The 56944-nt window shown below is 36.1% G+C and carries 66 protein-coding genes (1 of these 66 cut by a window edge); 5 read left to right on the top strand and 61 right to left on the bottom strand.

Annotated features, from left to right (window positions below; genetic code table 11):
* The 10 genes from M900_RS04405 to M900_RS04360 all read right to left on the bottom strand — a co-directional run.
* Positions 1–7, bottom strand: the beginning of a protein-coding gene (locus M900_RS04405) for a hypothetical protein (RefSeq protein WP_021273749.1). 710 nt of this gene lie to the left of the window's left edge; the window shows 7 of its 717 coding nt (coding positions 1–7); it begins with the start codon at positions 5–7; the stop codon falls past the left edge of the window.
* A 34-nt stretch (positions 8–41) separates the two neighbouring features.
* Positions 42–848 (bottom strand): hypothetical protein, encoded by an 807-nt coding sequence (locus M900_RS04400; RefSeq protein WP_021273726.1) that lies wholly within the window; start codon positions 846–848, stop codon positions 42–44.
* A gap of 20 nt (positions 849–868) precedes the next feature.
* Positions 869–1906, bottom strand: coding sequence for a rod shape-determining protein (locus M900_RS04395; RefSeq protein ID WP_021273625.1), 1038 nt, complete (start codon positions 1904–1906; stop codon positions 869–871).
* 31 nt (positions 1907–1937) lie between these two features.
* Complete coding sequence (locus M900_RS04390) at positions 1938–2966, bottom strand: AMP nucleosidase (RefSeq protein WP_021273690.1); 1029 nt, start codon at positions 2964–2966, stop codon at positions 1938–1940.
* A gap of 291 nt (positions 2967–3257) precedes the next feature.
* Positions 3258–5237: an ABC transporter substrate-binding protein gene (locus M900_RS04385; protein ID WP_021273594.1), complete on the bottom strand. Its 1980-nt coding sequence runs from the start codon at positions 5235–5237 to the stop codon at positions 3258–3260.
* A gap of 137 nt (positions 5238–5374) precedes the next feature.
* Entirely contained in the window at positions 5375–6514 is a 1140-nt protein-coding gene (gene dnaJ / locus M900_RS04380; protein WP_021273702.1) for a molecular chaperone DnaJ, read from the bottom strand.
* 90 nt (positions 6515–6604) lie between these two features.
* Positions 6605–8527, bottom strand: a complete 1923-nt coding sequence (gene dnaK, locus M900_RS04375; RefSeq protein ID WP_021273587.1) for a molecular chaperone DnaK — start codon at positions 8525–8527, stop codon at positions 6605–6607.
* Positions 8528–8550: 23 nt separating this feature from the next.
* Entirely contained in the window at positions 8551–9126 is a 576-nt protein-coding gene (locus M900_RS04370; protein WP_021273609.1) for a nucleotide exchange factor GrpE, read from the bottom strand.
* 170 nt (positions 9127–9296) lie between these two features.
* The gene (locus M900_RS04365; RefSeq protein WP_021273727.1) at positions 9297–10085 is read right to left on the bottom strand and encodes a S1/P1 nuclease; all 789 of its coding nucleotides are present in this window, start codon (positions 10083–10085) and stop codon (positions 9297–9299) included.
* 79 nt (positions 10086–10164) lie between these two features.
* Positions 10165–12147, bottom strand: a complete 1983-nt coding sequence (locus M900_RS04360; protein WP_021273618.1) for a prolyl oligopeptidase family protein — start codon at positions 12145–12147, stop codon at positions 10165–10167.
* 60 nt (positions 12148–12207) lie between these two features.
* On the opposite strand from M900_RS04360, the gene nhaC reads away from it, so the two are divergent.
* The gene (nhaC, locus tag M900_RS04355) at positions 12208–13644 is read left to right on the top strand and encodes a Na+/H+ antiporter NhaC (RefSeq protein WP_021273661.1); all 1437 of its coding nucleotides are present in this window, start codon (positions 12208–12210) and stop codon (positions 13642–13644) included.
* A gap of 19 nt (positions 13645–13663) precedes the next feature.
* Here nhaC and M900_RS04350 read toward each other — a convergent pair whose 3' ends face one another.
* From M900_RS04350 to M900_RS04340, 3 genes are all read right to left on the bottom strand, one after another.
* Positions 13664–14449 (bottom strand): hypothetical protein, encoded by a 786-nt coding sequence (locus M900_RS04350; RefSeq protein WP_021273651.1) that lies wholly within the window; start codon positions 14447–14449, stop codon positions 13664–13666.
* A gap of 77 nt (positions 14450–14526) precedes the next feature.
* Entirely contained in the window at positions 14527–16551 is a 2025-nt protein-coding gene (locus M900_RS04345) for an AarF/UbiB family protein (protein WP_198295939.1), read from the bottom strand.
* 69 nt (positions 16552–16620) lie between these two features.
* Positions 16621–17733 carry a coproporphyrinogen-III oxidase family protein gene (locus M900_RS04340; RefSeq protein ID WP_084703455.1) on the bottom strand — a complete coding sequence of 371 codons (1113 nt, stop codon included), beginning with the start codon at positions 17731–17733 and terminating at the stop codon, positions 16621–16623.
* Between the two features lie 77 nt (positions 17734–17810).
* On the opposite strand from M900_RS04340, the gene M900_RS04335 reads away from it, so the two are divergent.
* Positions 17811–20360, top strand: coding sequence for a pitrilysin family protein (locus tag M900_RS04335; RefSeq protein WP_021273708.1), 2550 nt, complete (start codon positions 17811–17813; stop codon positions 20358–20360).
* Between the two features lie 13 nt (positions 20361–20373).
* Here M900_RS04335 and M900_RS04330 read toward each other — a convergent pair whose 3' ends face one another.
* Together M900_RS04330 and M900_RS04325 are read right to left on the bottom strand one after the other, a co-directional pair.
* On the bottom strand, positions 20374–22383 hold the full coding sequence (locus M900_RS04330) for a hypothetical protein (RefSeq protein WP_021273713.1): 2010 nt from the start codon (positions 22381–22383) through the stop codon (positions 20374–20376).
* Between the two features lie 36 nt (positions 22384–22419).
* The gene (locus tag M900_RS04325) at positions 22420–22974 is read right to left on the bottom strand and encodes a hypothetical protein (RefSeq protein WP_021273632.1); all 555 of its coding nucleotides are present in this window, start codon (positions 22972–22974) and stop codon (positions 22420–22422) included.
* A 134-nt stretch (positions 22975–23108) separates the two neighbouring features.
* Between M900_RS04325 and M900_RS04320 the strand changes: the two genes are divergently transcribed.
* The 3 genes from M900_RS04320 to meaB are packed head-to-tail and all read left to right on the top strand — an operon-like array spanning position 23109 to position 26874.
* Complete coding sequence (locus M900_RS04320) at positions 23109–23735, top strand: HAD family phosphatase (RefSeq protein ID WP_021273680.1); 627 nt, start codon at positions 23109–23111, stop codon at positions 23733–23735.
* Between the two features lie 8 nt (positions 23736–23743).
* Entirely contained in the window at positions 23744–25888 is a 2145-nt protein-coding gene (gene scpA / locus M900_RS04315; RefSeq protein ID WP_021273597.1) for a methylmalonyl-CoA mutase, read from the top strand.
* A gap of 8 nt (positions 25889–25896) precedes the next feature.
* Positions 25897–26874, top strand: coding sequence for a methylmalonyl Co-A mutase-associated GTPase MeaB (gene meaB / locus M900_RS04310; RefSeq protein ID WP_021273611.1), 978 nt, complete (start codon positions 25897–25899; stop codon positions 26872–26874).
* On the opposite strand, the gene M900_RS04305 is transcribed toward meaB, so the two are convergent.
* The 46 genes from M900_RS04305 to rpsJ form a co-directional block, all read right to left on the bottom strand.
* A complete protein-coding gene (locus M900_RS04305) occupies positions 26851–27153 on the bottom strand; it encodes a hypothetical protein (RefSeq protein ID WP_021273711.1) in 303 nt (100 codons plus the stop codon). The two genes, meaB and M900_RS04305, sit on opposite strands and share 24 nt — an antisense overlap.
* Before the next feature lie 20 nt (positions 27154–27173).
* Positions 27174–28580 (bottom strand): hypothetical protein, encoded by a 1407-nt coding sequence (locus tag M900_RS04300; protein ID WP_021273665.1) that lies wholly within the window; start codon positions 28578–28580, stop codon positions 27174–27176.
* Between the two features lie 75 nt (positions 28581–28655).
* Positions 28656–30152, bottom strand: coding sequence for a dolichyl-phosphate-mannose--protein mannosyltransferase (locus M900_RS04295; protein ID WP_021273641.1), 1497 nt, complete (start codon positions 30150–30152; stop codon positions 28656–28658).
* A gap of 16 nt (positions 30153–30168) precedes the next feature.
* Positions 30169–31062 (bottom strand): hypothetical protein, encoded by an 894-nt coding sequence (locus tag M900_RS04290; protein ID WP_198295938.1) that lies wholly within the window; start codon positions 31060–31062, stop codon positions 30169–30171.
* Complete coding sequence (locus M900_RS04285) at positions 31059–31508, bottom strand: hypothetical protein (RefSeq protein WP_021273593.1); 450 nt, start codon at positions 31506–31508, stop codon at positions 31059–31061. The genes M900_RS04290 and M900_RS04285 overlap by 4 nt, the downstream gene beginning before the upstream one ends.
* The gene (locus tag M900_RS04280) at positions 31486–31917 is read right to left on the bottom strand and encodes a hypothetical protein (RefSeq protein ID WP_021273648.1); all 432 of its coding nucleotides are present in this window, start codon (positions 31915–31917) and stop codon (positions 31486–31488) included. Before M900_RS04280 ends, M900_RS04285 begins: the two co-directional genes overlap by 23 nt.
* A gap of 12 nt (positions 31918–31929) precedes the next feature.
* Entirely contained in the window at positions 31930–32463 is a 534-nt protein-coding gene (locus M900_RS16940) for a redoxin family protein (RefSeq protein ID WP_157680537.1), read from the bottom strand.
* 56 nt (positions 32464–32519) lie between these two features.
* The gene (locus tag M900_RS04270) at positions 32520–33038 is read right to left on the bottom strand and encodes a response regulator transcription factor (protein ID WP_021273712.1); all 519 of its coding nucleotides are present in this window, start codon (positions 33036–33038) and stop codon (positions 32520–32522) included.
* Complete coding sequence (locus tag M900_RS04265) at positions 33035–34180, bottom strand: sensor histidine kinase KdpD (protein ID WP_021273606.1); 1146 nt, start codon at positions 34178–34180, stop codon at positions 33035–33037. The genes M900_RS04270 and M900_RS04265 overlap by 4 nt, the downstream gene beginning before the upstream one ends.
* The gene (locus M900_RS04260) at positions 34181–34795 is read right to left on the bottom strand and encodes an L-threonylcarbamoyladenylate synthase (RefSeq protein ID WP_021273679.1); all 615 of its coding nucleotides are present in this window, start codon (positions 34793–34795) and stop codon (positions 34181–34183) included.
* Between the two features lie 2 nt (positions 34796–34797).
* Positions 34798–35745, bottom strand: coding sequence for a protease modulator HflC (gene hflC, locus M900_RS04255; RefSeq protein ID WP_021273621.1), 948 nt, complete (start codon positions 35743–35745; stop codon positions 34798–34800).
* On the bottom strand, positions 35742–36743 hold the full coding sequence (gene hflK / locus M900_RS04250) for an FtsH protease activity modulator HflK (RefSeq protein ID WP_021273677.1): 1002 nt from the start codon (positions 36741–36743) through the stop codon (positions 35742–35744). The genes hflC and hflK overlap by 4 nt, the downstream gene beginning before the upstream one ends.
* Positions 36744–36755: 12 nt before the next feature.
* Complete coding sequence (locus M900_RS16935; RefSeq protein WP_021273602.1) at positions 36756–37268, bottom strand: biotin/lipoyl-containing protein; 513 nt, start codon at positions 37266–37268, stop codon at positions 36756–36758.
* A gap of 2 nt (positions 37269–37270) precedes the next feature.
* Positions 37271–38719, bottom strand: a complete 1449-nt coding sequence (locus tag M900_RS04240) for an acetyl/propionyl/methylcrotonyl-CoA carboxylase subunit alpha (protein ID WP_021273671.1) — start codon at positions 38717–38719, stop codon at positions 37271–37273.
* The gene (locus M900_RS04235; protein ID WP_021273761.1) at positions 38716–40284 is read right to left on the bottom strand and encodes an acyl-CoA carboxylase subunit beta; all 1569 of its coding nucleotides are present in this window, start codon (positions 40282–40284) and stop codon (positions 38716–38718) included. The genes M900_RS04240 and M900_RS04235 overlap by 4 nt, the downstream gene beginning before the upstream one ends.
* Positions 40285–40466: 182 nt before the next feature.
* Entirely contained in the window at positions 40467–42038 is a 1572-nt protein-coding gene (locus M900_RS04230) for a sigma-54-dependent Fis family transcriptional regulator (protein ID WP_021273668.1), read from the bottom strand.
* 133 nt (positions 42039–42171) lie between these two features.
* Complete coding sequence (locus M900_RS04225) at positions 42172–42729, bottom strand: redoxin domain-containing protein (RefSeq protein ID WP_021273743.1); 558 nt, start codon at positions 42727–42729, stop codon at positions 42172–42174.
* A gap of 68 nt (positions 42730–42797) precedes the next feature.
* The gene (gene rplQ / locus M900_RS04220; RefSeq protein WP_021273636.1) at positions 42798–43154 is read right to left on the bottom strand and encodes a 50S ribosomal protein L17; all 357 of its coding nucleotides are present in this window, start codon (positions 43152–43154) and stop codon (positions 42798–42800) included.
* A 34-nt stretch (positions 43155–43188) separates the two neighbouring features.
* Entirely contained in the window at positions 43189–44196 is a 1008-nt protein-coding gene (locus tag M900_RS04215) for a DNA-directed RNA polymerase subunit alpha (protein ID WP_021273615.1), read from the bottom strand.
* 23 nt (positions 44197–44219) lie between these two features.
* On the bottom strand, positions 44220–44606 hold the full coding sequence (gene rpsK, locus M900_RS04210; protein ID WP_021273719.1) for a 30S ribosomal protein S11: 387 nt from the start codon (positions 44604–44606) through the stop codon (positions 44220–44222).
* Between the two features lie 16 nt (positions 44607–44622).
* Positions 44623–45006 (bottom strand): 30S ribosomal protein S13, encoded by a 384-nt coding sequence (gene rpsM, locus M900_RS04205; RefSeq protein ID WP_021273640.1) that lies wholly within the window; start codon positions 45004–45006, stop codon positions 44623–44625.
* Between the two features lie 20 nt (positions 45007–45026).
* Positions 45027–45140 (bottom strand): 50S ribosomal protein L36, encoded by a 114-nt coding sequence (gene rpmJ, locus M900_RS04200; RefSeq protein WP_021273697.1) that lies wholly within the window; start codon positions 45138–45140, stop codon positions 45027–45029.
* Between the two features lie 14 nt (positions 45141–45154).
* Complete coding sequence (gene infA / locus M900_RS04195; RefSeq protein WP_021273635.1) at positions 45155–45379, bottom strand: translation initiation factor IF-1; 225 nt, start codon at positions 45377–45379, stop codon at positions 45155–45157.
* 83 nt (positions 45380–45462) lie between these two features.
* Positions 45463–46101 carry an adenylate kinase gene (locus tag M900_RS04190; RefSeq protein ID WP_021273717.1) on the bottom strand — a complete coding sequence of 213 codons (639 nt, stop codon included), beginning with the start codon at positions 46099–46101 and terminating at the stop codon, positions 45463–45465.
* A complete protein-coding gene (gene secY, locus M900_RS04185; RefSeq protein WP_021273758.1) occupies positions 46101–47414 on the bottom strand; it encodes a preprotein translocase subunit SecY in 1314 nt (437 codons plus the stop codon). The genes M900_RS04190 and secY overlap by 1 nt, the downstream gene beginning before the upstream one ends.
* Before the next feature lie 14 nt (positions 47415–47428).
* On the bottom strand, positions 47429–47881 hold the full coding sequence (gene rplO, locus M900_RS04180; protein ID WP_034731388.1) for a 50S ribosomal protein L15: 453 nt from the start codon (positions 47879–47881) through the stop codon (positions 47429–47431).
* 17 nt (positions 47882–47898) lie between these two features.
* Positions 47899–48081 (bottom strand): 50S ribosomal protein L30, encoded by a 183-nt coding sequence (gene rpmD, locus M900_RS04175; protein WP_021273748.1) that lies wholly within the window; start codon positions 48079–48081, stop codon positions 47899–47901.
* Positions 48082–48093: 12 nt separating this feature from the next.
* Positions 48094–48687: a 30S ribosomal protein S5 gene (gene rpsE / locus M900_RS04170; RefSeq protein ID WP_021273595.1), complete on the bottom strand. Its 594-nt coding sequence runs from the start codon at positions 48685–48687 to the stop codon at positions 48094–48096.
* Positions 48688–48695: 8 nt separating this feature from the next.
* Positions 48696–49073 (bottom strand): 50S ribosomal protein L18, encoded by a 378-nt coding sequence (gene rplR, locus M900_RS04165; RefSeq protein ID WP_021273585.1) that lies wholly within the window; start codon positions 49071–49073, stop codon positions 48696–48698.
* A gap of 65 nt (positions 49074–49138) precedes the next feature.
* Positions 49139–49678 carry a 50S ribosomal protein L6 gene (rplF, locus tag M900_RS04160; protein ID WP_021273686.1) on the bottom strand — a complete coding sequence of 180 codons (540 nt, stop codon included), beginning with the start codon at positions 49676–49678 and terminating at the stop codon, positions 49139–49141.
* A gap of 9 nt (positions 49679–49687) precedes the next feature.
* Complete coding sequence (gene rpsH / locus M900_RS04155) at positions 49688–50071, bottom strand: 30S ribosomal protein S8 (RefSeq protein WP_021273592.1); 384 nt, start codon at positions 50069–50071, stop codon at positions 49688–49690.
* Positions 50072–50088: 17 nt separating this feature from the next.
* Positions 50089–50394 (bottom strand): 30S ribosomal protein S14, encoded by a 306-nt coding sequence (gene rpsN / locus M900_RS04150; RefSeq protein WP_021273657.1) that lies wholly within the window; start codon positions 50392–50394, stop codon positions 50089–50091.
* A 15-nt stretch (positions 50395–50409) separates the two neighbouring features.
* Positions 50410–50949, bottom strand: a complete 540-nt coding sequence (gene rplE, locus M900_RS04145) for a 50S ribosomal protein L5 (RefSeq protein WP_021273740.1) — start codon at positions 50947–50949, stop codon at positions 50410–50412.
* Positions 50950–50962: 13 nt separating this feature from the next.
* Positions 50963–51277 (bottom strand): 50S ribosomal protein L24, encoded by a 315-nt coding sequence (gene rplX / locus M900_RS04140; RefSeq protein WP_021273667.1) that lies wholly within the window; start codon positions 51275–51277, stop codon positions 50963–50965.
* 18 nt (positions 51278–51295) lie between these two features.
* Positions 51296–51664, bottom strand: coding sequence for a 50S ribosomal protein L14 (rplN, locus tag M900_RS04135; protein ID WP_021273610.1), 369 nt, complete (start codon positions 51662–51664; stop codon positions 51296–51298).
* 32 nt (positions 51665–51696) lie between these two features.
* Positions 51697–51954 carry a 30S ribosomal protein S17 gene (rpsQ, locus tag M900_RS04130; protein ID WP_021273608.1) on the bottom strand — a complete coding sequence of 86 codons (258 nt, stop codon included), beginning with the start codon at positions 51952–51954 and terminating at the stop codon, positions 51697–51699.
* A 2-nt stretch (positions 51955–51956) separates the two neighbouring features.
* On the bottom strand, positions 51957–52151 hold the full coding sequence (gene rpmC / locus M900_RS04125; RefSeq protein ID WP_021273591.1) for a 50S ribosomal protein L29: 195 nt from the start codon (positions 52149–52151) through the stop codon (positions 51957–51959).
* 13 nt (positions 52152–52164) lie between these two features.
* Positions 52165–52584: a 50S ribosomal protein L16 gene (gene rplP, locus M900_RS04120; RefSeq protein WP_034731294.1), complete on the bottom strand. Its 420-nt coding sequence runs from the start codon at positions 52582–52584 to the stop codon at positions 52165–52167.
* 33 nt (positions 52585–52617) lie between these two features.
* Positions 52618–53247 carry a 30S ribosomal protein S3 gene (gene rpsC, locus M900_RS04115; protein WP_021273599.1) on the bottom strand — a complete coding sequence of 210 codons (630 nt, stop codon included), beginning with the start codon at positions 53245–53247 and terminating at the stop codon, positions 52618–52620.
* A gap of 9 nt (positions 53248–53256) precedes the next feature.
* A complete protein-coding gene (rplV, locus tag M900_RS04110) occupies positions 53257–53592 on the bottom strand; it encodes a 50S ribosomal protein L22 (protein WP_021273694.1) in 336 nt (111 codons plus the stop codon).
* Between the two features lie 29 nt (positions 53593–53621).
* Complete coding sequence (gene rpsS, locus M900_RS04105) at positions 53622–53903, bottom strand: 30S ribosomal protein S19 (RefSeq protein ID WP_021273659.1); 282 nt, start codon at positions 53901–53903, stop codon at positions 53622–53624.
* A gap of 17 nt (positions 53904–53920) precedes the next feature.
* Entirely contained in the window at positions 53921–54745 is an 825-nt protein-coding gene (rplB, locus tag M900_RS04100) for a 50S ribosomal protein L2 (protein WP_021273747.1), read from the bottom strand.
* Positions 54746–54770: 25 nt separating this feature from the next.
* A complete protein-coding gene (rplW, locus tag M900_RS04095; protein WP_021273763.1) occupies positions 54771–55061 on the bottom strand; it encodes a 50S ribosomal protein L23 in 291 nt (96 codons plus the stop codon).
* A 2-nt stretch (positions 55062–55063) separates the two neighbouring features.
* Positions 55064–55681, bottom strand: coding sequence for a 50S ribosomal protein L4 (rplD, locus tag M900_RS04090; RefSeq protein ID WP_021273649.1), 618 nt, complete (start codon positions 55679–55681; stop codon positions 55064–55066).
* 23 nt (positions 55682–55704) lie between these two features.
* Positions 55705–56385, bottom strand: a complete 681-nt coding sequence (gene rplC / locus M900_RS04085) for a 50S ribosomal protein L3 (protein ID WP_021273755.1) — start codon at positions 56383–56385, stop codon at positions 55705–55707.
* Between the two features lie 71 nt (positions 56386–56456).
* Complete coding sequence (gene rpsJ / locus M900_RS04080; protein WP_021273644.1) at positions 56457–56765, bottom strand: 30S ribosomal protein S10; 309 nt, start codon at positions 56763–56765, stop codon at positions 56457–56459.
* Positions 56766–56944 lie beyond the last annotated feature (179 nt).

Below are 56944 nucleotides of genomic sequence, written 5' to 3'. Positions count from 1 at the left end.
AAAACATTAATAGGTATAAGAAATTTATTAATTTAATATGCCTACCCCTCTAATTGATCTATAAACTTTGCAAATTCCTCATCTAAAGATGACAACACAATAGACTCATCATTCAAATTATTAATCAACTCACTTAGCTTTGGGTTTGCAGAGAAACTCATCCCAAGTTTCTTCATTCCAACCCCCTCTAAGCGGACATCAAGATAATCTACTTCATAAATTACTTCGATATCTTCAATAACAACATTATTTTTTTCAACAATTAAAATAGCTGATGTTGGTTTAGAATAGGTAATTAATTTTGCTTCATTTGAACTACAAACGGCCGATAGTCCTTTCTCAGATAAATCTAAAACTTTAACTCCGCCAATTTCAGGGACGCCTCGCAACTCTTCTTGAAATGACTGGAAAAGTGCTCTTTCTTTATTATCAACTTTATTGATAGATAGAACATTTCCTGTGTCCACTTCATCTTCTCTATCAATTTTAAGATAAAGTTGACTTGGGACACGAGGGTGCATTCTTAGTCTTACATCTCTTCTTCTTTCGACTCGATAAATATCACCCAGAGGAGTTAATTTAACATCTCCGTCAAGTTCCTCCGTTGTTGCACGAAAGTAGTAATTCATCCCACGCAGATTAAAAGATACAAAGTAAACTTTCTCTTCATTATAGAAATCAAATTTTGCAATTTTTAAACTTAGATTTTCAACAGACTTAAGCTCTACACGAGCATATGTATTAACATCTTCCCAAATTTTAAGTGGGTGTCTAGAAAAGAGGAGCTCTCTTAGTTTATTTTCTATATCCGAGAGCTCTAATTTTAGAAACAAATCATCCTGATTCATTCTTACCTCAAATTAATTTTTTATGACAACGTCGCAACTTGCTTTAAAAGTTCAATCTCCTCAAGCGCTTTACCACATCCGCGAACAACACATGTTAATGGATCCTCAGCAAGAGCAACAGGAAGACCTGTTTTTTCCTTAATAAGAATATCAAGGTTTGCAAGAAGAGAACCACCACCTGCGAGAATAATGCCATTATCTACGATATCAGCAGCTAGTTCAGGTGGAGTTTTTTCAAGAGAAGTCTTAATCGCTTCTACAACTTCAGCAATTGGGTCTGCAAGAGCATCTCTAATTTCATCCGAAGTAACTTCAATAATCTTTGGAGCTCCAGCAATAAGATCTCTACCTTTAACTTCGAAAGTTTTAACTTCATCATCAAAAGGGTATGCATTACCAATAGATATTTTAATTGCTTCAGCAGTTCTCTCTCCAATTAGAAGAGAATATTTTTTCTTAATATAAGACGCGATTGCCTCATCAAATTTATCACCAGCAACTCTTACAGACTGAGAGTAAACGATACCACCAAGAGAAATAACAGCAACTTCAGTTGTTCCCCCTCCGATATCAACAATCATATTTCCAGATGGTTCAGTAATTGGAAGACCTGCACCAATTGCCGCGGCCATTGGTTCTTCAATCAGATAAACTTCTCTAGCTCCAGCCTGTTCAGCTGATTCTTTAACTGCTCTTTTCTCAACTTGCGTAATACCAAATGGAATACAAATGATAATTCTTGGTTTAACAAGTTTTGATCCTGATAGTGATTTTTGAATAAAGTATTTTAACATCGCTCCAGTAACTTCAAAGTCAGCGATAACACCATCTTTCATTGGTCGAATTGCTTTAATTGATCCTGGAGTTCTACCAAGCATTTGCTTTGCTTCAATACCAACAGCAAGAACTTTACTCTGTCCTTTATAACCTTGATGAACAGCAACTACAGATGGTTCATTTACAATGATTCCTCTATCTTTTGCATAAACAAGAATATTCGCTGTACCTAAATCGATCGCTAGATCATTTGAAAACCAATCAAAAACTTTTTTAAACATTTGTATATCCTTTTTAAATTTTAACTATTTTTTACCAGTGATAATGTCTTACGTTCTCACCTCTATCAGCGATATCAGCCATTGCTTCAATCCCTAACTCGATATGTCTGTCAGTGTAATTTCTAAATACACTCTTTGCAGATTTCTTTGTCTTAATTCCATCCTTAGTCATTGGACAATCTGATATTAAAAGTAATGCTCCAATATTTACTTTAGAAACAAAACACGAAACGAAGAGTGCTGCAGTTTCCATCTCAACAGCAAGAACTCTCTCCTCAATTAATTTTTCTTTGAATCTTTCATCAAATTCCCAAAAACGGTAATCTGTCGAGTGAATTGTCCCTGTTCTATAATCGTATCCATGTTCAACAAGAATTTGTGAAACAAATTTTTGAACCTTGAAAGTTGGAAGAGCAGGTACTTGCTTTGGTAAGAAGTGTTCAGTAACACCTTCTGCCCTAATAGAAGCAATTGGAAGAACGAAGTCACCAACTTTTAAAGATGGGTGAACCGCACCGGCCATACCTAGAAATAGAACTGCTTTTGGCTGTACTACAGAAATAAGCTCACCAATTAAGGCGGCCATCGCAGCACCAACACCAAACTCAATAATAGTTACTTTTGCTTTTTTAGAAGATGCTGCCTTAAAAGCTGAACCTTCTGTATAATGACTATCATCAAGAAGTATATTGAATCTCTCAATGTAGTAGTGGAAGTTTGTTAAAATAATCTGTTGCTGAAAATCACCAAAGTCATGTCCAGTGTATCTCTCAAGCATATCAATTGCGATTTGCTTTTTATCATTGTTCCAGTGGATTCTTCTCGCTCTTAATGCAGCTCTTTTTAATTCAAGATCTGTTGCAAGTTTCTTAGTTGTTTTTTTAACGAGATTTATTTCTTGAAAAGCTAAGTCATCAACAAAGGCCGTGTCGATTCCAGGCTTCGAATTAACAGCTTTTTTTGTTGATACTTTCTTAGTAACTTTTTTAGCTGTTTTCTTTTTAATTGTATTATTTTTCGAAGTAACTTTTTTAGTTACTTTCTTTTTCGCATTGCGCATTCCGTTACACCTTTATTTTATGCATCCATTGCATTTAACTACATAAAATGTACCATTTACGTATTTTTTTTGACAACTATTTATTGCCCTTAAATAATATTTGATGACAATCTACCACTTGCCAATTCAAAGCTTTTTTTCTAGTATAACTAATCATTTTAACACTAAGCAAAAGGATATACCATGGGTGCAGGAAGAAAAAGATCAGCTCTAAAAATGAAAAGAAAAACTGGTCAAGCAAAGAAAAAAGCAAGAATTCTTAAAAGAATTAACGCTAAGAAGTAAAAGCTGTTATTCAGCTTTTACTTCCTCTAATTTCATCTTAGAGGTTTTTCCTCTGTAAAGATTCATCAAATTCATTTTCTTAAGCCAAACATTCTCTTTTAAAACCCAATCACCTGTTAAGCCAGTAACATGATTTGCTGTAATTAAGCTCTGTTCAAGATCTCCTCTCGACTTAAACTCACCACTACCTAGAATATTATTAGCGATTTCAAAGGCCTCATAGCCCAATAGTTCAACGATCCTTGGACTCTCTTGATTCCTTCTCTTGAAGCTATTTACGAAGTCTGACTCTCCCTTAGGCACGTCACCATCAACAAAGTACAATCTTCCAAGCTTGTAACTTTCTTTAGAGATATTTGTTGATCTCCAACTTGGATCTCCAATAAGAGGAACATTAAAGGCATCAAAATATCCAAATGATGGAATAATTTGAAGTGCATCGTCTGGAGTTGATGGAATAAAGGCCCAATCAAAATCCACTTCAGGTTTTAACGTTTGAATTCTTCTGATACTTGTTGCTCCCTCAAGCTCATGAAGCTCCTCAAGAATCTCAAGTTCTTCCTGTCTCTCTCTTTTGTATTTAAGACCTAGAAGTTTTTGTACAGTATCTCTTTGATCTGTATTCTTACTATCGTAGACATGAACTCCAACAACTGTTGAGCCCGACTCAGATGCTTTTCTCCAGAACTCGTCAACATAGGCTCTCCCTCTTTCTGTATCAGGGAATATTATCGCTGCCTTTTTTCCAAACGAGCTTAAAAACTTCTCTTCAAATAGTACTGAGATCTGCGATTCAACCGAACCAGGAACTTCAATTAACAAATGATTCTTCTGTAGCTTATCAATAAAAACTTGAGATAGAGAAATAAAGAAGGTTCCATATTTTTTTGCCATTTCATATTCAGCTACTGCTTCATTAGAAAATAATCCACCAATTAGGAGTGATACATTCTTGCTTTCAATTAACTCTGCGACTCTTCTTTTTCCAACAACTGCACTGCCTGAGCTATCTGCAACTTCAAGAATAAGTGGAACCCATCCTTCATTATTTGCGTTACTTTCATTGAGATTTCTTACCGCATGATCGATACCAGCAAGAGCGCGTCTAGCAAAGATTCCCTTCTGTCCTTCAGCACTTAACGGTAAAACGATTCCGATTGATCTCTGGTTTAAAGAAGCGAAGTTTTCAATCCTTCTTAAAAAGTTGTTTGCAAGTTCAACAATACTCGGTGTTTCTTCGTATACGCGTGTAATCCATCCGGCAAGATTTGATGCCTCACTACGCTTCGCCTGATTATATAGTTGCTCAACTTCTAAATAAGTTAAATAACCTGCAATAAGAGTTTTCTCATCTGATAAGTCTTTAATGAATCTAATTCTTTCCTGTTGTTCTAATGAGAAATAAAGAGTTACCAACTCGCTAAACTGCTGGCTCGACTTTAAAACAACTAAATCTTTTTCTTTTGAGAGCATCCAAAACAATGACTCAATAGAAATTTTCTTTCTCCCAAGATCCTTTGCGACATTGAATCTCAGTTTGTGATAATTTTGAAATTCCTTTCCTTCTAATTTTTTGAAGTCACAAAGAAGTAATGTCGAAAGCGTATTATCTGTATCACCTAGTTTGTAATAAGAGCTCGCAAGATTGAGATGAATTTGAGCTGTTAGCTTTTCATCAAGACTGGAAGTTGTAAGTGCCATGTTAAAATTATAAATAGCTTGCTCAAAGTCTCCTTCCGAAAACCTAATAACACCAATTAAGTTTTTCTTCATCGCTACTTCAGTTGGCAGTAGCGGCTCATCTTGAATCGCTTCGAGCTGTGCGATTGCAGTGTCTTTACTTCCTGCTGCATATGCACCTTTTGCTCTTTCAATTAACTTTGTAAATTCTGGAGTGTACAGATTTTCTGTTCCTCTACTAATTAATGAAATCCCACCGCAACTAACTAAAAGTAAAAATGAGATATAGACGATTATCTTTTTCATGATCTTCCTTGAATCGTTTAAAACAATGAGAGTATTTTAATAGATTTTTCAAGATAATGAAACTGTACAGAGTTTACTGGAGTGTTTTACTAGGAGATGAAAGGCTTCCTAGGCATAGGGCCTAAGAAGCCAGTCAATTATTGAAATAAATCTTTTACTTTATCAAAGAACCCCTTACTCATTGGGTTACTTTTTCCACCATCTTCAAGAGCAAGTAGCTGCTCGAACAATTCTTTTTGTTCACTTGAAAGCTTTGTTGGTGTTTCAACATGGATCGTTAGAATAGCATCGCCATTTCCGTATCCACCAAGCTTCTGGATCCCTTTACCACGCAGTCTCATTTTCTTACCAGACTGAGTACCTGCAGGAACTTCCACCATTACTTTTCCGTCAAGAGTTGGCACTTGAACCTCAGCACCAAGCGCAGCTTGCGAGAAGCTAACTGGAACTGTGTAATAAACATCAAAGCCATCTCTTTCAAAGATTGGATGTCTTTCAATTTCAATTACAATATAAAGATCACCATCTGGCCCACCTTGTGCACCAGCATCTCCTTCATTAGAAAGCTTTAAGCGCTGGCCATGATCAATACCAGCAGGGATAGTCACTTCAAGTTCAGACTTCTTCTTAACTCTTCCATCACCATGACATGTACCACATGGATCACTAATCATTTGACCAGAACCGTTACACTTTGGACAAGTCGAAGCTACAGTAAAGAAACCTTGCTGTCTTCTTACTTCCCCATGACCGTTACACATATCACATGTTGATGGCTTAGATCCGTCTTTGCCACCAGAACCATGACAAGTTCCACACTTTGCTAATTTCGTTACACTAATTGTTTTCTTTGCACCAAATGCCGCCTCTTCAAAAGAGACACGCACACCCATCTGTAGATCATTTCCTGGACGCCCTGATTGTCTACGACCACCACGTCTTCCACGTCCACCACCTAAGATGTCGCCAAAAATATCGCCGAAAATATCGCCAAGGTCACCAAAGTCACCTCCGCCACCAAATCCGCCACCACCGAAACCACCGGCCTGGCCATCGACACCAGCGTGTCCAAATTGGTCATATCTTCTTTTTTTATTCTCATCCAATAAAACTTCTGCCGCTTCAGACGCTTCCTTAAATTTAGATTCAGCATCCTTGTCATCAGGATTTCTATCTGGATGGTATTTCATTGCAAGCTTACGATAAGCTTTTTTAATTTCATCTTTTGATGAAGTTTTTGAAACACCGAGAACGTCGTAATAGTCTCTCTTGCTCATTCTTTATCCCATAATGACGAAATCACCTTTAGTCATAGATACACTCCATGTGCAAATACTTCTAAAGGTGACCCGTTCTATTTTTTAAAATTATACTTCTTTAAAGTCAGCGTCTACAACATCATCGTCTTGTTTCTTAGAACCAGCACCTGCATCAGTTGCACCTTCTGGACCAGCACCTGCACCCATGTCTGCACCTGGAGCACCTTGCTGATACATCGCTGAAGCAACCTTATGAGAAGCATTTTGTAATGTTTCGTAAGCTGCTTTAAGCTCATCAATACTTTCAGAAGCAAGTTTTCCTTTCGCTTCAGTGATTGCACCTTCTAGAGCAGTCTTATCTTCAGCAGAAATTTTTCCTTCTGTATCGTCTTTGATCATTTTTTCACAAGAAAGAATCATTGCATCTAAGTTGTTTCTTGTATCAACAACTTCTCTTCTTTTCTTATCTTCTTCTTTGTTCGCTTCTGCTTCTTGTACCATTCTTTCGATTTCTTCTTCAGATAAACCAGACCCTGCAGTAATCTTAATTTCTTGAGATTTACCAGTCGCCTTATCAATTGCAGAAACGTTTACGATCCCGTTAGCATCGATATCAAAGATAACTTCAATTTGTGGTACACCACGTGGTGCTGGATTAATTCCTGTAAGATCGAATCTTCCTAGAGACTTATTGTCTTTTGCAAATTCTCTCTCACCTTGACATACGTGGATTGTAACCGCTGGTTGATTATCAACTGCAGTAGAGAATACTTGTGACTTCTTAGTTGGGATAGTCGTATTCTTTGTAATAAGTGGAGTCATTACTCCACCAAGAGTCTCGATACCAAGTGATAGTGGAGTTACGTCAAGAAGTAGAACATCTTTAACATCACCAGCTAGAACACCACCTTGGATTGCAGCACCAGCAGCAACAACTTCATCTGGGTTAACACCTTTTGAAGCTTCTTTACCAAAGATTTCCTTTACTCTTGCTTGTACCGCTGGGATTCTTGTTGAACCACCAACTAGGATAACTTCATCGATTTCATTCTTATCAAGACCTGAATCTTCAATACAAGTTAAACATGGCTTAGCAAGGTCAGTAATAAACTTAGAAATTAGATCTTCAAATTTCGCACGAGACATTTGAAGGTTTAAGTGTTTTGGTCCTGAAGCATCAGCAGTAATGAATGGAAGGTTAACGTCAGTGTTGTTAACATTCGATAGTTCGTGCTTAGCTTTTTCAGCAGCTTCTTTAAGTCTTTGAAGTGCCATTTGATCTTTTCTTAAATCAATTCCTTCTTGCTTTTGGAATTCATCAGCAAAGTAGTCAATGATTGATTCATCAAAGTTTTCACCACCTAGGAAAGTGTCTCCATTTGTAGCTTTAACTTCGAAAACACCGTCAGAAGTGATTTCAAGAATAGAGATATCAAATGTACCACCACCAAGGTCAAATACTGCAATATTCTTATCTTTTTTAGTATCTAATCCGTAAGCAAGTGCCGCAGCAGTTGGCTCGTTGATAATTCTTTTTACTTCAAGGCCAGCAATTTTACCTGCATCTTTTGTTGCTTGTCTTTGAGCATCGTTGAAGTAAGCCGGAACTGTAATAACAGCTTCAGAAACTGTTTCACCTAAGTAATCTTCTGCAGCTTTCTTAAGCTTTTGAAGAACCTTTGCAGAGATTTCTTGAGGAGACATTTCTTTTCCATCAACTTTTACCCATGCATCACCATTTTTGTTTGCAAAAATTTCAAATGGAGCTACTGATGCAAATTTTTCAGCTTCTGGAGTTTTAAACTTTCTTCCGATAAGTCTTTTAATACCATATAGAGTTTTAGTTGGGTTTGTTACTGCTTGTCTCTTAGCAACTTGTCCAACAAGAACCTCACCGTTATTTGCAAAACCAATTACAGAAGGAGTTGTATTGTGCCCTTCAGCGTTTGCGATAATTTTATACTTTCCGTTTTCTAGAACAGACACACATGAGTTTGTTGTTCCTAAGTCGATCCCAATAATTTTTCCCATAAAACTCTCCTTATACTTTTCTCTTAATTTTTTGCTACTACTACTTTTGCTGCTCTAATCAATCTACCATTTAGGCTATAACCTTGTTGATATACTTGAATAACTTCATCATCTTGCTTTCCTTCAGCTGGCTGTTGCGCCAATGCTTCATGAAAGTTTGGATCAAAGATTTTTCCAATTGCTTCAACTTGCTCTAATCCATTTTGCTTTAAAACGTCTAAGAACTGATTCTTAACCATATCGATACCTGTGTAGATGTTTTTTACTTTATCGTCTTCATCTTTTTCAATGGCCATCATTGTTCTTTCTAAATTATCTACAACATCCAGAAGATTTTTTAAGATCTTTTCAGAACCAAACTTAATTTGATTTTGAAGGTCTCTATCATGTCTCTTCTTCATATTCTCCATCTCAGCTGCAAGATAGTAGAATTTATTTTTAAACTCTTCTAATTCTTTCTTTTCCTCAGAAACTTCATCTCTCAACTCTTGAACTTCAGCTTCTACCTCTCTAACTTCTTCTAGCGCCTCATGAGCTTCTTCAGAAGCTTTCTTTGCTTCTTTCATAACTTCTTCATTTGTTGTTTCAGTTTCCGACATTTCCAATCCTTTTTATTTAATAAAAATCATTCTCATTACTAAAAATGGGATTGAATGAATTAATGTCAATGTTAGGAATAAAAAAAAAGTGCGTTTTTGCTAAACTGCTGAATTTAAAGTGAAAGACCAGCTCGTTTCGCAATGCGCACGAGCCAGTAATATAATGATTCTTACATTTTCCCGTTTTTAAGACACTTTTCAATGGTTGCTGCGAGGCGGACTCCAGCTTTAAATAAGTTCGCGTTCAGGTTTCCAATATTGTTATAATTGTACTTATATTCACCGTACTTCGCGTAATCTTTACTATTTTTTACGATGTCATAAACCGCTTCTCTTTGAGCTACAGCATCTTGAATCCAGTCTTCAATTGTAGATTTCTTCCATTTTGCAATCTCAGATTTTACAGGATGATTCAAAAACTTAGTATACTCAGTGTATGAATAGTCCTGCATCTTTATTAAATGATCATCCCAAACCTGGTGAAGATTTACATCTTCCTTGAACCACTTAAGCTCAACATCATTTCCGCCTCGATCTTTTCCTGTGCCAACATGAAGCGGTTGATGAATATCTCCCACAAAGTGTACAAGGAATTTCAATGCTTCTTCACGATCCTGGCCCTTAGCTTTCTTGTTTCCAAGAACACCGCAGAAATTATTTATGGCCCAAACTACATCACCTTCTTTGACTTTTTCTGAAGTCGCGTATGTTTGACCATCTTTAATTGTTACATAGTGCCAAGGATTTGCTTTTCTCCAAGTAGGATCAGACTTAATAAAATCGGCCCAGTTTGCAACATCAGCAAGAGAGTAACCTTTAAGTATTTTTGAAACTTGAGTTTTAGTTTCTTTGTTTACGTAATGTGAAGCAACCTCACCTACAATACGGTGACCATTAGTTGCCCAAGAAAAAGCATTTAATGAGAATGCTCCAAGAAGAGCCACTTTAAAAATTTTCATACTATATCCTGTTATAAATTTTTGCCATTATTAATAAATTTACTTCTAAGATCAAATTAGCATTCTGTTAAGAAATTCCCTAAAGATTAATCTCAAAGAAAGAATAGGCCATTGCTTTATCAACTGCGTACTCATCATTTGATGAACTTCCAGCGTGCCCACCATTTATATTTTCAAAATAAAGACTATCCGCACCCAGTTCAATACATTTTGCTACCATCTTTCGGGCGTGCCCGGGGTGAACTCTATCGTCTTTTGTTGAAGTTTTAAATAACACTTTTGGAAAGTTATCATTCACTTTCAAATTTTGATAAGGACTATAAGAAGCCAAGTACTCATAATCTTCTTCAATTTCTGGATCACCATACTCACCAATCCAACTCGCCCCTGCTAAAAGTTTATGATAGCGAAGCATATCAAGGAGTGGAACAGCACAGATAATCGCATTATAAAGATCTGGTCTTTGTGTCATACAGACTCCCATCAAAAGACCACCATTGCTTCCCCCCCAAGCTCCGAGATGCTCAGGAGAAGTTACTTTATCTTCAATAAGCTTCTCTGAAACGGCGAAAAAATCTTCGTAGGCCTTATGACGATTGTGCTTGAGAGCTGCTTGGTGCCAACTCGGTCCAAATTCTCCGCCACCTCTGATATTAGCAACAACATAGACGTAACCCTTATCTAGCCATAGCTTACCCGTTAAATTTGAAAAACTCGGTTTCAGTGCAATTTCAAAACCACCGTAGCCATACTGAATAGTCTTATTAGTCCCATCATAGACAACATCTTTCTTATGCATAATAAAGTATGGAACCATTGTTCCATCTTTTGATTTTGCATACTCTTGATTCACAACAACATCATCATAATCAAAGAAAGAACTGCCAAATTGAATATTTGAAATACCCTTTTCATCCTTGTAACTTAAAGTCGTTGGAGAATTAAATGAAGATGAATAAAAGTAATAATCATTACGATCTTCTGATGAAATAACTGCGGTAATATTTAATTCTTTTTCAAAAGTAATCTCAGTACATCTCCAAGTCTCACTTTCGCTATCAAAGTTAAACTCAAGAAGATTTCCTCGAATATCTCGATCAAGAATAAGGATGACCTTATCTTTTGCGACATACGAGTATTCAAATGATTCACGATCTTTTGGGTGATATATTAGTTTCGAATCCTTAACTTTTCCAAGATCGTCATATTGAACAGCTAAAAGATCCCCTGAATAAAACCCATCCCAATCTTCATTGATAGAAATAATGAGAAATCCAGAAACAACACCATAAAAAGTGTGACGTGGAGGGACCTCTAGTTCAAGGATACCTTGCTTTTTAATCTGTAATAGTTTTCCTTCAAAAAAAGAACTACGGTCTAAAATAAAAGCCTGATCATCGCAAACAAATGGATAGCAAAATGCTCCTCCTTTATCGGCCTCGTAAATCGCATTTGAGTTATTTATATGTTCACCACGATTTACAATTCTTACTCGTCGAGGATATCCCGACCTATTATTATCATCCTCATTCACGACATGAGTACATATAACACGATCATTATCTAAGTAATCAAGCCAACCTTTTGAAGGTGTGAAATTAAAAGGATTTTTTTCGACAAACTGAAGAGTGTCGAGATCAAGCTCACGAGTGACATATTCATCTTTTCCACCATCTGAAATGAAAATTATTGCACGTTTCTTGTTTGGTGCGGCTACTAAACCTTGATAAACCCACTTCTTATTCTCCGCTGCGGAAAGAATGTCGAAATCAATTACTAACTCCCAATTTGTCTTCTTTTGATTAAAGTCAGAAACAAGCATTCTTCGAAGAAGGCCAATATTATTGTTCTCATCACTGAAGTAATTAAAAACATAATCTCCTACAAAATTAACACTGAGAAGTTTATCTTTATCGTTATAAATGGCGAGAGCATCTTCTGTATCTTTCTTGAAGCTATCAATTTGTTCAAAGTATTTTTCAGTTATCGTATTTCGATCATTTACCCAGCTTAGGGCTTCTGATCCTTCTACCTCTTCTAACCATAAATACTTGTCTTCCATCTTTCATTATTCCTTATTAAAGCTTATAATTTTATTTATCGTACCATGAAGGAACTCAATATGAAAAAACCAACTTTATTTTTATCACTTATCCCCGTTATACTTCTAGTTTTTCTCTTAATTATTAATGTCATCATTTTCAAAGATGATGCTACATCAGGGGCCAACCAAACAGCACTCCTACTAAGTGCCCTAGTTGCAGGCTTTATTGGACATTTCATCCAAGGAGTCAGTTATAGCAAAATAGAAGAAGGTATTGTTGAGTCTTTAACTTCATCAATTTCTGCCATGAACATATTAATTGTCATTGGAGCTTTAATTGGAATGTGGATCTTGTCAGGTACCGTTCCAGCAATGATTTATTATGGATTAAAGCTAATATCTCCAGTCATTTTTTTACCAGTAGCTTGCATCATCTGTTGCATCACAGCTCTTGCAACAGGAAGTAGTTGGTCAACAACTGGAACTATCGGTATTGCCTTACTTGGGATAGGAGAAACTTTAGGACTCCCATCTGGGCTAATCGCGGGGGCAATTGTTTCAGGTGCTTACTTTGGAGATAAGATGTCTCCACTCTCAGATACTACTAATCTTGCAGCAGCTATGGCCGGGACTGATTTGTTTAAACATATTAGACATATGACATTTACTACCGGACCAGCAATTATCATAGCGATCATACTCTATGCTATATTTGGTTTTTTCTATTCAGGTCAGGCTCTTGATGAACAATCAATCCTCACAATTCAAGAGACACTTGATAAACATTTTCACATCTCACCTTTTCTGTTTATTCCACCTGCGGTTGTATTATTTATGATTAGAAAGAGAGTCTCAGCATTACCAGCGATAGCATTTGGTATTCTTGCTGGAGCAGTTGTTGCACTTATTTTTCAAGGAGAAATGATCTCACAAATTATGGGTGACAATAGTATAAAGAGTTTCTATACGATTTTAACAAAGGTCTCATATGGTGGTTTTGAGTTTGAAACTGGCCATAAAGTGATTGATTCACTTCTAAACCGAGGAGGAATGAAAGGTATGCTTTCAACTCTTTGGTTAATTATTTCTGCAATGATCCTTGGGGGAACACTTGAAGCAACTGGTATGCTACAAACAATTGCATCTGCAATTTTAAAGCTTGTAACCGGAGCCGGAAGCTTGATCGGCGCCACTCTAGCAAGTTGTTTATTTCTAAATGCTACGGCATCAGATCAGTACCTTGCAATTGTTGTCTCGGGTAGAATGTTTAAGACTGCTTATGATGACTATGATCTTGAGCCAGAGAATTTATCTCGTGCACTAGAAGATTCTGCGACTGTTACATCACCATTAATTCCTTGGAATAGTTGTGGTGCCTACGAATCTGGAGTATTAGGAGTTAGCACTCTAACATATGCTCCTTATGCGTTCTTTAATTACATTAGTCCATTGATTGCTTTGTTTTTTGCGGCGATGAAGATTGGGATAAAAAAGAAAGTTCAGGATAAGGCATAAGCCTTATCCTATTTTAAATTTAAGGAATATAAATTCTGATATATGGTTCATCAACAACAATATTATCCGGAACATTTCCATCTAATTCTTTAAACACCTTTGATCTGATACTGAAAAGAGACGCTCTGACACTATCAACTTTTAATTCAACCATTTGCTTATCTGCATAATACTTTACTTCGCCATCAAATCTCACATCAATTCCAAAAGTAAGATTACTTTCTAATTTACCATTGAATCTTTCATCTTTAACATGAATTTCAATATTCTTAACCACAATATCTGTATGGTTAGTTTTTTCATCAATAAAGTTTTTAAAACTTCTCTCTTCAGAGTAATAATCAAATCTTTTAAAGAAAATATCAGAATTTGTGAAACACGTTTGAAAAAGGTCTCCATACATATCATCATGTATTGCCTCTCTCTTACAATCAAATTCCACATTGTGAATTTTTGCATCTGTTAGAGCTGCTTTGGCATAGATACTATCGAAATTAAGATTAATTTTTTCTTTGTTATTTACAAGATTGAGGTTCTTAACTTTAACATTATCTGCATCGTTAACTGCAAATAAAGAAAGATCAATTTCAAATTTCTTATCTTCAAAAGAAAAAACAAGAATTCCTTCATTATTTTTTACAAATAGTTCGGGAGATGAGTATTCTCCAAATCCTTCAAGATTAAGATACTTTGCAGTGGCCTTCCCTTCAGGTGAAGAATAGGTTGCATTTACATTTTCTAAGTTTCCCCACGGGAGATTTGCAAAAACTTGCAAAGATAGCATTACGGCTAGAATAGTTTTCATTTAACGTCCTTGTCTCAATTCCAAGGAATATTCTAGCCATGATTATAATTATTCGTAAAGCCCCTTAACCATAATGATTACTTAGACTTACCGAAAGAAAAAAAACTCTTGATGCTTTTAGCACAAGATGACGTCCCAATTCTAAATACTTGTCCTTTAGTTAAAGGAAAATCACTATTTTTCCCAAAGGCCTTAATTGCATTTTTAGCCAAAAGGTCTTCTACAATATCTTCATGCATTGTTTCATTACCGACGATTTTTCCTAGTTGAGAGACGAGAACTCCACCACGTGCCAAAGTTCCAAGCTGATCATTTTTAAGATGCCCCTCTTTTAAGGCCCAAACAATCCAATCTTCAGTTTTATCAATATGATTAATTTCTGCTGTAATTTTTTTGATTAGCTCTTTTCGAGCTTGTCTGCTGGCTTTCTCTTTATCCATTAAAAGGATACCATCTGCAATCAAAGCAGGCTTCTTAAATTCAACACCTGCACCAATCATGATAAATGATTGGCGGGTATCTTTGGTCAAAGTTTCACTCATCCCAAAGTCAAAAAGAACAACCTGTGCCGAGTCTGGGGTAACATTTCGAACAGTAAAGTTACCTTGGTGAAGATCACTATGCACAAATCCAGATTTAATTAATGCTTCTTCAAACCATGTTTGCATTATCGCCTTAGCAACTGCAGACCTAGCAAATTTATCATCGAGAGAAGAGAATTTTTCTCCAAATGTAATAAACTCTTGAATATGAAGTTTCGTTTTCTTACCCGTCTCCGGATAATAAACCTTAGGTACTTTAATATCCACTTCGTACTTCTTTTTATCAATTACAACATTTATTTTTTGCTCATATACTTTTCTAGCATAATCTTGTTTTTTAATGGCATCAGCAATATCAAGCTCTGACTTTAAGAAAGTTGAAATACTTTCTACGAGTTTTCTTGCACTAGGAAGAAAGTCTTCTGACAATTCGCCCTCATTACCCATTTTTTCTATAAAGTCCTTTAAGATTTTTAGGTCTTCGTTCACCCTTGCTTCAATTCCAGGTTTTAAAAACCTCAGTGCGACAACTTCACTTATGCCATTTCTCGTTAGACTTGCTTTGTTAACCTGGGCCATAGTTCCAGTCCCAAGAGGCTTCTCACTGATTTTAGATACTCTAAATCCACCTTTATCAGCTTTAACTGTTCTCTCAACTAAATATTGTGGAACAGCTTTTCCATCATCTTCTAAAACTGATATCACTTCGGCGAGGGAATCACCCATATTTGGATCTTTCCCCATTTGCTGTAATGTTTTCCCAAGACCTGGTCCAGAATTTTTGAACATAACTTGCACCAGCTCCATTTGAGTTGGCTCTCTTCCAATATCAACGACATCATTTAATATATTTTTAATCACACTGATATCGACATTTGAATAATAGTAATCGAGGAACTTTACAAAGAATTTTTCAGCTTCCTCGTTTCCAATATTAACTTGTCCTGTTGCAGCTAGCTCTGTTCCAAGGTTTCTAATTTTATCAAAATAAGTAGTTACCTTATTCTCAAACTTATTGACGACTAGTAGTGGAACTTCATCAGAAGCATTGTTTGACTTTAAAGCTGTCATCAATTCACTTAAATCTTGATTAGAAAAAACATCATTCTCTTGAATGTCAGGAAGACTTCCAATATCAAGTGCAGATAAGTGAGAGAGGTATGAAGTCCCATCTACATTTAAAGCAGAAGGATTAGTTTTCTTTACCTGAGCATTCATCCACTCAACTTCGTCTTTAAGAGTCCATCTAGGAGGATCTAAAATAACTTTATAAACATCAGAATTTCCAAGCTTATCGTTTTTAATATTAAATCCAAGTTTTTCAGTTGAATCGACTAGATAAGCTTGAGCTTGCTTAAATGCTTCTATTTTTTGAGCATCAGTTTTGTAGCAACTCTCAAGCATAAATTTGATTAAGTTATTTCTAATCTTATAGACTTCTAATTTTCGCTCTTGCTTTAGATTCTTCCACTGTTGGCCGGCAATGATATTAATTTCATCATTTATAGAATCTGGTCCACGTTTATCAACATGACCACAAGAAACAATTGTTAAAAACATTAGTAAGAAAATATAAATACGCATAAATTACCTCGCGTAATTTATCGACTTTATTAGCTTTTTCTTGAACTAGAAGTTGATTTTGGAAAAGATTTCATCCATTAAAAAATCGAGAATTAAAAAACCACGAGAATTCAAAATAATTCTTCTCCCTCGAATCTCTCCAAGCCCCCTATTTATCCATGACTCGGCGATAACAGCCAATTGTTCATCTTTCTCTTTATCGTTAAAAAATGTCAGAGATAATCCGTCACTTATTCTTAGATTCATATAAAGAGTTTCTAATACTACATCTTTTTTCTCTAGTACTTCAGGCACAAAATCAGCTGTGGAAACTTTCCATTTATAGCGATAATTCTTTTCACTTAGATATCCCGTCGCAGATGGCCCTAGAGCTCCAACCGACTTCATTTGCCAGTAACGTAGGTTATGCTTTGATGCCATTCCTTTTTTCGCAAAATTTGAGACTTCGTAGTGCTCAAATCCATTCTTTTGAAGATACTCACTAACTGCTAAGTATTCTTTTTCAATCCATTCATCTGATGGGATTGTACTTTGATGAACGTAGTGATCTTTCGTCGTAAGAATATAGAGAGAGATATGACTTGGATTATATGTCAAAATTGTTTCAAGCTCTTTAATAACATCTCTATTAAGTGTCTCTGACTGTGGAAGCCCTAACATAAAATCTACCGAGAAATTTGCATCCATCTCCTTAAATTTTTCGAGTGTCGCATAGACATCATCAATATTGTGAACTCTATCAAGTAGCTTAATGAAACGTGAATCCAGGGATTGTATTCCCAATGAAAAGCGATTTACTCCACTTTTTTTCCAATCTTCGAGTCCTTCACTTGTCCAACTACCAGGATTTACCTCCAGTGTGAATTCACAGTTTGAAGTTATTGATACTTTCTCATTAAGTAGAAAATTCCTAATATAGCCTGCACCTCTCCTTCCCCACAAAGAAGGGGTTCCACCACCAATGTAGATAGTTTCAAGATCCCCCCACTGGTAACCGAGTTCGGACATTAAGCTCTTTTGTCTCACAATCATTTGCCCTAAAAGAGCTTCAAATTTTGTGACTTCATCATCATTTTTAGGCACATTCTTGTAGAAATCACAGTAATTGCAAAGATGACGACAAAACGGATAATGTAAATAAAGGGAATTGAGGTGCAAACTTCCACTCGTTTTTAATTAAGTCATTAATAGTTTATTCTATATAAGTATATCTCAATAAAAGGAAGATTCTGTAAATGAAATACGAAATTGATAGATTAAAAAACAACCTCGAAGTTATCTTCGTTGATTTACCAGGTAGTAACGTTGCGACAGCTCAGATTTGGTTTAGAGCTGGAAGCACACTTGAAGCCAGGGAAGATCATGGAATTGCACACTTTCTCGAGCATATGTTTTTCAAAGGAACGCAAACGAGACCTGGAGCAGCCATTGCTCACGAAGTGGAGTCGTTCGGTGGTGAGATTAATGCATTCACATCTTTTGATTACACTTGCTATTACATCAATACTCCCAACTCAAATCTAAATCAAACACTAGATATTCTTCTCGACATGGTTTCTAATCCACAATTTAAAATTGAAGATCTTATTCCAGAGCGTGAAGTAGTTTTTGAAGAATTCAGAAGAAGTATTGATAGTCCAAATCAATACTCTTTTCATAAGATTCAAAAGTCTTCTTTCACTGGTGGTTATGCTCACGCAATTCTAGGAAATGAAAAAACAATTAAAAACTTCTCACGCGAACAGCTAATGAACTTTCGTGAAAAATATTACAATAGTTCGAACTCCTTTCTTGTCGTTGCTGGAGATATTTCAAGAAAAGAAGAGATCATCAAGAAGATTGAATCTTTCGAGCTTCCAAATGGAAATGCTGCAAAGAAGCCATCATTTAAGCTGAAGTCGAAACCGACAATTGAAATGCACAACAAAGATGTTAGGATGGGACAGCTATCCCTTACGATTCAATCTCCTGGAATGGATCATAAATCAGCAGCAGCTGAAGACCTGGCCTATAATACTTTGGGACATGGGGAAAGTTCACCATTACACAAAGCTCTTGTTCTTAAGGACTCTATTGCTAATCACTGTGCTTCATCTACAATGTTTTTCTGTGAAGGTGGCATTCATTTTTTAAGAATCAATTTTCCTGTCGAAAACTATAAGAAAGTTATAAAGCTTCTTGAAGATACACTTGGAAATATTATAAAAAATGGTATTTCATCAGAAGATATTACTAAAATTAAGAATCAATACATTGCTTCTAAAGTGTATTCAAAAGAATCGATTGAGTCTTTTGCCTTTGCTCTAGGAAGCAGTTATGCACAGACCGAAAATATTGAAAGTGAGAATATTTTCATCGAAAGAATTAGAAAGACCACTTTAAAAGAAGTTAATGCCGCATACCAAGATATTTTCTCGCGCCCAATGCACATTAGCCTTCAACTTCCAAAGTCTGAGCAGTTAGAAAACTACAAGAAACCACTTGAGACACTTTCAAAAAATATTTCAAGACATACAAAGCCCATTAAGAGCGAAAATTACAAAGTCACGAAGTCAAAGTATGATCCGAATACTTCCCTTTATGAAGTTATTCCGGGAATTAATTTATTATATCGTCACAACCCAATGACTCCGACTTTCGTTCTTCACGCCTACCTTAAAGGTGGAATTACTGAAGAAACACAAAAAACGAGTGGAATTTACAGTATTACAGCAAGTCTCCTCACAAAAGGTTACAAAGGGGTTTCACAGGAAGCATTAAGACATGATCTTGAAAATAAATCAGCAAGCCTTAGTCACTTCTCTGGAAAAAATGCTTTTGGATTAACGATGCATGGTCAAACAGACCACTTTAAGGAGTTGAGTAATCATTTCCTTAAGTCTTTGATGGAACCGTCTTTTCAACAAAAGCATCTTACACATGAAATCAAAATGATTAAGAGAAGCTTAGATGCTCAAAAAGAAGATGCTACAAAAAATTGTTTCAGATTAGCTACAGAGAAGCTCTTTGCAGGACACCCTTATGGACAAAGTATCATTGGCACTGAGGATTCAATTAAAAAAATCAAAAGAGCTGATATAGTCAAACTTCATGATGACAATCTCAAAAAGCGAGAGATTCTTTTTACATATTGTGGAGACCTAACAGCAGAAGAAGTAATTGAAGAAATCAAACTACATACAAAATCACTAAAGGCACGTAAAATTGTAAAACTCAAGGCGAAGCCAGTGAAGAAACTTAAGGCGGAAACACTTCATCTCGATTTTGATCGCGAACAAACGCAAATCTTTATTGGTACGCAGACAAAGTCGCTTTCTAGCAAAGAAAATACTGTTTTAAAAATGATTACAACTCACCTTTCTGGTCAATCTTCTGAACTTTTTGTAGATGTTCGAGACAGAAAAGGACTTTGTTATGTAGCCCAGCCAGTACATATGAATGCTCTTGAAGCTGGTTACTGGGGGATCTACATGGCCAGTGGTCATGATAAAGTTGAAGCAGCAATTGATGCCATTAAAACTATTATCGATAGACTTAGTAAAGAAGGTCTTTCAAAACAAGACTTCGATCGTATTAAGATAATGATAGAGGGACAAAATCAACTCAATCTTCAAGTTAATGATGATTATGCAAATGTCTACTCTGTTCCAACTTTACAAGGAAAGGGACTTGATTATTTCCATGAGTCTAATAAAGAAATTTCTACTTTGAAGTATGCCGATTTCCAAAAGGAACTTAAATCTGCTTTCTCAAAAAATTGGATTACTGTTACTGTTGGAAGATGAGAACCGGGCCTACTTAAAGTAGGTCCTTATATTTTTTCTTGTAACGTTGATGAATTTTCAGCCAAATATTATCATCTTTTTTATACAAAATATTATATTGAAACCGTTTTTTTTCAATTTCTTTCAAATCGAGATCTTCTGTCTCTTTATTTGATTCTGTCTTTAACGCCACATTCTGACTTTCCAGAGTAACCTTTTTAGCCTTTGGTTTTACTATTCTTCCATTAGATAATTTTTGAACCTGCTCAAATGTAATTGTATTAAAGTCTGGCCTAAGCATTCCTGAATAAAAATTAAAATATTCATCAAAATCTGCTTTAGTTGATTTTTCTAATTGAGCTATAGGTATCATTTTCTTATCATTCAGAATATTTGCATTCTCTTCGACAATTTTCACATCTCTTTCAATACTTTCATTCATTTTTTTCATGTCATAATTTGCGAAAACAACACCCTTCTTCTGGCTTCTGATAAAATGCTCAAGCGCATAACTACTTTTTAATGTTTCCCCCATCTTCTTTTGATCTTCCACAGGGTAATTTGCAAACACTGTTTTCATATCTTCGCTGAAGAACTGGTAAGACTTTTCGCATCCAATATCCGAAATACATAAACTTAATTCATTTTTCATTTTATCACCATCGATCATCGCATAAACCTCTGGAGCTATAACATCTAGGACCTGAAGAAATATTTTTTGATACTCTAGTTCAAAAAGTGTTGTCTCTTGGCGATTTTCAATAGAACCAGTATACTTAGACTTTAAGTACTCAAGTGTTTCTTTTTTTTCTTTTGAGTACTTTACTTGTGCCTCAATACTCTGAAAATCAGAATAGATAATGTAAATATTTTGTCCTATTACGAGATATCTTCCTGTTGGACTTCTCATGAATTTATCAACCGCTTCTCGTTGTGTATTCAACATTGTTCGAACGGCATAACGTGTTCCAATATCAATGGCCTCTGATTTTAATTTTCCACCAATGCCTTTTGATTTATCTTCACCCTTAAACTCTTCTATAACATTAATAATCATTTCTTCTGCATAAGCAGCAGAGTTATCTTCTCGGATAGTCTGTACATCTGCTTTTGCTTTTCCATCAGCACCATACTCAGATTTAACCCCCTTTCCCTTTCTGTGGTCTTTAAGGGTCTTATATGTATCTGAGTTTCTGATATCCTTTCCCTTCTGCTTCAAATAAGAGCCTGCAGAACTTAACTTCTCTCCCATCCACATGAATGGCTTCAAATACCAAGGAGTCGGCTTTTCTTCTTTAGTTTCGACAATCTTCTTTTCAGCTTCTGCAGCAGCATCATTAAGACCTTGAGTCTTTTTCTCCTCAGCTTCCTTAACAACCTTTTGTGTGTTCCAGCAAGACTCTTCTGCTGCAGCCGCACTTCCTGCTGTTGAAGCTTGTGCTAGCATCTCTTGTGTCGTTAGAATTTGACTTGTTAAGAACAATCCAAGAGCAGGATATTTTAGAGTACGATACAAGTTTAGTCGTTTCTGCTCGAGAGTCTCCCACCTAATTTGATAATCAATTGCCTTGAGATGAACATCTCTTTTATCTTCAGGGATTTTTGTATTTTTATCCTCACCAAGCTTATTCTCTTGAGCGTATTTTTCTAATTCACCTGCTTCGCCTTCAAACTCTTTTTTTAGGTCTCTCCCATTTTTCCAAGTGATAACATGATTTGTGATATCAGAAGTAAGAGTTAGCATATAGCCAACATGATTTAACTTTGCAGACGTAGAACAGATTGGCTGATTCATCTGCTTGCGATAACTCATATATTTTGAAATAAAGAAACCCGGTGTCCCTGCTCGCTTGATTAAATATTTCGAAAGTGGTCTTGCGACATTCTTCCCAATACCGTATTCTCCACCTTGAAATTCTTCAATAGTATCTGCAACCTTATCTGCACCTCTCACAAATATATTAGAGCTACCTTCATCTTGTGCAAAGGATAGAGGTTGAATAAAAAGAGAGAATATCAAAGTATATATATTAATTTTTTTCATCAGATTATTTTAATCTATTTTGCATTAAATAAAATACTAGGACGCTTTTACTCTATGATGATTAGCGAATAAAAGAATCGGATTAGTCTGATATTCACTACTGGTTTTCTGAACCATTTGCATCAGATTTGCTAGTGTCTCAAATTGACTGGATAAAATTTTATAAAATGAGTTCACATCATAGAAAGATGGTACAAAGGCATCAAGCCTGGAATATGCAGCCTGACCAATTTCTTGATAGTAGCGATAATCAACTAGCTTTTCATTGATTGAGTCATAGAAATAACCACACATCAGTAATGCTGTATCTCCAATATCTTGCAGAGACCTTTGCTGCTCTTTTCGCTCAAGCTGAGTTGACTCCATTAGCTTGATACCAAGGATTTTATTTCTCACCCTTCCATCAACTGTCTCGTAGTATTCATTTGAATGGCCAAATTTATCCATCACAAGGCTAGAATAATAAATTGTTTCATTAGGTAATGGACTTTGAAATTTTTTGTTCACTTCAAGAAGCTGATCAAAGAAAAATGACTGCAGGCTTGTTTCTAAGATGAGTTCAGATTGTTGATTGACAGGTTTTTTAAACACTTCCCCTCCACGTTCTCTAACTACAACTTTATCATATCAACGCCGTGCACACTTTTCAAAAGGTAAGAATTTTCTGCCTTTTAAACATAATTATTATATAATTTTGATGTAAAAACTTGACTGAGGAATTAGCAATGACAAGTACTTTAGGGCACTTAGACACATTAAATATTGATAATATTCTAAAGCTGACAGAATCGAAAAAAGCAATCCTCTTTGACATGGATGGCACAATTTTAAATAGCGAATGCTTACATTTTGAGGCAATACATCTCATAACACAAAAACAGTCTCCTTATACAATAGATGACCTCTATGGCCTTGCTGATACCGATGTTTACCCCCTCATCTCAAAATATATGAGCCATGACCTAGATAACTTTCTTAAAGCAAAAAATGATCTGATGCTCGATCTTATTCCTGCCACTGATCCAAATACAATCATCAAGCCCGAGATGCAGAAGCTTCTAAAATTACTTAACGAAAGTGGAAAAACTCTAGCAGTCGTTACCGCGAGCGAGGACGTAATAACTCATTCTCTGCTCGATCACTGCGGAGTATCTAAATACTTTAAATTAGTAGTTACAAGACAAGATACAGTGTTATCAAAACCACACCCTGCCCCTTACCAGTACGCATTAAAAGTGCTAAAGATAGACAAAAAAAATAGTTTAATTTTTGAAGACTCACCAACTGGCCTGCAAGCGGCTAAAGCTTCTGGCATAGATACCTTTCAAGTATCTTGGTACGAGCATAAATAGGAAAGACAATGAGTAATTACCAACCACCAAAAATCGACAAGCGAACGTGGAAAGATCTTGCGACCAAAGAAACAAAAGGAAAAGGGCCGAAAGAGACTCTTACTCCAGAAAATATCACAGTCCAATCTCTCTACACAGAAGAAGATGTAAAAGATCTCCCATTCCAAAATACAATGCCAGGATTCGAACCATTTATTCGTGGTCCACGTGCCACAATGTACACAGGTCGTCCTTGGACAATTAGACAGTACGCAGGTTTTTCTACTGCTGAAGAATCAAATAACTTTTACAAGAAAGCACTCGCCGCTGGTGGGCAAGGTGTTTCTGTTGCCTTTGATCTCGCAACACACAGAGGATATGATTCTGACCACCCACGTGTAAAAGGTGATGTTGGAAAAGCCGGAGTAGCAATTGATAGTGTTGAAGATATGAAAGTTCTTTTCGATCAAATTCCACTTGATAAAGTTTCAGTTTCAATGACAATGAATGGAGCCGTTCTTCCAATTCTTGCAGGCTATGTTGTGGCTGCTGAAGAGCAAGGCGTTTCACAAGATCAACTTTCAGGCACAATTCAAAATGATATTCTAAAAGAGTTTATGGTTAGAAACACTTACATCTTTCCACCAAAACCTTCAATGAAGATCATTGCAGATATTTTTGAATATACTTCAAAAAATATGCCGAAGTTTAACTCTATCTCAATCTCTGGATATCATATTCAAGAAGCGGGTGCAGATGCCGCTCTTGAACTTGCTTATACACTAGCAGACGGAAAAGAGTATATCGAAACAGCTTTAGCTGCTGGGATGAAAATTGATGACTTTGCCCCAAGACTTTCCTTCTTTTTTGGTATTGGAATGAATTTCTATATGGAGATTGCAAAGCTTAGAGCTGCAAGACTTCTGTGGTCTGAAATAGTTTCTAAGTATGAACCAAAAAATCAAAGTTCACTAATGCTTAGAACACACTGCCAAACATCTGGTTGGTCATTAACAGAACAAGATCCTTATAACAATATAATTAGAACGACTGTTGAAGCGATGGCAGCAGTTTTTGGTGGAACACAGTCTCTTCACACAAATGCTTTTGATGAAGCGATCGCACTTCCGACAGAATTCTCTGCAAGAATTGCAAGAAATACACAGATCATTCTCCAAGAGGAAACAGGTATCACAAATACTGTTGACCCATGGGGAGGATCTTACATGATGGAAAGCCTTACTCATGAGATTGCAGAGAAAGCTCGTGCTATAATTAAAGAAGTAGATGCTTCTGGAGGTATGTCTAAAGCGATTGAGACAGGTGTTCCTAAACTTAAAATTGAAGAAGCTGCAGCAGCAAAACAAGCTCGTATCGACAAAGGTGAAGATGTTATTGTCGGTGTTAATAAGTACAAACCAACAACAGAAGATAAAGTCGAAGTTTTAGATATCGATAACGTTGCTGTTTTAAACTCTCAAATTAGACGTCTTGAAGAACTACGTGCGAACAGAGATGAGTCTCAAGTCGAAGCATGTATGGAAGCACTAACAAGATACGCAGAAACAGGTGAAGGTAACGGACTTGACCTTGCAATTAAAGCAGTTCGTGCAAGATGTTCAGTTGGTGAAATCACTTATGCTCTAGAGAAGGTCTGGGGAAGATATAATGCGAACTCAAAAACTGTTGCTGGTGTTTATGGTAAGGCTTATGAAAACGATGACAACTGGAAAAGTATCATGAAAGAAATTGATGATTTTGAAAAAGAGTTTGGAAGACGCCCAAGAATGCTCGTCGCTAAAATGGGACAAGACGGTCACGATCGTGGAGCAAAAGTAATTGCCACAGCATTTGCAGATGTTGGTTTTGATATCGACCTAGCGCCACTATTTTCAACTCCAGAAGAAGTTGCAAAACAGGCTGTTGAAAATGATGTGCACATTGTTGGTGTCTCATCCCAAGCTGCAGGTCACAAGACACTTATTCCTGATCTTATCAGCGAACTTAAAAAATTAGACGCTGAAGATATTATTGTTGTATGTGGTGGAGTTATCCCAAAACAAGATTACGATTTCCTAGTTAAAGCAGGAGTTAAGGGAATCTTTGGTCCAGGTACTCCAATCCCTGAAGCAGCTAAAGGCGTTCTTGAAGCTGTAAAAGCGGCAATGAAGTAGGAACAAATATGAGTGAGATAAAAGCATCAGACATTAGTGCAGGAAAAATTAGAGCTTTATCAAAGGCAATCACTCTTAGTGAGAGTAAGAAGCCAGAGCATCAAAAGCAGGCCCAAGCACTTATTGAAGAACTTCTACCTCACACGGGAAATACAATTCGAATTGGAATCTCAGGGACTCCAGGTGTTGGTAAATCAACATTTATTGAGTCCCTAGGCCTTCACCTAACTTCACTTGGTAAGAAGGTTGCGGTTCTCGCAATCGATCCAAGTTCTCCAGTCTCAGGAGGAAGCATCTTAGGTGATAAAACAAGAATGGAAAGACTCTCTCAGGAGCCAAATGCCTATATTCGTCCAAGTCCTACATCAGGAACTCTTGGTGGTGTTGCTCAAAAAACAAGAGAAGCAATGCTACTTTGTGAAGCTGCAGGCTTTGATGTTATTCTCATCGAAACTGTTGGTGTCGGACAATCAGAGTTTGCGGTTTCTGATATGGTAGATCTTTTCACTGTTCTGCTTCTTCCTGGAGCAGGAGACGAGCTCCAAGGAATTAAAAAAGGTATTATAGAGGTTTCCGATTATATTCTTATTAATAAAGCAGAAGGTGAAAACCTTGGTCGTGCAAAATCAACACAGAGTGAATATCTAAGTGCAATGAATATCATGTCTCGCAGTGCTGTTTGGAAGCCACGTGTGAAACTCATTTCGGCTCTTGAAAATTCAGGAATCAAAGAATACTGGGAAGATGTTCTCGAGTATATCGAAGTAACAACTAAATATGACTTCTTAAAAAATAAAAGACTTAATCAAAACAAGAAGTGGTTAAATAGTTTGTTTTTAGAAATGATAAAAAGTAAAATTTCAGAGAACCCAAAGCTTCAAAGTGAGTTTAAAAAGCTTGAGAGTAATGTTGTTCAAAATAAATCGACACCCTTTAAGAGTGCCGAAAAAATGCTTGAATTATTATTTACAAGTGACCTCAACTGATTGAGGAGCCCCTCTTTTATAAATAAGCTTTAAAGTACTTGCCAGATCTCCAGGGGACACTGAAAGAGTAAATGTTCTGACATTTCCCTCGTTTACACTTGCAAAATAATAGTTACCTGATCCATTTACGTTTTTAAGACTGATTGATTCTTGAGGAGTTGAAAGTTCACCATTCCCCGTTGAATCGACACTAATACCAAATCCGCCAGCGCCAGTACATTCAAGAGCATAAGAACTAGTTCCCATTAAGACAAGTGCTGCATAAATTAATTTTTTCATCATAAACTCCATATCTTCTATTATAATTGAATAATAATATTATCGCCCTGAAATTCGATCATCGAACCGACGATAGCTTTCTTCATAATTCCAAGAAGAACCTTCTTCCATTTTATTTTAATCCAACCAAGTGGTACAGCGATATCACTGACTTTAATAATAATTTGATCTTTTTCTGGTAAGTGAACAGCCTGTCCCTTAACATCGACATGGAACTTCGTTGTAACTCCAAGAATCTTTGTATAGGCATTCGCTGAAAGCTTTACATTCTTATTAATCATCTTAATTGAGATATCTGCCGCGTCTTTTTCTTTACTCTTAATATGTGACGTTGGGTCAACATTCTTTGATAAAATATCACCATAACTCCACCAAAGTTTATCTTCATCTCTTGAAACAAGGCGTGGAATCCTCACCTCACCATTTTTTAGACATTCTCCAATCATCGAATGAAGATCATAAGCAGTCGCTTTTGCACTCTTATCACAATTCAATTCCAAGTCATAAGTTGTAACACTACTGACCTTATCAACAAATTGAATAACAGGTGCCTTGAAGCTTAACTTTTCGTTCTGAATTTTAATCTCTTCTGTTTCGAGATAAAACTTTGTATCGTCTGTTTTATTGTTTACCACAATTTTAGGAACAGTGAGATCAATTGTATTTTCGCAATCTTTTTTAAATACTTCTGAATCAAATACTTTCATGTCAGTTTTTTTCTGACAAACAAGATTAGCTTCAGCCATTTCCACAAAATATTTCGACACTGTCATATCTGCTGAAGTTGCCTTCGCCTGTATCAAGGTTGAATCATTTAGATCAATATTTGATAGATTTGCATTAAAAGTTAACTTATCGCCATCCTCATAATCCATTACCATATTAAGTTCTAGAGGTCTTGCATAGTCATTAGAGTTAAGAGACATCTCAGTCATACAACCATATTCAATCCCCTCTGCAGAGGCCATATCAAGTTCTTCATCGTTAGCAGTACAGAATGCAGTAAAGTTCTTAAGCCCTAACTTCATATCATCAAGGCCAAATGAGAAATCTTCTCCCGTAAAAGAGAAAAAGAGAGGATTAATAATGGCTGAGCTATTTTTTGTAGAGATACTTTTTATATCATTAAATCCACTATTCTCTCCCATTCCAAAATCTAGGTTCATAAATGGAGTCGTAAAACTGATTATATTATTCTTCCAGTACATCTGCGCATCAAACATTTGATCTTTATTCTTCATATTAAAGCTAAGATCAGCTCGAGACATTTTAGCTTCAGTAAATTTCAAGTGCCCACTAGCGACAGAAGGATTCGCTGGTCTTTCGTAATCCCATTTCTCAAACCCAATTTCTAGGAAGTTAACACTTTCAACTTCAGCATATACAACTGAGTTTACCAATAATAATGTCGCGATAATTTTTTTCATGGAACCATTATCCTCATTTCATGAGGAAAATGGCTTAATATAGTAATATTAACAAGGGTGTCAAAAGTTTAGACACTAATTTTGCTTACACCCTAAATAAGCAAATAACCTATCTTCGTACATTACATCTTCCAATGAATACTTATACTTATCAATAAATACAGTCAGGGTATAAATATCTCTTAGATTTGTTTGTTCTTCACCAGCATAGGCGCCACCAAATTTATAACTATAATAACCAAGAACACATGCCTGCTTTTGGTATTGAAAAGTATCCTTGTCAAAGAAAGATCCTTTAATCTTCCCCTCTGAAAGAAAGTCATAAACGCCAAGGTCATACTTATTTACTACAATTACTTGGTTTGCTCCACGTTCTTGAATAAGATTCATTACCTTAAGCTTCTCACTCAAAGCAATCTCTCCCCTAAGCTTTCCAGTTGTCATTCCATTAAACCATGCCCCAAATTCCCAAGCAGAAAGAATAAGAACAAGAACAATCAAGCCTTTTTTATATTCTTTTGGCGCATGTGCAATACTCATTCCCTTTAAAATAAGTAATACAACGAGAGCCTCCGTAAAATAATCTGATGCATTCGAAAATTCATAAATTGCAAAATATAGAAGGATGAAATATGCAAATATTGAAACAACCATTTTCTTAGCATTCGTAAATCTTAGTCCCAAGAAGACAGCAATATTAACAAGACAACTTAGAACCAGATATCCCTTACTACTTCCACCGATAATGAAGTATTCCAAATAACTTCTTTGATCAACCAGAACCATGGCCATATGACGTAGGTATTCCAGGTTAAAAAAGCTCGATTTAAAAATATTATGATCTGTTACAAACTCGTAATAAAACTGGTCATACATTTTAGTCACAATAAATGCGAGGAGTACTGTAAGAAAGCTAAAAACGACTTTGAAAGTTTTTGTCTTCAATAACCCAAGAACCCTTTTCTTATCACCAAAAGCTAAAAGCACCAATATGATATTCAAGATAAAGATAAACTTTGTTAAAAGTCCAAGTGTGGCAGTTAAAATTACATACTTTGCACTTTTCTTCTCAAGAATTTGATAGGCTAGTAGAACCGTAAAGAAAAAGATAAACTTATCAGGATAATATGGCCCACCAAAGTACATAAGAACAGGAGATAGTACCATTAAAGCGAGGGCTACCGGTTGATCATCTTTTGAAAAAAATCTTGATAGAATCTTATCTAAAAAATAGAAAGTTGCACAAACTAATATTAAATTCACCAGCTGAAGTGCAAACACAGGTCCAATTATTACAGATAATAACTTAATAATAATATAGATAAATCCTGTTTCTCTCGCCTGAAATAAAAGAGGGATCGTTGTGCTTCCAAAAGAAAAAGCAACAACTGGCTCGACGTTACTCTTAATAATACCCCAAGTGCTGAAATCAACAAGTGATTCGAAGCTGTTATTTCCAATTCTAACCCAACCATCAATAAGACCAAGCGATGTATCATCACCAAAGGATAAGCAATAAAAACTGATAATAAATTGGATAACAACAAATAAAAGGATATTAATTTTTCTCATAGAAAAATTTTATCTTTCAAAAGGAATAATGTAAATAATTGACCGAAATCAGCTTGTACGTGGAAATATTCTTCTGTCCCCCAAAATTAACAGTGTCTTTATACGTTAGTGAGATGGCATTTTCTTCATTTACTTCATGAGACAGAGAAATAGATGCAAAGTTTTCAATCGAATTAGAAGACTCTATTACTTCACTATCTTTATAGAGCTTGTCCTTACCAATTACATCTCTTCCTATTGTGAAGGAAAGATCTGCAAAGTCATATAGTGAACTAAAACTATAGCTTCCACTCACATTATAACCCAAATCCCTCTCTACTTTTCCCTTGCCAGTATCACCAGTAAATGTTCCGACTCCTCCAAAAGAAAGTAAAAGCTGATGACGTCCATAAACTTTTAAAAGGACTAAGTTGGCAGAAAGGCTATAAAAACCACTACTACTAATATCTTCACCGGCCGTAGTTTCATAATCATACTTTGAATTTCCAAGAGGAATATTAAACACAAAAGACGCAAAACCACGAGGCTTCCAAATACTGTAATATGTTTCTGGAAACACTTCATAGCCATAGAAGAACTTTAAATCCCCCGGATTAATTTCACTTCTTTCAGTAGCACCTTCCCCCTTCGTAATCTTCACCCCATTAAGTTCTAAGCCTGCTTGATGATAGGCCAAAAAGCTTTTAGCATATCCCAAACTTACAACTTCTTTAATTTCGAGTCCCGATTTTTTTCTTTGTACTTCACTACCCTTAGAATCAATATCACTCAGGTAAGTTGTATTTGAATATGCAAGAGATAGCTTTATCGCAGCGTCATTAAGGATAAGATTCTGACTACCACCTCCACCACCACAACAAGAAGCGGCCAAAAGAGATGTTTGAACAATGAGAAAAATAATAACTTTCAAAGAATAATTGGCCAACTTAAACTCGTATTTAGCTTTATGCTTTTTATTATCAAGATCCAATTCCCAGGCATCGTAAAGTACATATCCCTTAAAAGAATATTTCCACTCTGATCAAGTGAAACATTAATAGGATATGAACCATGCCCATGCTCAGGCATCCAAAGGTAAATTTCAAGGTCACTTATATCAATAAAGTCTTGTTCCCCATCAACTTGAGTAATATTTAACTTAGCCTGATTCTCATTATAAAGAATAAATTCTCCATCATGGCGAAAATCTAAATCATAAGATCCAAGTCTTTTCCCCTTAGCTAAAGATCCATCAGCAATCTCAGTAGGTTTAGAATTATTTAATAACTCTGAAGTAAACGGAGATTTTCCACATGATGTAATCAGTATAAATATTAAAAATAAGCTTAAAATCTTAATGATGATGTCCTCCACCATTTCCATTTCCAGAAAGGTCTACTTTAACAGCATTCTCTTCAACAAGGTCACCATACTCAGAAAGTTGAATCTTTACTTGCCAGTATCCTTTCATCCCGTGCATGAAAAATTTTGCATCATTTACTTCAAATTTTCCTTCTGATATTTCATTCCATGTCATTGCTGGCCCACCATGCTGATGTCCGTTATCCATCACCATCCATGCTATGAAGCCAACATCAGCTTGCGGTGTTACTGGTACGTGATTATAATCACCCTTCTTCCAAAACGTCACTTCAAAAGAATTATCGACATTTGCTATTGGCGCTTTTTTCCAATTTAAAATTGCACAAAGATTCTCTGACTTGAACTCAAGAGGACAATGAGCAAAAGCTCCAAGAGATAAGAACATTGCAAAAACTAATTTCATCTATAACTCCTATTATCTTGCGATATAACAACCGAGGGCTTTTGCATGCGCCATTCTTGGTTGATTTCCATTACTAATATCATTTAACGCATTTTCTAAGTAAAAATTCTTTGCACTCGTCATGTGTCTTGAATCAGCAACACCACCATGAAATACAATATTTTTTTTAGCATCTAAAACAAAAACATGAGGCGTCTTTAGAGCCTCAAAGATATTTGCATATTTTAGTTCTTTATCCTGAATAACGGGAAAATGAACATCAAAGTTAGAAAAGTAATTCTTTGCTACATCTGTACTGAGTGTCTTCGAAGAATGAAAACCAAAGAACTGAATATCCTTATATTTTTCAGACAACTTATTTAGATAATCAAAGTAACTTTTTGAACATGGGCATGAAGCACTAAAGAACATAAAGACATTAAACTTAGCATTCAATTCGATACTCTTATTTTCCATTGTACGCAGATCAAGACCCTCGATATTTTTCATATCAATTTTATTGGCCCAAACCATAAATGGAAAAAGCATTAGAAGAAATATTTCCATTACTGCTATTTAGCGTGAACAAGCTAGCAAGTAAATGCAGCATATTGTTGCAGGAGTTACTTAACGGGCGAGTATTTTTTAAGCTTTCTTTGTAAGCTCTGACGATGAATTCCCAATATTTTCGATGCCTTAGTAATATTTCCCTGACAGGAATTTAGGACAAATTCAATATGTTCTCGCTCGGCCTGGTCCAGCGACAAAGCTTCATCATTATCCTGTTTAAAAGAAAGTGGCAGGTCTAAGATTTTGCTTTTTAAAACGTCATATTTTATTGGTTTCGTTAGATAATCATCAGCCCCTAACTTCATCGCCTCAACAGTTGTTGAAATAGAACCATAGCCAGTTAACATAATGATTTTGGTTTCTGATCCTACGACTTTTCTAATATCTGCTAAAAAATTAGTAGATGTTTCAGTTCCTAGTCTAAGATCAAGAATAAGTGAGTGACAAGCAGGTCGGGCCTTAAGAAAACTAGCGACTGTATTATAATAACTTACTTCAAAGCCATCATCATTAAAATCCAAGGATAAGGATTCACAAAAATTAATATCATCATCAACAATTATAATCTTCATTTTTCTTTACTAAACACTAGGCTAACTACAGCACCCTCTTTGTTATTACTAACGGCAAGTTCACCTTTTAAATAATTCATATAGGTTTTCAAGTTATATAGCCCAATCCCAAGCCCTTGGCCACCCTTTGAAGATACAAATGGCTTTCCAAAATTATCTAAAGCCTCTTTTGAGAAACCAACACCATTATCAACAAAGTTAAGCTTAACAAATTTATCACTCTCTTCAAGCTCTACATTAACTCTTGAGGCACTGGCTTCTAAACTATTATCAAGAATATCATCGATAAACTTTTCTAATATTTTTCTATCAATTAAAACATGGACTTCTTCAATATTAACTCCAATCTCAATTTCAACATCATTTCTTCTTGTTTTCAAATCCTCTAGAACGTCGCTTATATTTGTGAACTTTGATCCAGACAAACTCTGATCACTAATAGCACTTTCTCGGATATGTCTAAGCAGTTTTTCAATCTCCTCCTGTGCCTCTTCTAGCATTGGTAACTCCGTCTCTTTAAATCGTCCATTTGTAAGCCGATCAATCTTTAATCTCATCGTATTTAACGGAGTTCCAATTTTGTGACAAAGGGCTGCAGTCATCGCGCCGATAAGAGCTAATTCATTTTCACTTTTCTCTCTAGACCTCAAAGAGTTTAACTCTCCCTCATATTCATCTTGCTTAACTTTAAAAAGAAAAAGTAGAAGAAAAATATAAACTGAGAAAATATATATCGGGTCAAGATAATTAACTTGTGGAGTGAACTGAAAGATAGAGCTCGATTGAATAGCAATACCGATAAATGTGATCACCAACAACTTGAAAACATCCCTAATATTTAAAAGCAGCAGTGAAAAAATAGCGGGAATAAAAACAATCAGATAGTAAGAGTTTTTCAAACCGCCTGAAAAATAAACAACGAGATTGATAAGTAAAATGTCGATGTAGAATTCATTCGTCAGATTGATATTTTTTACTTTGATCCTGTTGAAGTTATAAACAACCCCAACAACGATACTAAGGTTGTAAAATATAAATTGACGATATGAAATTGACGTAAGCTCGATAAGGTAAAGGCCCAGAAAAGAAAGCAGTATTAAAGTAAACCAGCGAAGATTTAAAATAATATCTTTCTTTTCCATTTAAAGTTTTCCCACACCCTGTCTAATGATTTCAGCTGCTCCACTTGTAAAGTCAACAATTGTAGATTGACCAGCGAATTCATACTCCCCTGGATCAATAATCATCTGTAGACTATTCCCAATCGCTTCTTCAATTTGATAACTATAAACATTATCTTCATCTAAACCATATTTAGCGTAGTCAATATTTGTCGACATCACGACTTCACCATGAACAGCGAGTAATTTCTCTACAAGTGTCGATGGGATAAATCTTATCCCTACCTGATGATCCATTTTATTTGCTTGAACGGCCTTCGTTATCTTCTTTGTCGCTTCAAAGATAAAGGTAAAATGACCTGGAGTAATCCTTCTAAGAATTTTAAAAATACTATCATCAATTAGTGCTACTTCACTCGCTCTTGAAATTGAATCGCACAACAAGGAGAAATGATGGAGCTTATCTACATTTTTAAATTTATAGATCTTCTCCACCCCTTGTTTAGAGAATGGATCAGCTATCACGACCCAATTAGTATCCGTTGGAATACAAACGAGCTCACCTTTCTTAATGAGCTCAGATGCACGCCTTAATACTCTATCATCTGGATTTTCAGCAATCACATACTCAATCACAATTACCTCATGAATTTTAAAAATTCGCTATCTGAAGATAAGATTAACTTTGTATCTTTTTTAATTGAAGCCTTGTAAGCATCCATTGATCTCATAAATTCATAGAACCCTGGATCTTTAGCGAATACCTTCGCATAAATTGCCGACGCCTTAGCTTCCGCCTGGCCTTTAATTTTTTGCGATTTCTTATAAGCTTCAGATGTAATTAGCCTTAAATCTTTTTCAAGACGACCTTCGATCTTAGCTTTTTCACCTTCACCAATTGATCTAATTTTTGCTGCGATTCTCTTTCTTTCTGAGATCATTCTTTCATAAACTTTTTGCTCAACTGTTTTCTCGTAAGAAATACGACGAAGTTGAACATCAATTAGCTCAATCCCAAACTCTCTAAGTTCGGCATCTGCTTTTTCAACAATTAACTGACTCAGTTTTTCTCTTCCAACAAAAACCTCTTCAATATCACCAGTAATCTCTTCGTTGATATCATTCACGTCTGTTGATTTCTCATTATTGTTTATCTTCTCGATAATTGCGTTCGAGTCCCTTACGGCCTCAACAAGATTATGAGATGAAATCACATTACGAGTTGCAGAGTCTAGGACAGTATCAATTCTCGCCTTTGCACCACTTGTATTTCTTACTGTCTGAATAAACTTAAGTGCATCAACAACTCTAAATCTTGCAGTTGTATCAACTTTAATAAATTTCTTATCCTTTGTAGGAATTTGATTTGGATATCCATCCCAAGACAGCATTCTCTTATCAACATATCTTACGTCTTGAACAAATGGCGTTTTAAAATGTAATCCAGCCTGAGTTACAGGCTTCCCAACCGGCTTACCAAACTCAGTGATAATCGCTTGTCTTCCTTCATCTAAAACGAATAAAGAATTCTTACCAAGCATTAATCCTGCTAGAACTAGAATAATTACTAATGGAAATTTACTCATTTTCCACCTCCAGTCAGTTGTCCGTTATATACAGGCAGAACACCTTTAATTTTCGTATCAATGATTGTGATATCATCAAAGTTCTTGTAAAGACTCTCCATCGTTTCAAGATAGATTCTTTTCTTCGTAATTTTTGGTGCTCTTTGATATTCTTTTAGGATTTCTTCAAACTTAGCAACATTACCTTGAGCTCTGTTAATAAGTTCGATTGAAAAACCTTCCGCTTGAGAAATTTGTTTCTCCGCCTTACCTCTCGCTTCAGGGATAACTTTGTTATATGCCCCTTCAGCTTCATTAATGGCCTTCTCTTGCTCCTGTTTAGCTTCATTGACCTCATTGAATGAAGCCTTAACCACTTGTGGAGGATTCACGTCTTGAAGCTTAACAGAGATAATTTGAATACCAATGTCGTACTTATTTAAGACAGATTGCATCAACTCTTGTGCAGTCGTCTCAATCTCAACTTTTCCTGTCGTTAAAGTTTCAGATACTGATCTATCTCCTACGACACGTCTCATAATAGACTCAGAAACATCTCTGACTGTTTGAATAGGCTCTGCAACTTGGAAAATATACTTAAATGGATCTGCAATTCTATATTGCACGGCCCACTCAACGTCAGCAACGTTTAAGTCCCCAGTAAGCATAAGAGACTCAACATCCATATCTTTTCCATCTCGATATTGTGTCACTCTTCTTGAAGTGCTTGCAGTTCTAAACCCAAACTCTTCTTGAAGAACTCTCTTTGTTTTTACCTTAATTACTTCATCTACTCCTAATGGAATTTTAAAATGTAAACCTGGTGAGTTTGTACCTGTGAATTTCCCAAGACGAATAACAACCGCTTCTTCATCCGGTTCTACTGTGTAAAATGACGTGTAAGTACCAACAACTAAAATAAGCAAAACGAAAAAAGGCCCTATCATCTTTAGGGCCTTATCTAAATCTTGCTTCATTTTTTCAAAGTCGTTGGATGGTTGTCTCTGATTAAAAGACATAATTCCTCCAATTTAGTTTGCTTCAACTTCCATCATTAGGACGTTTTCTTCTAAAGTGTCTCCAACTTTAACATGAATTGCTTTAACAATACCATCAATTCCGGATTTAATTTCGTTTTCCATTTTCATGGCCTCTAAAATTAAAACAGCCTCACCCTTTTTAACTTGGCTTCCGACCTCAACATTGATTTTAACAACCTTACCTGGCATCTTAGTTAAAAGCTCACCTTCGTCAGCACCACCAAGCCCTGATGGCTTGAATCCTCTGAAGATATTGTAAACAGTATCAACATTTATCATTCTCGATGGAAGATCTTGTCTTGGAATTTTCTTCCAAGCAACTTTATCCGTTGAAATGAAATATTGTCCGCATAGTTTTCTTACGTGAACAACTTGTTGATTTACAACTTGATTGTCCTGAATTGTTGAGTAGTTGTACTCAACATTGTCATAGCTGTGAACAGTAGTCTTTGTAAGATCAATTATTAATTCTTTACCTTCATCATCTATTAAATAGGTTCTCATTATTAAATCCCCATTCTTCTAGCTTCAACACCTGCAAGTACTTCATAGAAGCGTAGGTGGTTAAAGTCAGTTTTCACACATTCTTGAGGTGCAATTTCTTTGATGTAGTTAGTTGTATAAATACCTTCACAGAATTTTTGTTCTCTAAGAATAACTTTTAAAAGTGGCATATTTGTCTTAAGCCCTTCTATAAAAAGACCATCAAGAGCTGCTCTCATTTTTCTAACAGCAACATCTCTAATGATACCTTTGCAAACAAGCTTTCCAACCATTGGATCAAAGTCTGGTGTTACTTCTAGACCTTTAAATAGACAGTGATCAAAACGAGTTCCTTGTGGGAAGTTTGTTTCAAAGCCTGTTACTAGACCAGGAGCTGGCAACATTGTAATTGGATCTTCAGCACAAATACGACATTCGATCGCATGCCCAGTTCTCTTAATAAATTCCTGTGATGGAATTCCTAAACTATCACCTAATGCTGATTGAATCATACAAACGATAAGATCCATTCCTGTGATTTCTTCAGTAATCGGGTGCTCAACCTGAATACGAGTATTCATCTCAAGAAAGTAAAAACTCTTATCTTCACCCATGATGAATTCAACAGTACCAGCAGAATCATAGTTAACAGCTTTTGCAAGCTTAACCGCTGTATTACAGATATTCTGCCTTAACTCTTCATCTTCCCCAATAAATGGAGATGGTGCCTCTTCAATAATTTTTTGGTGACGTCTTTGAACAGAACATTCTCTTTCAAAGAAGTGAAAGACATTTCCTTGCTTATCAGCAAGAATCTGAACTTCAATGTGTCTTGGATTAACAATTAGTTTTTCAACTAAAAGATCACCATTATTAAATGCTGCTTTAGACTCTCTTCCTACGGCATCAAAGTTTGCTCTAACTTCTTCTTCGTTATTGCAAACTCTCATCCCCCTACCACCACCACCGGCAACGGCTTTTAGAAGTATTGGGTACCCAATTTGTGCAGCAATTTTAATTGCTCCCTCTACTGTTGGAACCGCTTCATCCGTACCTGGAACAGTTGGTACTCCAACTTCATTCGCAAGCTTCTTAGATGTGGCCTTATCTCCCATCACTTGAATTGCATCAACATTTGGACCGATGAAAGTAATTCCAGCGGCCTGTAGCGCTCTAGCAAAACCAGCGTTTTCAGATAAGAATCCATACCCTGGGTGAACAGCATCGACGTTATATTTCTTTGCTACTTCAACTAATTTGTCTACGTTCAGATAAGTTTCAGCATTCGAAGAACCTTCAAGGTGAACCCACTCATCACAAAATTGTAAGTGAGTTGCATTACGCTCATTATCAGTCCAAAGACCAATAGCAGTGTGCCCAAGTTCACGACATGCTTTAGCAACACGTGAAGCAATCTCTCCACGGTTTGCAATCATTATCCTTCTACTTTCGTTCTTTTGCTGTCTGATCATAATTGAATATTCCCATGTTTACGTTCTGGTCTTTCAACTTGCTTATCTTTAAGTACTCTTAGGTACTCATAGATTCTCTTACGTGTTTCTTCTGGAAGAATAATCGCATCAAGATAACCTCTTTCTGCAGCTACGTAAGGGTTTGCAAAATTGTTTTCATAGTTTGCAACAAGCTCAGCTTTCTTCTTATCAAAGGCTTCACCAGTTAGACCTGCTAGTTCATGTCTAAATACAATATTTACTGCACCTTCAGCACCCATAACCGCGATCTCTCCAGTTGGGTATGCAAGGTTAATATCAGCTCTAATGTGCTTAGATGCCATAACGTCATAAGCTCCACCATAAGACTTTCTTGTAATAAGTGTAATTAGTGGAACAGTCGCTTCTGCATATGCATAAAGAAGTTTCGATCCGTGCTTAATAATCCCACCGTACTCTTGAACTGTACCCGGTAAGAAACCTGGAACATCTACAAGTGAAACGATTGGAATATCAAAAGCGTCACAGAATCTAATGAAACGAGCTGCTTTACATGAAGAATCGATATCAAGAACACCAGCTAATACTTCTGGTTGGTTTGCAACGATACCAATTTTAATTCCACCAATTGAAGCGAAACCAACAATGATATTTCTTGCATAGTCTTTATGAACTTCTAGGAATTGTCCCTCATCCACGATATCAAGAATTACTTCTTTCATATCATATGGCTTCTTTGGATTTCCTGGAATTACAGTTTTAAGTTTAGAGTTATCTCTATAAACTGGATCTGCTGTATACCTTGGTTCCTGCTTTCTAAAGTTTGAAGCTGGAATATAAGCAAGTAATTCTCTCACTCTCTCAAAGCAATCATCTTCATCACGGCACTTAAACTGCGCAACACCAGACTTCTCTGCGTGAGTCGCAGCCCCACCAAGTTCTTCTTTTGTCACTTCTTCGTGAGTAACTGTCTTAATAACATCTGGTCCAGTTACGAACATATAAGATGTCTTATCAACCATGAAGATAAAATCTGTTACAGCTGGCGAATAAACCGCTCCACCTGCAGATGGCCCCATGATTAAAGAAATTTGAGGAATAACACCTGAAGCTTTTACGTTTCTCCAAAAGATTTCCGCGTATCCACCAAGAGCATCAACACCCTCTTGAATTCTTGCTCCACCTGAATCTTGAATACCAATAACTGGGATTCTATTTTCAAGAGCAAAATCCATTATCTTACAAATTTTCTTTGCGTGTGCTTCACCAAGTGCTCCACCCCAACAAGTAAAGTCTTGCGAGTATAGTGCAATCTTTTGTCCGTTAATTTCCGCGATACCAGTAACAACACCGTCTCCGTAGAATTTATTTTCATCCATTCCGAAGTTCACACAACGATGAGTAACGAACTTATCAAATTCAATAAATGTTCCTGGATCAATTAAACGCTCAATTCTTTCACGAGCAGTATACTTTCCTTGGTCGTGTTGTTTTGCAATTCTGCCTTCTCCACCACCTAGATCTGCTAAGTTTCTTCTTTCTATTAAAAGCGCTCTCTTTTGCTCGAGTACTTCGTCAGTAGCCATAACTAACCTCCATTATAGTGCCGCGACCATTTTTGGTTCAAAAATGCGGCATTACCCAACGAAAAATGATTTCGAAGTTTACACCTATATGACTAGAAATGACTATTGACCCTGCGTTACTTAGACTTTGCGCACAAAAAAGGCCTCAAAACGAGGCCTAGTCTGCTTATTGTTGATTTGGCTTATTCACCAGCTGCTTTTTTTCTCTTATCAAGTTCATATTTTTCAACTTTCATAATAAGACTCGCTCTCGAAATCCCAAGTTCCTTAGCCAATTTTGACTTATTGAAATTACATCTCTTAAGCCCCTCTCTAATCATGATCACCTCAAGCTCATGAAGCGCGTCTTTAAGCTTACCATTAGTGTTTACACCTCTAGTATTTGCCTCTGGAGCTGCTCCAAAATCAAGAATCTGTGGGCTCAATAGATCAGGAGTAATTGTCTTATCTTCACCAGCAAGTACCACAAGTCTCTCAACTTCGTTCTCAAGCTGTCTTACGTTCCCTGGCCATGCATAATCTAACATCTTCTCCATACACTTCTTCGAGAATTGCTTCATCGGCATTCCCTGCTCGTCACACTTTCTCTTTAGGAAGTGATCCATCAGCACAGGAATATCCTCTTTTCTCTCTTTAAGTGACGGAAGATTCACATTCAGAACATTGATTCTATAATAAAGGTCTTCTCTGAATTCACCAGAAGCCATCATCTTCTTTAGATCTTTATTCGTCGCCGCTAATATCCTAACATCCGTTTTTCTAGATGCCTCAGCCCCAACTGGCATATAAGTACCTTCCTGAAGAACACGAAGTAACTTAACCTGCATACTCAGTGAAGTATCCCCGATTTCATCTAGGAATAATGTCCCACCATTAGCCACTTCAAAGAAACCTGGCTTATCTTTAATCGCTCCCGTAAATGCACCTTTTACGTGCCCAAACAGTTCCGAATCAAGTAGGTTGTCATTAAACGCCGAACAGTTTACTGCAAGAAATTGATAGTCCTTACGTGGCGAATGAAAATGAATCGCCTTCGCAATTAGTTCTTTCCCTGTCCCGTTCTCACCTTGGATCAGAACCGAGGATTCAGAGTTAGAAATTCTCTCAAGTAGAGTATAGATCTTCTGCATCGGTTTCGATTTCCCAATCATATTATGGTACCTAAATTTCTCACCAAGCTCAGAATTTAGCATATGGATTCTTTCTTCTCTTTTTGAGATCTCACTATGGAAAGTAACAACCTCTCCAGACACTAGACCAACAAGCTCTTCAAGATACTCAACTTCACTCGCTGAAAGCATTTTAAGGTGAGATACAGCATTTTGTGCATCTGCCTCAACTGCGCCATTTTCAACAAGCATCTTCACGAGAGAAGTCTTATCTGCCTCAGTGAATGTATCAAAAACAAACGGTAGAGCGAAAACTGTCCCCAGCCTTTCTCCATCAATTTCAATCCTCGAAGCAATCATCTTCACACCCGGAAAGTATGAATCACAAACACTGATTGACTGTTTTGACTGGTACATATCTTCAGTAATTCTTTCGATATCACTTGCTAGAAAGTCATAACCGTGTGGAAGTGACATCTGAACTTTAAAAAAATGATTCTTAAATTCATAATCTTTATCCATATGCCCACTTCTAACTTTGTAATGTGCATCTGTATAAATCGCTTCTACTCCAAACCACTTATTTAATATCTCTTCTAACTTTGAGATAACGTGAAGTCCCTTGAGATCATTCCAGTTAATCATTTGACAGCTCCGTGTTTAATCAACCCCGATACGAGGTATTTACTGTCAAACTTTTCGGCAATCTAATTTTTAAACTTAAATCTATTTTGATAAATTTTTAGACACTAGCGAAAGCAATATGTTGAAGACTCAACTATATTGCTAAGTAGTTCATAACACGTGAAATATACGACTGTAACTTCCAATCTTGGGGACCTACAAACTTCGTCATATTCAATTTTTTCGTGTTAAAAAGGAAAGTTTCTGGAACTTTTACGACACCAAATTTAGTCATGGCCTGATTTGTTTTGTCATGAATTAAGACAATATTTGAAGATAAAGTGCCAAATCTTTTCATAAATTTTTTAATTTTTATGTCATCATCATTTACGGCCAGTAGAACAACTTTGACATTCATCTCACCTAATTTTTTAGAAAACTCTAGAAACTCTGGCAATTCAAACTCACATGGAGCACACCAAGTTCCCCAAAAATGAACCAGCATTCCATTTGAACCAGAAAGTATTTCATCGAATGTTATAGGCTTATCAGAATTGAACTCAGTCAAACCCTGAATAGCAGGCAATTCTTTTAACACTGGAGCTGCACTCTCATCAAAGTATGAGTCCATCTTCTTCTTCTCGTAAATAGAGAAGCCAATCGCAACAGCTAGTATTAAAAATATAATTGTAAATTTAGATGATATTTTCATAGGCTCAATATAAAAAAGGCTTCTCAAAATGAGAAGCCTTTTTCAATTTATTGTCAAAAAATTAACAATTAATCAACGAATGCGATGTATGCCATCTTAGAATTATCACCAGTTCTGTTATCAGCTAGTCTCATAATTCTTGTATACCCACCGTTTCTCTCTTTGAATTTTGGAGCTACTTCAGTGAATAGTTTTGCAACAGCATCTTTGTTGTTAAGTTTCTTTAAAGCTTGTCTTCTGTTTGCAACAGTGTCAACTTTTGCTAAAGTAACTAGTTTTTCAACATAACCTCTTACCGCTTTACAACGAGTAAGTGTCGTCTTAATTTGCCCATGATCAATTACTTCAGAAGCAAGGTTCTTAATAAGTGATACTCTATGAGAAGGATTTACTCCTAACTTATATTTGTGATTTTGATGTCTCATGATCTTCTCCTACAACAACTTCAACGTGACCTAATTAATCTTTAAGGTCTTTCATTATGCTATCTACTTTCATTCCAAGACCAAGACCCATCTGAGTAAGAATTTCTTTGATCTCGTTTAACGATTTACGACCAAAATTCTTAGTTCTCAGCATCTCACCTTCAGTCTTAGAAACTAATTCGTAGATATACTTAATATTTGCATTTTGCAAACAGTTTGCAGATCTTACAGACAGCTCTAGTTCAGAAACTGGCTTAAGAAGTGCAGAGTTTGCAGGACTAGCAGTTTGAGCCGGAGCCTTCTCTAGTCTTGTAATTTGCTCTTCATCTTCGAAGCTTAGGAAAACTGAAAGTTGATCTCTAAGAATCTTTGCAGAATATGCAACAGCATCTTGTGGCTCAACACCAGCATTTGTCCAAACTTCTAGAGTTAATTTATCATAATCTGTTCTCTTCCCAACCCTAGAGTTTGTTACAGTGTAGTTAACACGAGTAACAGGAGAGAATAGAGAATCTAAATAAACCCATCCAATTGGAAGATCATGGATTTCTTTATTGTCGACAGCAGTAACATAACCTTTACCTCTAGCAACTTTAAGTTCCATCTTGATCGATCCACCAGAAGAAACGTTACAAATAACGTGCTCTGGATTTAATACTTCAACGTTTGCATGTTCTGCAATATCGCCAGCAGTAACAGGACCTTCACCTGATTTTTCAAGATTTAGGATTACGTCTTCTTTACCCTTTAATCTAAAATGAACTTCTTTTAGGTTTAGGATAATTTCTGATACTTCTTCTTTTACGTTATTGATCGTACCAAACTCGTGCTCAACACCTTCAACGCGAATTGCAACAATCCCAGCGCCTTGTAGTGAAGATAGTAGAACTCTTCTTAAAGAGTTCCCTAAAGTTTGTCCATAACCTCTTTCTAAAGGCTTCGCAACGAATTTTCCGTAAGTAATACCTTGCTTTTCGATATCAGCTTCTAAAGCAACCGGTCTAATCATGCTGGTCCAGTTTTTTGAAATAAATGAGTCCACAGACAGCTCCTTAAATATTTAAATTATACTCTTCTTCTCTTAGGTGCTCTACATCCATTGTGTGGGATTGGAGACCTATCTGCAACTGAAGTAATTTTAATACCAGCAGCTAAAAGTGCTCTAACAGCGTTTTCACGTCCAGCACCAGGACCCTTTACTCTTACTTCTACAGATGTCATACCGTGCTCAGCAGCTCTTTTTGCCGCTTCAACAGATGCTGTTTGTGCAGCAAATGGTGTAGATTTCTTAGACCCTCTGAACCCTAATTGTCCAGCAGATGCCCAAGAAACAGCGTTACCGTGTACATCAGTAAACGTTACAATTGTATTATTGAAAGAACATAAGATGTGGCAAATACCTTTACTTATGTTCTTTTTAGCTTTCTTTTTTGAAGCAGTTTTCTTAACCATTACTCAACTCCTGCAATTACTTCATTGACTTAATTGATTTCTTACCAGCGATTGCTACTGCAGGCCCCTTACGAGTTCTTGCATTAGTATGAGTTCTTTGCCCTCTTACTGGTAAACCTTTTCTATGTCTAATACCTCTATAGCAACCAAGATCTTTTAGTCTTTTAATGTTAAGACCAATTTCTCTTCTTAGATCACCTTCTACAAGATACTTTGACTCTAGAACAAGTCTGATTTCATTTGCTTCTTCTTCTGATAAATCATTCGAACTTTTGTTTGCATCGATGTTAGTCGTTGCAAGAACTTCCTCAGCAACCTTTGGTCCTACACCATAGATTTTTTGAAGGGCAATTCTTAAAACTTTATTTCGAGGAATATCAACACCAAGAATACGCGCCATAGCTACACTCCTTTTTTAAATTAACCTTGTCTTTGTTTGTGCTTAGGGTTTTTACATACAACTCTAAGTACGCCTTTTCTTTTTACTACTTTACAATCTTTACACATCGATTTAACTGATGCTCTAACTTTCATAACAACCTCTTGCGCTAGCGACCTTTACTTCTATAAGTTATTCTTCCTTTCGTCAGATCATACTTACTTATTTCAACCAATACTTTGTCACCCGGGAGAATCTTAATAAAATGCATTCTCATTTTTCCACTAATATGTGCAATAATTGAGTGACCATTAGGTAATTTGACACGGAATTTTGTATTTGGAAGTAGCTCTGCTACTTCACCTTCTACTTCAATCGTATCCTGATTTGTCATTATTTTACTTCCAATTTTATGCAACTGTGCATATATATATGACTCAGGGCCATAAGGCAACAGCATTCGCAAAAAAAATATTATTATTTTGTAATTAAATTCTTTATTTTCTCAAAAACTTCTGTTGATGACTCAGAGGCTTTAACTCTATATAGTCTTCCTGACTGCTCATAATAAGCAAGAACAGGCTCAACGTTTTCAATGAATACGTTCATACGGTTTCTAACCGTTTCCTCTGTATCATCTTTTCTATGAACGAGGTCTTCACCAGAAACATCACACTTACCAGGAGTTTTTGGCGGCCTCGTAATCAAGTTATAAATCTCACCGCTCTTCATAGCTACACGTCTATTTACAATTCTTTCTACAAGAATTTCTAAATCCACGTCAAAGTAAATCGCTTTAGAAGAAGCACCTTTTAGCACCTCAGAGTCAAGAGCCCTAGACTGCTCAAGATTACGAGGGTAACCATCAAATATATAAGTACTATTTGCAATATCACAATTAGCATTTAGTAAGTCTAAAACAGTTTGATCATCTACAAGATTTCCAGCATCTAGGATTGACTTTACTCTTTCACCTAGATCTGAACCTTTTTGAATTTCCGCACGGAGTAAATCTCCTGTAGAAACATGATTGTACCCAAACTCAGAAATTAACTTCTTTGCTTGAGTACCTTTCCCTGAACCAGGGGCACCAATTAAAATTAACTGTGGCCTCATTAAAACCTTCTATTATTTCCGTTATATTTACCTTTTGATTTATATGAAGCCTCATATTTATCAGCAAACATAAAAGACTGAATATTCATCATAACTCTAACTGACACACTTACTAGGATCAGCATTGAAGTTCCACCAAATCTTGTTTGAGAACCTGTGATGATTGTTGGAACTATACAAATAACACACAGAAACAGAGCTCCAAAGAAAGACATTCTACCAAGAAGTCCGTCTAGATATTCTCTTGTTTTCTCACCTGGTCTAATTCCAGGAATAAAAGCATTATTCTTTTGTAACATTTCTGCAATTTTCTTTGTCTTAAACTGGATTGGCGCATAGAAATAAGTCATATACACAATCAGAAGAGCAAAAAGAATATTAAACAGCATTTGACCAGGAAAAAGCGATTGCTGAATCGTCTCAAAATATGGTCTAAACACACTATTTTGCGGAATAAAAGTTGCAAAAGTTGCTGGTGCTGCCAATAACGACGAAGCTAAGATTGGCGGCATTACCCCACCTGTATCAACTCTCATTGGCAGAGTTTGCGTTCCACCATACACTCTGTTGTGAACAACTTTCTTGGCATATTGTACAGGTATTGCCCTAAATGCTCTCTCAACGAAAGCAACAATAAAAAAACAGGCAATGATAACAGCAAAGAATGTTAACAATGAGATACCTGTCATTTCACCTGATCTATAAAGTGTCATTTTTTGAATCATTTCTGATGGTAACTCTACAGCAATACCTGCAAAAATAATTAGCGAAACACCATTTTCAAGACCAAGCTCAGTTACACGCTCTCCTAACCAAAGAAGAAACATTGTACCAGCTGCTAGGGTAATCATTGTAGTTGCCCTAAACAAAAGACCCGGATCAGGGATTACTCTCGCGCCGCCTGGGCTCACGAAAGTCTCAAAAACAGCAGCCATACTGTAACCCTGAATACAACATAGGATTACAGTCGCATAGCGTGTCCATTTCTGAATTTTCTTATTACCTTCTGAATCTTCTTGAAGCTCTTGAATCTGAGGAATTACTTCCCCTAGAAGACTAAAAATAATTGAAGTTGTAATATATGGCATGATCCCCAGAGCGAGTACTGAGAATCTCTTAAAAGCACCACCACTGAATGTGTTAATAAGATCAAAAAGACCTCCACCACCAGAGTCCGCAAAATAAGAATGAATTGCTTGCGCATCTACACCTGGAACAGGGATTTGCGCAACCAATCTATATACAACCAATAATAAGAAAGTAAATAGTACTTTCTTTTTAAGCTCTTCTAATTTTCCATGAGCATTTGACATTCAGAGATCCTTTCTTACTTAGTCTCGATTTTTCCACCAGCTTTAGCAACGGCCTCAGCAGCAGATTTAGTAAATTTATCAATATTAACAAATGTTAAAGCTGTTTTTAATTCACCGTTAGCAAGAACTTTAATTGGCTTTCTCTTGTTAATACCATTTAAAAGACCTTTTTCAACAAGAAGTTCTCTAGTAACTTCACCAGAATCAAACTTTGCTTCGATCGCCGAAAGGCTAACTTCTGCATATGATACCTTAAATGGTGAATTTGAGAAACCTTTCTTTGGAATTCTCATATATAGTGGAAGGTTGTTACCTTCGAAACCAGTTCTTACACCACCACCAGCTCTAGCCTTCTGACCTTTGTGACCTTTACCAGCTTGTTGTCCTTGTCCTGAACCTTGTCCACGACCAATTCTTTTAATGTTCTTGTGCGCGCCTTTTGGACTCTTTAAGTTATTTAACGTCAACATATCTAGCCTCTCACTTATTCTTGAATATCTAAAAGGTGAATAACTTTTTTAATCATTCCCCTAACAGCAGAAGTATTTTCTAGAGTTCTTGAAGAGTGCATCTTTCTTAAACCTAGACCTCTAACTGTAGCTTTTTGTTTTTCTGTACACTTAATTGTACTTCTCTTTAGCTTTACTGTAATTGTCTTGTTTGCCATATAAACCTCGACTTATCCTTTAATTCTAAGACCTTTAGCGTCTTTTCCTCTTGCATTTGCAACTTGTTCTACTGAACGTAATTGTTTTAATGCATCAAATGTTGCTTTAACAACGTTATGTGGGTTGTTACCTCTTAAAGATTTCGTTAAAACATCTTTAATACCTGCAAGCTCAAGGATTGAACGACATGCACCAGCAGCCTTAACCCCAGTACCTTCAGCAGCTGGTTTAAATAAAATCTTACCAGCATCAAAAGCACCTGTTACTGAGTGAGGAATTGTTCCACCATCAATCTGTACATTAATCATTGATTTCTGTGCAGCTTGTGTTGCTTTTCTGATAGCTTCTGGAACTTCCTTTGCTTTACCAAGTCCGTATCCAACTCTACCTTTTTTATCACCAACGATCATGAGTGCAGAAAAAGAAAATCTTCTACCACCCTTCATAACCTTAGCTACTCTATTAACAGCAACTACTCTCTCTTCTAGCTCAACATCAACTGCTGCTGCAGCTTTCTTCTTTGCTGGGGCTTTTCTAGCTTGAGATGGCTTCTTATCTTTCTTAGCTTCCGCTTTAACTTCTACGTTTTTTGTTTCTTCGCTCATATTAACCTCTAAATTTGAATTCCATTCTCTCTAGTAGAAGTCACTAGAGCTGCAATAATACCGTGATACTTAAGACCGTTTCTATCGAATACAGCTGTTTCGATTTTTCTTCCCTTAAGCTCTTCAGCAAGTTTAGCACCAACTAATTTAGCACCTTCAACATTACATTTCGCGTCTACTGCATTTTTACCAAATGTTTGAACACTGAATAATGTCTTATTCGTGCTATCATCAATTACTTGTACAGCAATGTGCTTGTTAGATCTAGAAACTGAAAGTCTTGGTCTCTCTGTGTTTCCTGATAATTTTTTTCTGATTGATAATTTTCTTCTAAGGCGTCTTGTCTGACTTTGATCTTTCAGCTTACCCAACGGTTTTCTAATCATTTTCTCTCCTTCACCCTAAGGGCCTGATTGCCAGGCCCCATTACTAGGCTACTCTTATATTAAATTTATTTTTTACCAGATGATTTTCCAGCTTTTCTGATGATTGTTTCATCAGCATACTTAATACCTTTACCTTTATATGGCTCAGGTGGTCTAAACGACCTTACTTTCGCAGCAGCGAAACCAACTAGTTCTTTGTTTGAACCAGAAATTTCGATTCTGTTCTTGTCTACTTTTGCAGAAATTCCTTCTGGCAGAGTATACTCAATTGGGTGCGAATATCCAAGAGATAAGTTTAAAACATTCCCTTGAACAGCTGCTTTGTAACCAACTCCGTTAAATTCTAATGCCTTCGTGAAACCTTCTGTAACACCAACAACCATGTTGTTTACTAGTGTTCTAGCTGTTCCCCACATAGATTTAGCAATTTTAGTTTCATCCACTGGAGCAACTACAATTTCTGAACCTTCAAGCTTTACAGTAACTTTTGGGTGATGATTATAAGTTAGCTCTCCCTTTGGTCCTTTTACAGTAACTAAAGAATTGCTAATATTTACTTGTACCTTTTCTGGTACTACTACTGGATTTTTTCCTATACGTGACATAGTAATCTCCTACCACACATTACAAATTACTTCACCACCAACTTTTCTCTTTCTTGCCTCTCTATCCGAAAGAACACCTTGAGAAGTTGATAGGATCGATGTACCTAAACCACTGATAACACGAGAGATATCTTTATAACCTCTATATTGTCTTAGCCCTGGTTTTGAAACTTTTTCAAGTCCAATGATCGCATCTTCTTTTAGAAGTACTTTAATTTTAATATCACTTGTTGACTTAGCAATAATTTTGAAAGATCTAATATACCCTTCATCTTTCATTACTTTACATACAGCAGCTTTAAGCTTTGAAGCTGGGAACTCAACTCTGTCGTGTCCAGCACTGTTTGCATTTCTAATTCTTGTTAGCATATCTGCTATTGGATCTGTCATCATATAATTAACTCCTCAAATTACCAGCTGGACTTCGTTACACCAGGGATCATTCCTCTTAGTGCTAATTCTCTAAAAGTTGATCTCGCTAAACCAAATTTTCTGTATACAGCTCTTGGTCTACCTGTAAGTCCACATCTGTTTCTATATCTAATTGATGCAGAGTTTTTTGGCAACTTTTGCAGTTTAATCATTGCTTCAAATCTCTCTTCATCAGAAAGTTTCTCGTCCACAATCTTAGCTTTTAATTCTTTTCTTAATGGTCCGTATTTCTCTGCAAGAGCTTTTCTCTTAAGATTACTTACAATTTTTGCTTTTCTAGCCATTATATTATCCTCTAATTACTTACTGAAAGGCATACCAAAAAGATTTAGTAGCTCTCTTCCTTCTTCATTATTAGTAGCAGTTGTTACGATAGAAATACCTAAACCTCTTACCTTATCGATTTGATCATAACTGATCTCTGGAAAGATAATTTGTTCTTTAAGGCCTAGAGTATAATTTCCTCTACCGTCGAAACCTTTTGGAGAAACCCCTCTAAAGTCCCTAACTCTTGGAAGAGTAATGTTTACTAATCTATCAAGGAATTCGAACATTTTCTCACCTCTCAGTGTAACACTTGCACCAATTGGCATTCCTTCTCTTAACTTAAATCCTGCAACTGATTTTTTTGCTTTAGCTACAACTGGCTTTTGACCTGTAATTGCACCTAAGTCATCCATAATAGACTGAACAATTTTTGAATTTGTTACAGCTTCTTTTGTACAACAGTTAACAACAATTTTTTCTAACTTTGGAACTTGATGTACATTTTTGTAACCAAATTTCTCAGTCATTTGTTTTTTTACTTCATTCTTGTAAAGATCATTTAGTCTGCTCATATCCGCTCCAACCTTATTTATCTAAAACAGTTCCGCAAGATACAGCAACTCTTACTTTCTTACCATCTTTTTCTTCGATTCTTACTCTTGTAGCCTTTTTAGTTTTAGGGCTTACAACAGCAACATTCGAAATATGAAGAGGAGCTTCCATATCCATGATTCCACCTGCAGGGTTTTCCTGAGTTGGCTTCACTGCTTTTTTTAATACATTTACACCAGCAACATAAACAACGTTCTTTTTGAAGTTAATTTTTTTAACTTCGCCAGTCTTACCCTTGTCTTTACCTGCTAATACCACTACTTGATCACTAACTTTCAACTTTTGCATAATAATTCCTCGTCTATCCTAAAGAACTTCTGGAGCAAGAGAACAAATCTTAGTAAAGTTTTTGCTTCTTAACTCACGTGCAACCGGTCCAAAAATACGTGTTCCAGCTGGCTCACTATTATTATTTAGAATAACAACACTGTTTTTATCGAATTGAATATAAGAACCATCTTCTCTCCTAACAGGATACTTAGTTCTTACGATAACGGCTTTCTTAACGTCACCTTTTTTAATCTTTCCACCAGGAAGAGCTTGCTGTACAGCTACTACGATAATGTCACCAAGTCCTGCGCTCATTCTTTTTGAACCACCAAGAACCTTGATACATTTAACTTCTTTAGCTCCAGAGTTATCTGCCACTTCTAGCTTCGTCTGCATCTGAATCATGATTTACTCCGTATACATCGGCCAATGCCAAATTAATTATTTACCTTAAATAGTTCCCACTTCTTAAGTTTAGAATATGGCTTAGATTCAATAATAGTTACTGTATCTCCAAGCTTTGCTAAACCGCTTTCATCGTGAGCGTGGTATTTCTTTGTTTTTGTAACGAATTTACTGTAAACATCATGCTTAAAACGTCTTGCAACATTTACCACTACAGTTTTTTCGTTTTTAACAGAAACAACAACACCATCTAACTTTCTTTTAAACGCTTTATGATCAATAGTACTCATAATTATTCACCCTTAGCCTTAGCTGTTAAAAGCTTCGCTATATTTTTCTTTGCCACTTTTAAGTGATGTGGTTTTTCAATTCCACTTGTAGTCTTTTGCATACGAAGATCAAACATTGCTTTTCTGATTTCAGAAACTTTTGCATCAATCTCTTTCGCGCTCCAACCTTTAATATCTTTGAACTCTAGCTTTTGCATAATTCCCTCTTTCCTATAACTCTTGAGCTTCTCTACTAATAATTCTTGTTCTCACAGGAAGTTTATACATAGCAAGCTTAAGTGCATCTTTACTTAGGTCTGCATCAGTATGCTTAATTTCAAACATTACTCTTCCTGGCTTAACAACAGCTACCCACTTATCTGGAGAACCTTTACCTTTCCCCATCCTAACTTCAGCAGGCTTCTTCGTAAGAACCTTATCTGGGAAGATTTTGATCCATACGTTACCACCTCTTTTAATCTTTCTTGTCATGGCGATACGAGCTGCTTCAATTTGACGGTTCGTTATATACCCACAAGATAGTGCTTGTATAGCAAAATCACCAAACGTTATAGTATTTCCACGGTTGGCTTTACCAGTCATTCTACCTTTCTGATGTTTACGCCACTTTACTCTTTTTGGACTTAACATGTTTACCTCAATAAATTATATATTCAAAAATTCTTATTTATAGATCTCACCCTTGTAAACCCATACTTTAACACCGATAACACCAAATGTTGTATGAGCCTCAGCTGTGTTGTAATCTATATCTGCTCTTAGAGTGTGAAGAGGTACCTTTCTCTCAGTGTAACCTTCACTTCTTGCCATCTCTGCACCACCAAGACGACCAGCAGTTCTTACTCTGATACCTTTTACACCAGCTCTAAATGCTGATTGCATAACTTTTTTCATTGCTCTTCTAAAAGCAACACGTTTCTCTAACTGAGAAGCGATGTTTTCTGCGATAAGTTTCGCGTCTGCATCTGGTCTCTTAACTTCAGCAATGTTGAAGATTAAAGTTCCTCTAGTTAGCGCCTTTAGGTCATTTCTGATTTTTTCAATTCCTGCACCCTTCTTACCGATCGCGATACCAGGCTTAGCTGTATAAACAGTAACCTTAACTTGATCTGAAGTTCTTGATAGCTCAATGTTAGCTACAGATGCATTCTTCATGTTTTCTTCGATATATTTTCTAATCGCTAAATCTTCATGAAGAGTTTGTGAATAATCTCTATCACTAGCATACCAATTTGAATGCCATGACTTAATGTAACCTAATCTAAAACCGTATGGATGTACTTTTTGTCCCATTTTAAATTCCTATGCTTCTTTAAGTTCAACAGTAATGTGACTTGTTCTTTTTCTAATTCTGTATGCTCTACCTTGCGCTCTTGGCTGGATTCTCTTAAGAGTTGGTCCTTCACTTGCGTAAACTGTACCAATCACTAAGTTATCAAGGTCATACTTCTCTGAATCAGAAGCAATCGCTAAACCACTATTAATTAACTTTGCCAAAACAAGCGAAATTTCTTTCTTCTCACAAAATCTAAGGATCTTTAGAGCTTCAGAAGCTTTACGGTTTCTGATTAAATCACAGACCTGTCTAACTTTTCTTGGCGCAATACCTACTCTACTATTTTTTACAACTATGGCCATATAGCCTCTCCTTATAAAACTCTAAAAAATTACTTTTTACCTTTTTTGTCTGCACCGTGACCATTAAATGTTCTCGTTAATGCAAACTCCCCTAACTTATGTCCAATCATGTTATCTGTAACATAAACTGGAATAAACTTTTTACCATTGTGTACAGCAAAAGTAAGACCAATAAATTCTGGAACAATAGTTGATCTTCTTGACCATGTCTTGATAACTTTGTTTCCTTTAGCATTCTCATCTTGACTTGCTAAAACTTTCTTCATAAGGCTTACATCTACAAATGGACCTTTTTTAAGCGAACGGGCCATATTTATCTCCTAATTAATTACTTTCTTCTCTTAACAATAAACTTATCAGTTCTCTTATTGCTTCTTGTTTTATATCCCTTAGTTGGTGTTCCCCAAGGAGATACTGGGTGTCTACCACCAGAAGTTCTACCTTCACCACCACCATGTGGGTGATCAACAGGGTTCATAACAACACCACGAACAGTTGGTCTAAAGCCCATTTTTCTTTTTCTTCCGGCCTTACCAATGTTTCTTTTCTCGTGGTCAAGATTTCCAACTTGTCCAATAGTAGCTGTACATTCAACTTCTACTTTTCTTAGTTCTCCAGATGGCATTCTTAAAAGAGCAAATTTTTCTTCTTTTGCCATGATTTGAACATAAGAACCTGCAGATCTTGCAAGCTGTCCACCAGCACCTGGATACATTTCAACATTGTGAACTAATGTACCAACTGGAATATCTTTAATCTTCTTAGCATTACCAACTTTAATATCGGCTTTTGCTGAAGAAACAACTTTGTCACCAACTTGTAGTCCAAGTGGAGCAAGAATGTAAGATTTCTCACCATCTGCATAAGCAATTAGAGCAATATTACATGTTCTGTTTGGATCGTAAGAGATCGCCTGTACAGTTGCAGGAACTTCTAATTTATTTCTTTTGAAATCAATTAGTCTGTATCTTCTCTTAACTCCGCCACCTCTGTGTCTAACAGTGATACGTCCGCTATTATTTCTACCATCAATTACAGTTTTTGATGTAGTTAATCTTTTTACTGGTCCAACACCTTTTGTAAGCTCGTCAGAATTTACAACTTGCATACGTCTTAACGAAGGAGTTGTTGGTTTAAACTTTCTAATACCCATCTTAATCCTCTTTTGGTTTAGCTAATTAAACGCCTTTAAAAAATTCAATTTTCTGACCTTCAGCTAATTGAACATATGCTTTTTTAATCTTGCTTGTTTTCTTTGTTTTATTTCCAGCTCTTTTTACTTTACCTGGAGTGATGTTTGTTTTTACATTTAAAACTTTTACATCATAAAGCTTTTCAACAGCACTTTTGATTTGATTTTTATTAGCTTTCAATTCAACTACAAATCCGTATCTGTTTTCCTTTTCAGTAATAACAGATGACTTTTCTGTAATTAGTGGTTTTCTGATTACATTTTCTAAACTTGCCATGACTACACCAACTTGCCTAATAGAGTTTCTAAAGCGCTCTTCTCAATTACAAGATTTTCAAACTTAACAGCTTCATATACTGAGAAACCTTCTACAGCAAGACCTTTCCCCCACTGAAGATTTTTTACAGCTCTTAAAGCATTTGAATTCTTATCTTCTGTAACCACTAGTGCAGGAAGTAATCCTTTACCGTTAAGAAGTGCGAACATTTCTTTTGTTTTTCCGTTTGATTCTAATTTATCAACAACAGTTAACTTTCCAGCCTGAAGCTTGTCAGCTAATACTGACTGAATAGCAACTAGTGCCATTTTCTTATTAACTTTTTGTGTATAATCTCTTGGAGTTGGACCAAATACTGTTGCCCCACCAACCATTAGACCTGATCTATTAGAACCTTGTCTTGCGTTACCAGTACCTTTTTGCTTGAATGGTTTTTTACCACCACCACTTACAAAAGCTCTAGTTTTTGTTTTAGCAGTTCCTTGTCTTCTTGAAGCTAGGATCGCTTTAACAACTTGATGTACTACTGGTACATTTACAATATCAGCAGCAAGATTAACTTCTGTGCTTATCTTTCCTGCATCTTCAAATTTTGTGTTTAATACTGTGATATCGGTCATATCGTTTTCCTCACATTAAATAACTATTTCTTTAGGGCTTTAGATACTTTAACAAAGCCATTTTTAGATCCAGGAATACTACCTTTAACTAGCATGTATCCTTTCTCTGTATTTACTTCTACTACCTTAATATTTTGGATAGTTTGCTTGTCACAACCCATGTGTCCTGGCATTTTCTTGTTTTTCCAAACTCTACCTGGAGTAGCTCTGTTACCAATAGAACCTGTTGTTCTGTGGAACTTTGAACCGTGAGCACCTGGACCCCCTTGGAAGTTATGTCTTTTCATAACACCTTGGAAACCTTTACCTTTAGTAGTACCAGTAATGTCTACATAAGAGTCAGCTGTGAAAGTATCTACTGATACTTGACTACCAAGCTTAGAAGCATCTACTGAATCAAGACGAATTTCAGCAAATTTTACATAATTGTTTTCTACGTTAGCTTTTGCAAGGTGACCTTTAGTTGGCTTAACTACTAGAGCTTCTTTTTTCTCATAGTAACCAACTTGGTATGCCTCATAACCATCTTTGTCAGATGTCTTAACTTGCGTTATGTGATTTGGAATAAGTTTAATAACTGTAACAGGTACGTGGTTCCCTGCTTCGTCAAAGATTCTTGTCATCCCCGCTTTAACACCGAAGAATGAATCAAGAGAAACTGAGTTTGAATTAGCTGTCTCAACAGCCTTTGTTTCTTCTGTCATTTTGCCTCCACAGCATCACTCTAATCTAAGAGATGCATGCATGGTTAATAATAAATTGTCTATGCTTTATACTAGTACTTAATCTCTACGTCAACACCAGCTGATAAATCTAATTTCATTAGACTATCTACAGTTTGTTGAGTTGGATCAATAATATCAATTAATCTCTTGTGAGTTCTCATTTCAAACTGCTCACGTGATTTTTTATCTTTGTGAGGAGATCTTAAAACTGTGAACTTGTTAATTTCAGTTGGTAAAGGAATAGGTCCTGCAACTCTTGCACCTGTTTCTTTAGCAGTCTGAACAATTTCATTAACTGAATTATCTAGCAATTTGTAGTCGTAAGCTCTTAGCTTAATTCTTAATTTAGATGCTTTCATTAAACTTCCTAATATAATTAAAATCTATATTGAAACTGGGTTTTATTTTTTTTTGGGCCTTATGTCAAATTTTTTTTTATTTTTTTTACACATGGCCCAAAATTTTTGTATTTTTTACTCAAAAACCGACCCATCTATAGGTCGGTTATAGAATATAAATTAAGCAAGGATTTCTGATA

It is taken from the genome of Bacteriovorax sp. Seq25_V (assembly GCF_000447795.1).
Classification (GTDB): domain Bacteria; phylum Bdellovibrionota; class Bacteriovoracia; order Bacteriovoracales; family Bacteriovoracaceae; genus Halobacteriovorax_A.
Note: the sequence above shows the minus strand (reverse complement) of the source record. Positions and strands in the feature narration are given on the sequence as shown.

What these genes read in the sequence shown, in the direction of transcription:
- M900_RS04400 (WP_021273726.1), bottom strand. Translation starts at nt 848, where the DNA reads ATGAATCAGGATGATTTGTTTCTAAAATTAGAGCTCTCGGATATAGAA.
- M900_RS04395 (WP_021273625.1), bottom strand. Translation starts at nt 1,906, where the DNA reads ATGTTTAAAAAAGTTTTTGATTGGTTTTCAAATGATCTAGCGATCGAT.
- M900_RS04390 (WP_021273690.1), bottom strand. Translation starts at nt 2,966, where the DNA reads ATGCGCAATGCGAAAAAGAAAGTAACTAAAAAAGTTACTTCGAAAAAT.
- M900_RS04385 (WP_021273594.1), bottom strand. Translation starts at nt 5,237, where the DNA reads ATGAAAAAGATAATCGTCTATATCTCATTTTTACTTTTAGTTAGTTGC.
- dnaJ (WP_021273702.1), bottom strand. Translation starts at nt 6,514, where the DNA reads ATGAGCAAGAGAGACTATTACGACGTTCTCGGTGTTTCAAAAACTTCA.
- dnaK (WP_021273587.1), bottom strand. Translation starts at nt 8,527, where the DNA reads ATGGGAAAAATTATTGGGATCGACTTAGGAACAACAAACTCATGTGTG.
- M900_RS04370 (WP_021273609.1), bottom strand. Translation starts at nt 9,126, where the DNA reads ATGTCGGAAACTGAAACAACAAATGAAGAAGTTATGAAAGAAGCAAAG.
- M900_RS04365 (WP_021273727.1), bottom strand. Translation starts at nt 10,085, where the DNA reads ATGAAAATTTTTAAAGTGGCTCTTCTTGGAGCATTCTCATTAAATGCT.
- M900_RS04360 (WP_021273618.1), bottom strand. Translation starts at nt 12,147, where the DNA reads ATGGAAGACAAGTATTTATGGTTAGAAGAGGTAGAAGGATCAGAAGCC.
- nhaC (WP_021273661.1), top strand. Translation starts at nt 12,208, where the DNA reads ATGAAAAAACCAACTTTATTTTTATCACTTATCCCCGTTATACTTCTA.
- M900_RS04350 (WP_021273651.1), bottom strand. Translation starts at nt 14,449, where the DNA reads ATGAAAACTATTCTAGCCGTAATGCTATCTTTGCAAGTTTTTGCAAAT.
- M900_RS04345 (WP_198295939.1), bottom strand. Translation starts at nt 16,551, where the DNA reads ATGTTTTTAACAATTGTTTCTTGTGGTCATGTTGATAAACGTGGACCA.
- M900_RS04335 (WP_021273708.1), top strand. Translation starts at nt 17,811, where the DNA reads ATGAAATACGAAATTGATAGATTAAAAAACAACCTCGAAGTTATCTTC.
- M900_RS04330 (WP_021273713.1), bottom strand. Translation starts at nt 22,383, where the DNA reads ATGAAAAAAATTAATATATATACTTTGATATTCTCTCTTTTTATTCAA.
- M900_RS04320 (WP_021273680.1), top strand. Translation starts at nt 23,109, where the DNA reads ATGACAAGTACTTTAGGGCACTTAGACACATTAAATATTGATAATATT.
- scpA (WP_021273597.1), top strand. Translation starts at nt 23,744, where the DNA reads ATGAGTAATTACCAACCACCAAAAATCGACAAGCGAACGTGGAAAGAT.
- meaB (WP_021273611.1), top strand. Translation starts at nt 25,897, where the DNA reads ATGAGTGAGATAAAAGCATCAGACATTAGTGCAGGAAAAATTAGAGCT.
- M900_RS04305 (WP_021273711.1), bottom strand. Translation starts at nt 27,153, where the DNA reads ATGAAAAAATTAATTTATGCAGCACTTGTCTTAATGGGAACTAGTTCT.
- M900_RS04300 (WP_021273665.1), bottom strand. Translation starts at nt 28,580, where the DNA reads ATGAAAAAAATTATCGCGACATTATTATTGGTAAACTCAGTTGTATAT.
- M900_RS04295 (WP_021273641.1), bottom strand. Translation starts at nt 30,152, where the DNA reads ATGAGAAAAATTAATATCCTTTTATTTGTTGTTATCCAATTTATTATC.
- M900_RS04285 (WP_021273593.1), bottom strand. Translation starts at nt 31,508, where the DNA reads ATGGTGGAGGACATCATCATTAAGATTTTAAGCTTATTTTTAATATTT.
- M900_RS04280 (WP_021273648.1), bottom strand. Translation starts at nt 31,917, where the DNA reads ATGAAATTAGTTTTTGCAATGTTCTTATCTCTTGGAGCTTTTGCTCAT.
- M900_RS16940 (WP_157680537.1), bottom strand. Translation starts at nt 32,463, where the DNA reads ATGGAAATATTTCTTCTAATGCTTTTTCCATTTATGGTTTGGGCCAAT.
- M900_RS04270 (WP_021273712.1), bottom strand. Translation starts at nt 33,038, where the DNA reads ATGAAGATTATAATTGTTGATGATGATATTAATTTTTGTGAATCCTTA.
- M900_RS04265 (WP_021273606.1), bottom strand. Translation starts at nt 34,180, where the DNA reads ATGGAAAAGAAAGATATTATTTTAAATCTTCGCTGGTTTACTTTAATA.
- hflC (WP_021273621.1), bottom strand. Translation starts at nt 35,745, where the DNA reads ATGAGTAAATTTCCATTAGTAATTATTCTAGTTCTAGCAGGATTAATG.
- hflK (WP_021273677.1), bottom strand. Translation starts at nt 36,743, where the DNA reads ATGTCTTTTAATCAGAGACAACCATCCAACGACTTTGAAAAAATGAAG.
- M900_RS16935 (WP_021273602.1), bottom strand. Translation starts at nt 37,268, where the DNA reads ATGAGAACCTATTTAATAGATGATGAAGGTAAAGAATTAATAATTGAT.
- M900_RS04240 (WP_021273671.1), bottom strand. Translation starts at nt 38,719, where the DNA reads ATGATCAGACAGCAAAAGAACGAAAGTAGAAGGATAATGATTGCAAAC.
- M900_RS04235 (WP_021273761.1), bottom strand. Translation starts at nt 40,284, where the DNA reads ATGGCTACTGACGAAGTACTCGAGCAAAAGAGAGCGCTTTTAATAGAA.
- M900_RS04230 (WP_021273668.1), bottom strand. Translation starts at nt 42,038, where the DNA reads ATGATTAACTGGAATGATCTCAAGGGACTTCACGTTATCTCAAAGTTA.
- M900_RS04225 (WP_021273743.1), bottom strand. Translation starts at nt 42,729, where the DNA reads ATGAAAATATCATCTAAATTTACAATTATATTTTTAATACTAGCTGTT.
- rplQ (WP_021273636.1), bottom strand. Translation starts at nt 43,154, where the DNA reads ATGAGACATCAAAATCACAAATATAAGTTAGGAGTAAATCCTTCTCAT.
- rpsK (WP_021273719.1), bottom strand. Translation starts at nt 44,606, where the DNA reads ATGGTTAAGAAAACTGCTTCAAAAAAGAAAGCTAAAAAGAACATAAGT.
- rpsM (WP_021273640.1), bottom strand. Translation starts at nt 45,006, where the DNA reads ATGGCGCGTATTCTTGGTGTTGATATTCCTCGAAATAAAGTTTTAAGA.
- rpmJ (WP_021273697.1), bottom strand. Translation starts at nt 45,140, where the DNA reads ATGAAAGTTAGAGCATCAGTTAAATCGATGTGTAAAGATTGTAAAGTA.
- infA (WP_021273635.1), bottom strand. Translation starts at nt 45,379, where the DNA reads ATGACAAATCAGGATACGATTGAAGTAGAAGGTGAAGTAGCAGAGCTA.
- M900_RS04190 (WP_021273717.1), bottom strand. Translation starts at nt 46,101, where the DNA reads ATGAGGCCACAGTTAATTTTAATTGGTGCCCCTGGTTCAGGGAAAGGT.
- secY (WP_021273758.1), bottom strand. Translation starts at nt 47,414, where the DNA reads ATGTCAAATGCTCATGGAAAATTAGAAGAGCTTAAAAAGAAAGTACTA.
- rpmD (WP_021273748.1), bottom strand. Translation starts at nt 48,081, where the DNA reads ATGGCAAACAAGACAATTACAGTAAAGCTAAAGAGAAGTACAATTAAG.
- rpsE (WP_021273595.1), bottom strand. Translation starts at nt 48,687, where the DNA reads ATGAGCGAAGAAACAAAAAACGTAGAAGTTAAAGCGGAAGCTAAGAAA.
- rplR (WP_021273585.1), bottom strand. Translation starts at nt 49,073, where the DNA reads ATGATTAGAAAACCGTTGGGTAAGCTGAAAGATCAAAGTCAGACAAGA.
- rplF (WP_021273686.1), bottom strand. Translation starts at nt 49,678, where the DNA reads ATGTCACGTATAGGAAAAAATCCAGTAGTAGTACCAGAAAAGGTACAA.
- rpsH (WP_021273592.1), bottom strand. Translation starts at nt 50,071, where the DNA reads ATGATGACAGATCCAATAGCAGATATGCTAACAAGAATTAGAAATGCA.
- rpsN (WP_021273657.1), bottom strand. Translation starts at nt 50,394, where the DNA reads ATGGCTAGAAAAGCAAAAATTGTAAGTAATCTTAAGAGAAAAGCTCTT.
- rplE (WP_021273740.1), bottom strand. Translation starts at nt 50,949, where the DNA reads ATGAGCAGACTAAATGATCTTTACAAGAATGAAGTAAAAAAACAAATG.
- rplX (WP_021273667.1), bottom strand. Translation starts at nt 51,277, where the DNA reads ATGCAAAAGTTGAAAGTTAGTGATCAAGTAGTGGTATTAGCAGGTAAA.
- rplN (WP_021273610.1), bottom strand. Translation starts at nt 51,664, where the DNA reads ATGATTCAGATGCAGACGAAGCTAGAAGTGGCAGATAACTCTGGAGCT.
- rpsQ (WP_021273608.1), bottom strand. Translation starts at nt 51,954, where the DNA reads ATGAGTACTATTGATCATAAAGCGTTTAAAAGAAAGTTAGATGGTGTT.
- rpmC (WP_021273591.1), bottom strand. Translation starts at nt 52,151, where the DNA reads ATGCAAAAGCTAGAGTTCAAAGATATTAAAGGTTGGAGCGCGAAAGAG.
- rplP (WP_034731294.1), bottom strand. Translation starts at nt 52,584, where the DNA reads ATGTTAAGTCCAAAAAGAGTAAAGTGGCGTAAACATCAGAAAGGTAGA.
- rpsC (WP_021273599.1), bottom strand. Translation starts at nt 53,247, where the DNA reads ATGGGACAAAAAGTACATCCATACGGTTTTAGATTAGGTTACATTAAG.
- rplV (WP_021273694.1), bottom strand. Translation starts at nt 53,592, where the DNA reads ATGGCCATAGTTGTAAAAAATAGTAGAGTAGGTATTGCGCCAAGAAAA.
- rpsS (WP_021273659.1), bottom strand. Translation starts at nt 53,903, where the DNA reads ATGGCCCGTTCGCTTAAAAAAGGTCCATTTGTAGATGTAAGCCTTATG.
- rplB (WP_021273747.1), bottom strand. Translation starts at nt 54,745, where the DNA reads ATGGGTATTAGAAAGTTTAAACCAACAACTCCTTCGTTAAGACGTATG.
- rplW (WP_021273763.1), bottom strand. Translation starts at nt 55,061, where the DNA reads ATGGCAAGTTTAGAAAATGTAATCAGAAAACCACTAATTACAGAAAAG.
- rplD (WP_021273649.1), bottom strand. Translation starts at nt 55,681, where the DNA reads ATGACCGATATCACAGTATTAAACACAAAATTTGAAGATGCAGGAAAG.
- rplC (WP_021273755.1), bottom strand. Translation starts at nt 56,385, where the DNA reads ATGACAGAAGAAACAAAGGCTGTTGAGACAGCTAATTCAAACTCAGTT.
- rpsJ (WP_021273644.1), bottom strand. Translation starts at nt 56,765, where the DNA reads ATGAAAGCATCTAAATTAAGAATTAAGCTAAGAGCTTACGACTACAAA.